The following is a 52,602-nucleotide window of genomic DNA, read 5'->3' on the forward strand; positions in this document are numbered from 1 at the left end:
TCCAGGCCCTGCACAGCGTCAACGTCGAAGTTCGCCAGGGCGAGATCGTGACCCTGATCGGTGCCAACGGCGCTGGCAAGTCCACGTTGCTGATGACCCTGTGCGGCTCGCCACGCGCCTACAGCGGCAGTGTCCGTTACATGGGTGAGGAACTGGTCGGCCAGGACTCCTCGCAGATCATGCGCAAGAGCATTGCCGTGGTGCCGGAAGGCCGTCGCCTGAACCCTGCGGACCTGCGCGATGTGGTCGGTCATGTGCAGGAGGCCACTGTCGAAGACGTCGACAACGCCATTCAGTGCGCCCTGAACGCCGCGCCGATCTGGCAGGCCACCCCGCCCGCCGAACGCGCCGCGATCCTGGAGCGTGCCGCCGACTTGATGGAAGGCGAGATCCAGCCGCTGATGGGCCTGCTGGCCCGCGAAGCCGGCAAGACCTTCGCCAACGCCATCGCCGAAGTGCGTGAAGCCGTGGATTTCCTGCGCTACTACGCGGTGCAGGCGCGCAACGACTTCACCAATGACGCCCATCGCCCATTGGGCCCGGTGGTGTGCATCAGCCCGTGGAACTTCCCGCTGGCCATTTTCAGTGGCCAGGTCGCCGCTGCACTGGCAGCCGGTAACCCGGTACTGGCCAAACCGGCGGAACAGACCCCGTTGGTCGCCGCCCAGGCCGTGCGCCTGCTGCTCGAAGCCGGGATTCCGCAAGGCGTGCTGCAACTGCTGCCGGGTCGTGGTGAAACCGTGGGTGCCGGTCTGGTGGGTGATGAGCGCGTCAAAGGCGTGATGTTCACCGGTTCCACCGAAGTCGCGCGCCTGCTGCAACGCAACATCGCCGGCCGCCTGGACAGCCAGGGTCGTCCGATTCCACTGATCGCCGAAACCGGTGGCCAGAACGCGATGATCGTCGACTCCTCGGCACTGACCGAACAAGTGGTCATCGACGTCGTATCGTCGGCCTTCGACAGCGCCGGTCAGCGCTGCTCGGCCCTGCGCGTCCTGTGCCTGCAGGAAGATTCCGCCGACCGAGTCATCGAAATGCTCAAGGGCGCCATGGCTGAAAGCCGTCTCGGCAACCCCGAGCGCCTGAGCGTGGACATTGGCCCGGTGATCGACGCCGAAGCCAAGGCCGGCATCGAGAAGCACATCCAGGCCATGCGTGACAAAGGTCGCAGCGTGTACCAGGTGGCCATCGCCGATGCCGAGGAAGTCAAACGCGGCACCTTCGTGATGCCGACCCTGATCGAACTGGAAAGCTTCGACGAATTGCAGCGGGAGATCTTCGGCCCGGTGCTGCACGTGGTTCGCTACAAGCGCAAGGACATCGACCAACTGATCGGCCAGATCAACGCTTCCGGCTATGGCCTGACGCTGGGCGTTCACACCCGCATCGACGAGACCATTGCCAAGGTGATCGACTCCGTCAACGCCGGTAACGTGTACGTCAACCGCAACATCGTCGGCGCCGTGGTCGGTGTGCAGCCGTTCGGTGGTGAAGGCTTGTCCGGTACCGGGCCGAAGGCCGGTGGTCCGCTGTACCTGTACCGCCTGCTGTCGACTCGCCCGGTCGATGCGATCGAGCAATCCTTCGCCCGCACCGACGCTGGCGCAGCACCGGACGTACGTCTGCGCGAAGCGATGAGCAAACCGTTGACCACCCTGAAAACCTGGGCCGACGGCAACAAGCTCGCCGACCTGAGCGCCCTGTGCACGCAGTTCGCCGCGCAATCGCAAAGCGGTATCACCCGCCTGCTGGCCGGCCCGACCGGCGAGCGCAACAGCTATGCCATCCTGCCGCGCGAGCATGTGCTGTGCCTGGCGGAAGTCGAAGGCGACCTGCTGACGCAACTGGCGGCGGTACTGGCCGTCGGTGGTTCTGCGGTATGGCCGGAATCCGACATCAGCAAGGCATTGTTCGCCCGCTTGCCGAAGGACATTCAGGCTCGTATCAAACGGGTTGCCGATTGGAACAAGGACGAGGTGGTGTTTGATGCCGTGCTGCATCACGGCCTGTCCGATCAACTGCGCGCAGTCTGCCAGCAGGTGGCCAAGCGTGCCGGTGCCATCGTCGGTATCCAGGGCTTGTCCCAAGGGGAAACCAACATTGCGCTGGAACGCCTGGTGATCGAGCGTGCGTTGAGCGTCAACACCGCTGCGGCCGGCGGTAACGCCAGCCTGATGACCATCGGCTAAGCCTCCCCCCTGATCGTTCCCACGCTCCGCGTGGGAATGCAGCCGGGACGCTCCGCGTCCCATTGATGCCAGACAGGAAATCGGCATCGAGACTGGAACGCGGAGCGTCCCCTGAGGCATTCCCACGCAGAGCGTGGGAACGATCTTCCCCTCGCCTCGTTCTGCCTCTCCATCACGCTCATCAATCTTCCTGTTCAGCTTTTATCAGCAAGCCTAGACTCGGCCCATTCCAACAAAAGGTAGGCCGCCATGTCCGAGACGCTGCTCAGTTCCCGCAACCTGGCTTTCGAGCTGTATGAAGTCCTTGATGCCGAGGGCCTGACCCGGCGTGAGCGCTTTGCCGAGCACAATCGCGAAACCTTCGATGCCGCCCTCGGCACCGCCCGCAGCATTGCCGAAAAGTTCTTCGCCCCGCACAACCGCAAGGGTGACGAAAACGAGCCGCGCTACGAGGACGGTCAGGCCGTTCTGATTCCGGAGGTGAAACCGGCGGTGGATGCTTTCCTCGAAGCCGGTTTCCTCAATGCCGCGCGCAGTTTCGACGCCGGTGGCATGCAACTGCCAACCTTGCTGTCCCAGGCCTGCTTCGCGCACTTCCAATCCGCCAACGCCGCATCGACTTCATATCCCTTCCTGACCATGGGCGCGGCGAACCTGATCGAAAGCTTCGGCACCGACGAGCAGAAGCGCCGCTTCCTGCAACCGATGATCGACGGCCGCTTCTTCGGCACCATGGCGTTGACCGAACCTCACGCAGGTTCATCCTTGTCGGATATCCGTACCCGCGCCGAACCCGCGCCCGACGGCACCTATCGACTCAAGGGCAACAAAATCTTCATCTCCGGGGGCGATCACCCGCTGTCGGAAAACATCGTGCACATGGTCCTGGCCAAGTTGCCGGATGCACCGGCCGGGGTGAAAGGCATTTCGCTGTTTATCGTGCCCAAGTTCCTGGTCAACGATGACGGCAGCCTCGGCAAGCGCAACGATGTGCTGCTGGCTGGTCTGTTCCACAAGATGGGCTGGCGCGGCACCACCTCTACTGCGCTGAACTTCGGTGACAACGGGGACTGCGTCGGCTATCTGGTAGGCAAGCCACACCATGGTTTGAGCTACATGTTCCAGATGATGAACGAAGCACGAATCGGCGTCGGCATGGGCGCGGTGATGCTCGGTTACGCCGGCTACCTGTACTCGCTGGAATATGCTCGCGAGCGTCCTCAGGGTCGTGTGCCGGACAGCAAGGACCCGAACACTGCGCCGGTGGCGATCATTGAGCACGCCGACGTCAAGCGCATGCTGCTGACCCAGAAAGCGTACGTCGAAGGCTCGTTTGACTTGGGGCTGTACGCCGCACGCTTGTTCGACGACACCACCACCCTTGAAACCGAAACCGAACGCAAACAGGCCCACGAGTTGCTGGACCTGCTGACGCCCATCGTCAAATCCTGGCCGTCGGAGTTTTGCCTCAAGGCCAACGAACTGGCGATCCAGATTCTCGGCGGCCACGGCTACACCCGCGAATACCCGGTGGAGCAGTACTACCGTGATAACCGCTTGAATCCGATTCATGAAGGCACCCACGGCATTCAGTCCCTCGACCTGCTGGGCCGCAAACTGGCGCAAAACGGTGGCGCAGGGCTCAAGCAACTGATTCGCCTGATCGCCGACACCGCCGAGCGCGCGCAGGCCTTCGAATCGCTGACGACGCTGCGCGAACCGCTGGAAAAACTGGTGGCGCGCCTGCAAACCGTGACCATCGGCCTGTTGACCGACCTGGCTCAGGGCAAGGTCAACAGCAGCCTGGCGAACTCGGCGTTGTACCTGAAAGTATTCGGTCACGCGGTGATCGGCTGGCGTTGGCTGGAGCAGGCCATTCGTGCCGAGGAAGGCCTGGCCAGGGGCAATGCGGCGGACGTGAACTTCTATAAAGGCAAGCTGCAGGCGGCGCGCTATTTCCTGACTTGGGAAGTGCCGGGCCGCCACCATGAACTGGCGATTCTTGAAGCTCGGGACGATGTTTGCCTGACCATGCAGGATGAGTGGTTCTAATGACCTCACTCTGATCGTTCCCACGCTCTGCGTGGGAACGCCTCCTGTGACGCTCTGCGTCACGCCTTTGGAACGCAGAGCGTCCCTGGCTACATTCCCACGCAGAGCGTGGGAACGATCAGTCAACCGAGCTTGAATCCACCCATCTGCCGCGCCAAATCATCGGCCAGGCGCTGCAAAGTCAGACAATCCTCGCGACAAGCCCTGACCTCCCCCGCCGTCGCCCGCGCCAGGTCGGAAATACCCTGCACGTTGCGGTTGATCTCCTCGGTCACGGCCGACTGTTCTTCCGTCGCCGTCGCGACCTGGTGGTTCATGTCGCTGATACGCTCGACCTGTCCAGTAATTGCGGTCAACGATGCGCCGGTCCGCTGGCTCGACTCGACGCCGGTACCGGTAGCCGCCTGCCCGCTGTGCATCGACGACACCGCATTCTCCGCGCCCTGCTTGAGGTTGCCGATCATTTGCTGGATTTCATCGGTGGAAGCCTGAGTACGCCGGGCCAACGTGCGCACTTCGTCAGCCACCACCGCAAACCCGCGCCCCATGTCCCCGGCTCGTGCCGCTTCGATGGCGGCGTTGAGTGCCAGCAAATTGGTCTGCTCGGAAATGCCACGGATCACCGCCAGCACCTGATCGATGGACGCCACCTGATGAGCCAGTTCACCCACGGCACCGGCTGCGATACCGATTTCGTCGGACATGTTTTCGATATGCCGGATGGAGCCGCCGACCACCTCCCGCGCCTGCATTGCCTCATCGCGGGCAGTTTGCGAGGCGACTGCCGCGTTGCCGGCGTTTTGCGCGATTTCCTGCACGGTCAGGCCCATTTCATGGACGGCGGTCGCGACCATGTCGGTCATTTCCTGCTGGCGCCCGGATCGTTCGGCGGTGTTGTCCACGACTTTCGCCACCTGACCGACAGCCGTACGCAAGCGCTCGCTGGTGGTCAGCACCTCGCCGATCATGTCGCGTTGACTGTCGAGAAAACGATTGAAGCCACGCGCCAGGTCGCCCAGTTCGTCGGCACGGCTGGCATCCAGCCGATGGGTCAAATCTCCACCACCGCTACCGATGGCCACCAGCGCGCCTGTTACCTGACGAATCGGTCGCACCAGCCCTCGGGCCAGCAGCACCACCAGCAACAGGCACACCAGTGCCACCGCCAGGCCAATGCCGCTGCTCATCCACAAGGCGCGTCGGGCCTCGGCGTAGATCTGCGACTGCGGCACTTCGGCCACCAGCGTCCAGCCGAGATCCCGTAACGGCAGGCTCAATGCCAGATAGTCTTCCCCCTCACGGGTAAAATTGCTGCTCGTGGCAGTTTTTTGACCCAATACAGCCTGCGCCGCAGACGTGCCAATCTGCTCGACCAGCGTACGCTTGCCACTGAATTGCGCTTCGGGATGCACCTGGATCAAACCGTCGGAACGCACGAGATAGACCTTGCCGCGCTCGCCGAAGGTGAAGTTGTGAATCAACTCCGACAATGCATTCATGCTCAGGCCAAGACCGGCAACACCCACGACCTTGCCGGCCTGCTGGACCTTGATATCGATAAACAGCGCCAATTCTCCGGTGGCCGTATCGTTATCGATATTCAGGGTGCGAGGCTGGCTGCTGTCCAGAAACGAGTAGAACCAGGTGTCTTTCGGATTGGCACGGCTCAAGGTCCGATCCAGGCCTTTTTCCGTGTAGTAGTGATTGGAGGCGGCTCCGATGATCAGCGCCGTGAAGGCTTTGTGTTCGGCGCGGATGCCTTCCAGGTAGGTGGTGAAAGCATCGGCACGGGCACTGTCTTCACCCCCGGCCAGCCAGTCGCGCACCATGCTGTTGCGGGCGATGTCCGTGGCGGCGGTGAGGGGCTGGACGAGGATGCGCTCGATGTCGTTGCGCATCGCTTCGATGCTCGAGGGCAATGCCTGCTCGATCAGATAGCGCTGGGCCAGGCGGTTGACCACGAGGGTATAAATGCCAACCACGATCAGAATACTGAGCAGCAGGGCGGTGCCCATGCTCAGGATCAACTGCCATTGGATACTGCGTCGCCAGAACTGCATGGAGCACCCCCAAAGAATAAGAGGCTGAAACACTGCAACAGCCGTGCCGATTGTATACAACTAAATCGACAATCTATTCTTTGGTTGTGCGCAAAGGCGATCAGGCCTGATTGATCGTCTTGGTGATCACTTCAACCGTGGCGCTGACTTGCTCTTGGTAACGGTCGAGTTCGAGCTTGTGCTGCTTTTGCATTTCGATCTGCTGGGAACACAGATTCATCGCGGCCAGCACCAGCAGTCGGTCACCGATCAGTGTCGGGTACTTTCTTTTGGTTTCAGCCAGCGCAGCCTTCAACATCATTGCAGCGTCCAGCAGGGTCTGCTCTTCCCCGGCCGGCGCCTTGATCGAATAGTCCTCTCCCAGGATCGAGACGACCTTCACACCTGCGCCGTAACTCATGCGCTGACTGGGCCGGCACTTACGCGCTCAACCAGGGCTTGAATGCGCGCTGCGGTAGCGCCTTGCTTCTCTTCGTGTTCCATCAGGCTCAGTTGCAGGCTTTCGTTTTCATCCTTGGCCTGGGCCAGTTCTGCGCTCAGGGTTTGATTGGCGCCGAGCAGGGTCTGATTCTGCTGCACGAGGTCGCTGACCAGTTGTTCCAATTGGCTGAGGGATGCTTCCAACATTTTGATTTTCCAGGCATTTTCAAAGGGCGCGTACGATAAAGAAAAGTCATCGTGGATGCCAGGGTTAAACAGGCGCAAGGCCTTGGTTTTCCTGACGACTGACCTTTCTCGCGAACTTTAGAGACTGTGATCGGCTGTTCTGGTTCCTGCACTTCGTCGCAATGACCATGTGGCAATTACGCGCACGACCTCAAGACTTCGGCTGCATGACCGATATGTCACCTGTACCGTCCGTTTCAGCACCGCGCAGGTGCGCTCCTTTTGGTGAACCCCATGTCCCTTCGCAATATGAACATCGCGCCGCGCGCGTTCCTCGGTTTTGCCCTGATCGGGGGTTTGATGATGGTGCTGGGCGTGTTTGCCCTGAGCCAGATGAGCAAAATTCGCGGCGCTGCCGAGAACATCACCAACAACAGCGTGCCGAGCATCAAGAGTCTCGACGACTTCACCCAACTGACCCTGCGCCTGCGTGTGCTTTCCTATCGCCTGCTGGTCAACCGCGAGCCGGATGTTCAGCAAAAAACCATGGAGCTGCTGGAGATGCGCAATCAGCAGATCCACGCCGCCCAGGCTATTTACGAAAAACTGATCGCCGGCCCCCAGGAACGTGCGGCATACGATCAGTACGTGCAACTGCTGGGGCAGTACCGGCAGATCGAAGACCGGATGAAGACCCTGTCGCGCAATAATCAGGTCGAGGAGCTGCGCAACCTGCTCAACACCGATCTGCTGAGCAACTCCGAGGCAATCAACACCGTGCTGAGCAAGCTGTTGGAGATCAACACCCGGCAAACCCTCGATACCGACCAGCAGGCCGCCGACCAGTACGATACGGCGTTCAGCCTGGTGATCGTTCTGTTGGTGATCGCTACCGGCCTGACGCTTCTATTCGCCTGGTTACTCACCAACAGCATTACCAAACCCATTGCCAATGCCTTGAATGCCGCCGAGCAGATCGCCGAGGGCAACCTGACCCGCCCGATCACGGTCGATGGCCAGGACGAGGCCGGACGCTTGCTGCTGGCGATGTCGAAGATGCAGGACAAACTGCGTGACACCCTGCAACGAATCTCGGGCTCGGCTACCCAACTGGCGTCCGCTGCCGAAGAACTCAACAGCGTTACCGACGAAAGCGCCCGTGGCCTGACGCAGCAGAACAATGAAATCGAACAGGCCGCCACCGCCGTCAACGAAATGACCAGCGCCGTGGAAGAAGTCGCTCGCAATGCTGTCAGCACCTCCGAAGCCTCGAAAAACGCCACTGCGTCGGCTGGTGATGGCCGTGATCTGGTTCAGGAGACCGTCAGCGCCATCGAGCGCATGAGCGCCGACGTACAAGGCACCGCAACACTGATCGGTGACCTGGCCAACGAATCCCGTGACATCGGCAAGGTACTGGACGTGATTCGCGGCCTGGCCGACCAGACCAACCTGCTGGCCCTGAACGCGGCCATTGAAGCGGCGCGTGCCGGTGAGGCCGGCCGTGGCTTTGCGGTGGTAGCGGACGAAGTTCGCGCACTGGCACACCGTACCCAGCAGTCGACCAGCGAAATCGAACGCATGATCGCCAGCATCCAGAGCGGCACCGAACACGCGGTGGATTCGATGCGCAACAGCACCGAACGCGCCGAGTCGACCCTGAACATCGCCCGCGGTGCCGGAATGTCGCTGGACACCATTAACAGTGCCATTGTCGAAATCAACGAGCGCAACCTGGTGATCGCCAGCGCTGCCGAGGAGCAGGCGCAAGTCGCCCGCGAGGTGGACCGCAACCTGGTGAACATTCGGGATCTGTCGGTGCAATCGGCCACCGGTGCCAACCAGACCAGCGCGGCGAGCAGTGAACTGTCGCGCCTGGCTGTGGACCTCAACACCCTGGTCGGACGCTTCAGCCTGTAACCTACCGCCGCCCTCCTCTGTAGGAGCGAGCACGCTCGCGATGCACGCAAGAACACCGCGGGGTGTCAGACGCCCAACGTTATCGTTGGCCACCATCGCGAGCGTGCTCGCTCCTACAAAAGCAGCACAATTCCCTGTAGGAGCGAGCATGCTCGCGATGCACGCAAGAACACCGCGGGGCATCAGACGCCCAGCGTTATCGTTGACCACCCTCGCGAGCGTGCTCGCTCCTACAAAAGCTGCATATTCCCCTGTAGGAGCGAGCATGCTCGCGATGCACGCAAGAACACCGCGGGGCATCAGACGCCCAACGTTATCGTTGGCCACCATCGCGAGCGTGCTCGCTCCTACAGAAGCAGCACAATTCCCTGTAGGAGCGAGCAGGCTCGCGATGAACGCAAGAACACCGCGGGGCATCAGACGCCCAGCGTTGTCGTTGACGACCCTCGCGAGCGTGCTCGCTCCTACAGGGGTGGCGAGGATTGAAAAGCTTTTTTGACAGCCTCGCATTTCGGCAGGTTAGAATCGCTGGCACGCAGACTGCATGGTCAGTTTGCGCCCGCCTCTCAGTTTTCCGGAGTACTGCCTTTGAATGCGACGACCATCAACAGCCTGTTCTTGATCGGCGCGTTGCTGGTTGGTGCAAGCATTCTGGTGAGTTCTCTGTCCTCCCGGCTCGGCATCCCGATTCTGGTGATTATCCTGGCCGTGGGCATGGCTGCCGGTGTCGATGGTGGCGGCATCATTTTCGATAACTATCCCACCGCTTATCTGGTCGGCAACCTGGCGTTGGCGGTGATCCTGCTGGACGGCGGCCTGCGCACCCGGGTGTCGAGTTTCCGCGTGGCATTATGGCCGGCGCTGTCGCTGGCCACCGTCGGCGTGATGATTACCACCGGGCTCACCGGCATGGCCGCCGCCTGGCTGTTCAACCTGAACCTGATTCAAGGCTTGCTGATCGGTGCCATCGTCGGCTCTACCGACGCCGCCGCGGTGTTTTCCTTGCTGGGCGGTAAAGGCCTGAACGAACGGGTGACCGCCAGCCTGGAAATCGAATCGGGCAGTAACGACCCGATGGCGGTGTTCCTCACCGTGACCCTGATCGACATGCTCGCCAGCGGCCAGACCGGCCTGCACTGGAGCCTGTTGACTCACCTGCTGCGCGAGTTCGGTATCGGTGCAGTTATCGGCCTGGGCGGCGGCTGGCTCATGCTGCAGCTGGTCAACCGTATCAATCTGGCCACCGGCCTTTATCCGATTCTGGTCATTGCCGGCGGCATGGTGGTTTTCGCCTTCACCAACGCCCTGCACGGCAGCGGCTTCCTGGCGGTCTATCTGTGCGGGCTGGTGATCGGCAACCGCCCCGTGCGCAGCCGCCACGGCATCCTGCACATGCTCGACGGCATGGCCTGGCTGGCGCAGATCGGCATGTTCCTGGTGCTGGGCCTGCTGGTCACGCCCCACGACCTGCTGCCGATCGCAGTGCCTGCCCTTGGCCTGGCGCTGTGGATGATTCTGGTTGCCCGGCCGTTGTCCGTGGTGGCGGGCCTGCTGCCGTTCAAGGCCTTCCATGGCCGGGAAAAGGCGTTCATTTCCTGGGTGGGCTTGCGTGGCGCGGTGCCGATCATTCTGGCGGTGTTCCCGCTGATGGCCGGATTGCCCAACGCCCAGCTGTACTTCAACCTCGCTTTCTTTATCGTGCTGGTGTCGCTGCTGGTACAGGGCACGAGCCTGCCGTGGGTCGCCAAGCTATTGAAAGTGACGGTACCACCGGAGCCCGCACCGATCTCCCGCTCCGCCCTGGAAGTGCACGTCACCAGCGAGTGGGAGCTGTTCGTCTATCGCCTCGGCGCCGAAAAATGGTGCATCGGTTCGCACCTTCGCGAGCTGAAAATGCCCGAAGGCACCCGCATCGCCGCCCTGTTTCGTGGCCAGCAATTGCTCCATCCGTCGGGTAGTACGGTGCTCGAAGCCGATGATTTGCTGTGCGTGATCGGCCATGAACACAACCTGTCGGCCCTCGGAAAACTGTTCAGCCAGGCCCCGCAGCGAGGCCTCGATTTGCGCTTCTTCGGCGACTTCGTACTCGAAGGAGATGCCCAGCTGGCTGCGGTTGCCGCCCTCTACGGGCTTAAGGTCGAAGGTATCGATCCGGACATGTCCCTGGGCCGCTTCATTGCCCAGAAAGTGGGGGGGGCTCCAGTGGTCGGCGACCAGGTGGAATGGAACAACACCATCTGGACCGTCGCCGTCATGGACGGGAACAAGATCGGCAAAGTGGGCGTCAGATTCCCCGAAGGAAGTCGCCCCGGCCCCGGGCTGTTCCTCTAAACTGCTTCCACTATCACTTGCTTGACCGGTCTTTATGCCTAACCTGCGCTCGTTTTTCGCCATCGCCCTTATGGGCCTGAGTCTTTCTGTCAGCACCCTTGGTTTATCGCAAGCGGCGCAAGCGGCCGAACCGCCCTCCAGCGAAGCCGTGCAAGCGAGCCTGGACAAAATCGCCGATCGCAAACTGCCGGAAGCCGATCAGAAGGCGCTGCAAACCGTCCTGCAGAACACGCTGACTCAACTGAAAAACCAGCGCGATTACGAGCAGAAGCTCACCGATCTCAAGCAACAACTGAGCACGGCGCCCAAACAGACCGTCGAAAACCAGCGCGAACTCGCCCGGCTCAAGGCCAGTACCGTGACGCCGATGGCGCAGCGCTTTGCCAAGGAACCGATCCAGCAACTTGAGCAGATGCTCACCGAGCGTTCGACCCAGCAAAGCGATCTGCAAAAGAACCTGGCCGATGCCAACAGCCTGATCATCACCGCGCAAACCCGTCCCGAGCGCGCCCAGGCGGAAATCGCCAGCAGCCAGACGCGCATCCAGCAGATCAACAACATCCTCAAGACCGGCAGGGACAGCGGCAAGCCCTTGAGCGCCGAGCAGCGCGACCAGCTCAATGCCGAACTCGCGGCGCTGAACGCCCTGATCCCGCTGCGTCGCCAGGAACTGGCCGGCAATACCCAACTGCAAGACCTGGGCAGCAGCCAACACGATTTGCTGTCGGAGAAGTCCGACCGACTGGATCAGGAGATCCAGGAACTGCAAAACCTGATCAACCAGAAACGCCTGGCCCAGTCCCAGGAGACAGTGACGCAGCAGTCTATCGAGGCGCAAAAGGCCGGCGGCAGCAGCCTGCTGGCCACCGAAAGCGCAGCTAACCTGAAGCTCTCGGACTATCTGCTCAAAAGCACTGACCGCCTCAACGAAGTCACCCAGCAGAATCTGCAAACCAAGCAACAACTGGACAGCGTGACCCAGAGCGATTCGGCCCTGGATGAACAGATCAACGTGCTCAAGGGCAGCCTGCTGCTCTCCAAGATTCTCTATAAACAGAAACAATCCCTGCCGCGCCTGCGCGTCGATCGCAACCTGGCCGACCAGATTGCGGACATTCGCCTGTATCAATTCGAAGTCAGCCAGCAGCGCGAATTGCTCAGCAGCCCGGCCAGCTACGTCGACAATCTGCTGGCGACCCAGCCGCCCGAACAGGTCACCCCGCAACTGCGCAAGAGCCTGCTGGAACTGGCCACCACTCGCGCCGACCTGCTGGAGCGCCTGAACCGCGAATTGAGCGCGGTACTCAATGAATCCATCACCCTGCAACTGAATCAGAAACAATTGCTGAGCACGGCGCAGAGCCTGCGGGCGACACTCGACGAACAGATGTTCTGGATCCCCAGCAACAAGCCGCTGGACATGGAATGGATTCGCAGCGTGCCGGAACGCCTGCAACGCCAGGTCGATTCTCTGCCATGGGCCTCGAGCCTGAGTGAACTCACCGATGGCCTGACCCAGCGCCCACTGCTGTTCCTGCCGCTGGCCTTGCTGATCGGCACCCTGCTGTGGCGGCGCAAGCACCTGTATGCCCGCCTGAACAAGGTCCACCAGGACATCGGCCACTTCAAGCGCGACAGCCAGTGGCACACGCCACAGGCGATTCTGATCAACATCCTGCTGGCGATGCCGGTGGCCCTGGGCCTGGCCCTGTGCGGCCTGGCATTGCAGATCGACGCCCGCGGGCAAAACGCCAACATGGGCGCAGCCTTGCTGCAAATGGCCCAGGCCTGGCTGGTGTTCTACACCGCCTATCGGATCCTGGCACCGGGTGGCGTGGCGGAACTGCATTTCCGCTGGGAAAAGCCACAGGTCGAATTCCTGCGCGGCTGGGTCCGCAGGCTTGGCATGGTGGTGATGGCGCTGGTGGCCGTGGTGGCGGTTGCCGAGTTGCAACCGGCGACACTGGCCGATGACGTGCTGGGCATGCCGGTGGTACTCACCTGCTACGCGCTGATGACCTGGCTGCTCAGCCGCCTGCTGATCAGCAGCCCGACCCACGAAAACGCGTCGCTGTTCCGCAAGGTCGTGGGCATTCTGTTCACCGCCCTGCCGATCGCCCTCTTCGTGGCCGTGTGCTTCGGCTATTACTACACCGCGCTGAAACTCAGCGACCGTCTGATCAACACCCTGTACCTGCTGATGTTCTGGCTGGTGATCGAAGCCACCTTCGTACGCGGCCTCAGCGTGGCCGCGCGGCGCCTGGCCTACCAGCGCGCCCTGGCCAAACGCCAGGCAGCGAAAGAGGCCAGCGACGGCGAAGCGGTGATCGAAGAGCCGGCCATGGACATTGAGACAGTCAACGAACAGTCCATGCGCCTGATTCGCCTGGCCCTGCTGGGCGGCTTCATCGCGGCGCTGTACTGGGCCTGGGCCGACCTGATCACAGTGTTCTCTTACCTGGACAACATCACCCTCTACGAGTACACCAGCGGCACCGGCGCCAATATGAGCATGGTGCCGATCAGTATCGGCGACGTGCTTGGCGCGCTGATCATCATCGGCATCACCTTCGCCCTGGCACGTAACCTGCCGGGCTTGCTGGAAGTGTTCGTGCTGTCGAAGCTGGACCTGGCCCAGGGCAGCGCCTATGCCACGACCACGCTGTTGTCCTACGTGATTGCCGGCGTCGGCTTTGTCTCGACCCTGTCGACACTCGGCGTCAGCTGGGACAAGTTGCAATGGCTGGTGGCCGCACTGTCGGTGGGCCTGGGCTTCGGCATGCAGGAAATCTTCGCCAACTTCATCTCCGGCATCATGATCCTGTTCGAGCGTCCGGTGCGGATCGGCGACACCATCACCATCGGCAACCTGTCGGGTACCGTGAGCAAGATCCGCATTCGCGCCACGACCATCACCGATTTCGATCGCAAGGACATCATCGTTCCGAACAAGACGTTCATCACCGGGCAACTGATCAACTGGTCGCTGACCGACACCATCACCCGGGTGACGCTCAAGCTCGGCGTCGACTACGGCTCGGACCTGGACCTGGTGAAGGAACTGTTGCTGAAAGCCGCGCGGGAAAACCCTCGGGTGCTCAAGGAGCCCGAACCACATGTGTACTTCCTGAACTTCGGCGAAAGCACCCTCGACCACGAGTTGCGCATGCATGTGCGCGACCTCGGTGACCGTAACCCGGTCATCGATGAGGTCAACCGCTTCATCAACCGGGAGTTCAAGAAGCAGCACATCAATATTTCGTTCCGGCAGATGGAGGTTTACCTCAAGAACCTCCACGGCCAGGAATACAAGATGGTGCCCATCGAGACGGAAACCAAAACCATCGAACCGATGGCCAATGGCAAGCCGGCGCAAGAGCCACCTGCCGCCAAACTCGACTAACCGGCCAATGCCCAGCAGAATGCTCGGACATTCTGCTGGAGACGGCCTTTGAAAGCCCTCGACGAACTGATCTTCGACAATCGTTTCGACCGCCTGGGCGATACGTTTTCCGCCCACGTGCTGCCCGAACCGATCGACAACCCGCGTCTGGTAGTAGCCAGCCCTGCCGCCATGGCGCTGCTCGATCTCGACCCCGCCGAAGCCGAAACCCCTGAGTTCGCCGAGCTGTTCAGCGGCCACAAGCTCTGGTCAGATGCCGTTCCTCGGGCGATGGTCTACTCCGGTCACCAATTCGGCTTCTATAACCCGCAACTGGGCGACGGTCGCGGCCTGCTGCTTGGCGAGGTGGTCAACGAGGCCGGTGAACATTGGGACCTGCACCTCAAGGGCGCCGGCCAGACGCCCTTTTCGCGCATGGGCGACGGACGGGCGGTACTGCGCTCTTCGATCCGCGAATTCCTCGCCTCCGAAGCCCTGCATGCCCTGAACATTCCAACCACGCGAGCGCTGTGCGTGATCGGCTCCGACACGCCGGTGTGGCGAGAGAAACAGGAGCGTGCGGCCATGCTCCTGCGGCTGGCGCCGAGCCATGTGCGCTTCGGGCATTTCGAGTATTTCTATTACACCAAACGTCCGGAAAGGCAGAAGGAGCTGGGCGATCATGTCCTCGCCATGCATTTCCCGGAGTGCCTGGAACAACCGGAACCCTATCTGGCGATGTTCCGCGAGATCGTCGAGCGCAACGCTGAACTGATTGCCAAATGGCAGGCCTACGGTTTCTGCCACGGGGTCATGAACACCGACAACATGTCGATCCTGGGCATTACGTTCGACTTCGGCCCGTTCGCCTTCCTCGATGATTTCGACGCCAACTTCATCTGCAACCACTCCGACGATCAGGGCCGATACTCTTTCAGCAACCAGGTACCCATCGGCCAATGGAACCTCAGCGCACTGGCCCAGTCCCTGACCCCCTTGATCAGCGTCGAGGCCCTGCGTGAAACCCTCAGCCTGTACCTGCCGTTGTTCCAGGCCCACTACCTGGACTTGATGCGTCGCCGCCTTGGTTTCACCAGCGCCGAAGACGACGATCAGAAACTGCTCGAAAACCTGCTGCAATTGATGCAGAACAGCGGCGTCGACTACAGCCTGTTCTTCCGCCGACTGGGCGAGGAATCACCCCAGGTGGCTATCAATTGCCTGCGCGATGACTTCGTCGATCTCAAGGGATTCGATGCCTGGGGCGAACTTTATATCGCTCGGGTGGCCCGCGAAGCAGAGGCCGATCAGGAACAACGCCGCCTGCGCATGCATGCGGTCAACCCGCTGTACGTGTTGCGCAATTACCTGGCGCAAAAAGCCATCGATGCAGCCGAACAGGGCGACTACTCGGAAGTCCGCCGGCTGCACGCGGTGCTGAGCAACCCGTTCGAGGAACAGCCGGGGATGGAAAGCTATGCCGAACGGCCGCCGGAGTGGGGCAAGCATCTGGAGATCAGTTGTTCATCCTGAAGCCGTTCAGATGAACACATCGACCGGCACATTGAAACGTTCGGCCAACCAGCGGATCTGCCGCAGGTTGAGCCGGCGCTTGCCGCTCAGAATTTCCGAAACGACTGACTGAGCACCGACACCGGGCAAGTCGCTCTGGGTCAGGCCATGCTCGCGCATCATGTAACCGAGCATTTCCTCACCACTAGGCTTGGGCATGGGGTGATGTGTGTTATCCCACTCCTCAATCCAGTCACCAATGATGTCCACCAGACTCATCAGTGGATGAGACTCGTCATCACCCGTAATCTCCAGCAACTCGTCCAACGCTCGCGCCAACATGTCGTAGTCATCTTCATTTTTCGGCTTGCGCAGCAATGGCGAGACGAACTCCCAGTGCTCGACAGCCCTTTCGATCAAAACACTCATACTCGTTCCTCCTTCCATTTCCCGCGTTCATATTCGCGGTGATCCAACACATGTTTGATATACAGCTTTTGCAATCGATACCGGACAAAAGCAATCAACCGCAACTTATTGCCACCCACATCGAACACATGAAAATCCCCAACCTTGTCAACGGCAGGGAACAGGGCCTTGATCGCTGTAAAATCCGATGGCTTGCTCTCCTTCGCCAATTGGTACCAATGGTCCAAAGCGGTGGCGGCTCTTGGCCATTTGGCTTTAGCTTCACGTATTCGTTTTCCAGTGATGACATGCATGCAACATCCTTATCGCATTCTGCTATGGGGGAGTTAATCACAGATCAAAAATATCGCAAACTGCGATAGTGCTCGGCAGACCAGCGGTCTGCCGGTAGGAGTCAGCCTAGATTCATCGCCGCACGCTGCACGATTGAAAACATGTGCAAACGTCTCCAGATAGAAGCCATCAGCTTCTTAACAGGATCACTCTCATGACCGACCCACTCCTCATCCCCTGCCCTCACTGCAACGGCCTCAACCGCATCCCCGCGGAGCGTCTGAATGACCATCCCAAATGCGGTCGCTGCAAGTCCGAAGTCCTGCTGAACAAACCCTTCGATTTGAAACAGGGCGACTACGCCAGCCAGATCAAGGGCGATCTGCCGCTGCTGGTGGACGTATGGGCGGACTGGTGCGGGCCGTGCAAGTCGTTTGCGCCGGTATTCGAGCAGGCGGCGGGGCAATTGGCAGGCAAGTGCCGACTGGCCAAACTGGACAGCGAGGCCAATCAGCAGTTATCGGCGCAGCTGGGCATTCGCTCGATTCCGAGCCTGATCCTGTTCAAGAACGGCCGGGAAGTCGCACGCCAGAGCGGGGCGTTCCCGCTACCGCAGTTGATGAGCTGGCTGCGCAGCCAGGGAATTTGAAAGCAACCAAATCCCTATGTGGGAGCAAGCCTGCTCGCGATAGCGATAGATCAATCAACAGCCATGTTGACTGATTCGACCTCATCGCGAGCAGGCTCGCTCCCACAGGGGATTGGTGCAGAACGCAATAATCAGGCGTCTTCCAGCAGGCTGTGCAGCTCTATGAATTGTTGCGTCAGCTTGTGCCGCGGATCGAGGTGGATCAGCGGCGTGTTGGCCTGGTGGGATTCGCGCATGCGCACGGAGCTTGCGAGGTAGACCGGAAGCACCGGCAGGCCCTCGGCGATCAATTCGTCGAGAATCTGCTGGGGCAGGCTGGCGCGCGCCTGGAACTGGTTGACCACGATTCCTTCGACCTCCAGTCCTTCGTTGTGGTCATCCTTCAATTCGTCGATTTCCGCCAGTACGCCGTACAGCGCCTGACGCGAAAAACTGTCGCAATCAAATGGAATCAGCACGCGATCAGCGGCAATCAGCGCCGAAACCGCATAAAAATTCAACGCCGGCGGCGTATCGAGGTAAATGCGGTCGTAATCTTCGTCGAGTTCTTCGAGCAATTTACGCAGCTTGTTGATCTTGTGCTTGGCCTCAAGCTTGGGCTGCAGGTCCGCCAGTTCGGCCGTGGCGGTGATGACATGAAGGTTGTCGAACGGCGTCTCGTAGATATCGACCTGGTTTTTCCGGGCGAAAGGCCCGGATGACAAGGTTTGCTTGAAAAAATCGGCAATGCCCATCGGGATATCGTTCCCCGTGAGTCCCGTCAGGTACTGAGTGGAGTTGGCCTGGGCATCGAGATCCACCAACAGGGTGCGATAGCCCTCACTGGCGCTGACTGCTGCCAGATTGCAGGCAATGCTGGATTTGCCCACGCCACCTTTCTGATTGAACACCACGCGCCGCATGTCAAAAACCTCCGTGTATCAAAGAATGACCGAGTGTAGTAGCCCACGGCATGGCTTAGCTACCTCACCGGCATAACGACTGAACAGTCAGCCGCAATCTGCCGTTGAAAAAGTGCGAACTCGCCCACGAGCCACTGCCGACGCTCTGAGGACAATGTGAATGATTGCCAAATATTCACTAATTGCAGTTTCAGCGGCACATCTGGCTGCTCAAAATGTAACCAGTATTTGCTACAGCTTCCCGGCACCGGGATAATGCGCACCACTCGGCGCCCAACGCCAAGCAAAGCGAATCGTGGTGTGCCGCCACTCACGCATCAACGAAGCCCGCAGGGGCGGGATGAATGTCTGTGATCAATTTCAACATCGCCCAGTGGCGCGCATGGGCCCCGGGGCTCGAGAGCGTGGACGACTGGCAGGCCTGGAGTCGACAACCGGTCGTGCTGCCGGCCAGCGATGCCGCTCCCGACGTGTCGTTCCTGCCGGCCATGCAGCGTCGGCGCCTCAGCCGTCTGGCGCGGATGGCATTCAGTGTTGGCTGGCCCTTGGCCGAAGGTCGCCAGGCGTTGCCGCTGGTCTTTGTTTCGCGACACGGCGAAACCCCGCGCACGATCGACATTCTCAGTGATCTGGCTGCCGACCAGCCGCTGTCGCCGACGCAGTTCAGCCTGTCGGTGCACAACGCGATCATTGGCCTGTGGTCGATCATGCGCGGTGAAACCAGCGAAATGACCGCCCTCGCCGCCGCCGGCGACGGCCTTGAAAACGGCATGCTTGAGGCCGCGGCGCTGCTCAATGAAGGCGCCCCCGCCGTATTGCTGGTGGTGACCGAAGAACAACCGCCGAAGGCATACGCCACATGGATCGACGACGTGCCGTTTGCGTACGCCGTCGGCCTGCTGATCACGCCCGGCAATGACTGGCAGTTGTCCCTGAACAGCCCTGCGGATGCGTTGTCCAACGCCCGTTGGCCGCATGCGCTGAATCTGGTGCGCACGTTATTGGGCCAGCAAACCACCTGCCAACATGCCTGGAAAAATCGTGTATGGACCTGGCAACGCAACCTGTGATGGAAAAAAACCGCGACGCCTACTACTGGCGCCTGCTGGCGACCGCCGCAAGCTTTGCCCTGTTCGGGCTGGGCGGCCTGTGCCTGCGCCTGGTGGTCTTCCCTTTGCTGAGCTGCCTGCCGGGCGATGCCCAGACCCACCGGATGCGCGCCCGGCAAACCGTCAGCCGCTGCTTCTGGTTTTTTGTCCGTTTCATGGCTCGCGCCGGCGTGCTGACCTATGACATCCAGGGCGCGGAACGGCTTGGCCGGCCAGGGCAGATGATCATTGCCAATCACCCCTCGCTGATCGATGTGGTGTTTCTGATCGGCCTGGTGCGTCACGCCAACTGCGTGGTCAAGCAGAGCCTCTGGGAAAACCCGTTCACCCGCGCGCCCCTGCGTCGTACCGAGTACATCAGCAATGACGGCAGCATGGACATGCTCGATGCCGCCGCAGAGGCTCTGAAAAGCGGCCAGACCCTGATTATCTTTCCCGAAGGCACCCGCACCCAACCGGGCCAGGCGCCAGCCTTTCATCGGGGGGGCGCGGCAATCGCCGTACGGGGTGCCAAAATCCTCACCCCGGTCGTCATCAAGGTCAACCCGACTACATTGACCAAGGCCGAGCCCTGGTATCGGATCCCCAGACGCCGCGTACACTTCAGTTTCCGGGTCGGCGCCGATATAGACCCGCAGGCCTTCGCTGCACTGGGCCCGCCTCCCCAGGCCTCGCGCAAGCTCAACGATTATTTGCATTCCTACTTCATTAAGGAGCTCGCTGAAGATGAGCGATCTGAACACCGATAGCCTGACCCGGGACATCAAAGAGCTGATTATCGAAGCCCTGGGCCTCGAAGACATCAGCGCCGACGACATCGGCGACCAACAGACGCTGTTCGGCGAAGGCCTGGGCCTTGACTCGGTGGATGCCCTGGAGCTCGGCCTGGCCCTCCAGAAAAAGTACGGCATCAAGATCGACGCCGACGCCAAGGACACACGTAATCACTTCAGCAACGTGGCGAGCCTTGCGGCGTTCGTCACTGCAAAACAGGCAGCTTGAGACCGACCATGCAAACTCGTGACGACATTTTCAATACCCTGCGCGATGCCCTGGTCGAGCTGTTCGAGCTGGACCCCGAGCGAGTGAGCCTCGAATCCAATCTGTATCAGGACCTGGAAATCGACAGCATCGATGCAGTGGACCTGATCGATCACATCAAACGTCAGACCGGCAAGAAAATCGCCGCCGAGGAATTCAAGTCGGTGCGCACCGTCAGTGACGTGGTCGAGGCGGTCTACCGTCTGGTTCAACCGGCTGCATGAGCCGATTGATTGGCCTCGGCCTGCTGGTGGCAGGCCTGCTGTACCCCTTCGCGGTGTATTTCGGCATGGAACATTTCTCGCCGTGGCAGTTCGGGTTGCTGCTGGGCAGCCTGTGGCTGGCCCGGGCACTGACCGGCGGGCGAAAGCCTGGCCGCGTGTGGATGGCCCTGGCGGCCCTGGTGTTCTGTCTGCTGTTGGCGCTGTTCGACAGCCCGGCACTGTTGCGCTGGTACCCGGTCCTGATCAGCGGTTTCATGCTGGTGCTGTTCGGTGGCAGCCTGAAATTCGGCCCGCCGATGGTCGAACGCCTGGCCCGTCTGAGCGAACCCCAGCTGTCGGACAGGGTCGTGCGCTACACCCGCCAGGTGACTATCGCCTGGAGCGTGTTTTTTCTCTGCAACGGTTTGTGCGCCGGCGCCCTGACACTCTGGGCGCCGTTGAGCTGGTGGATGCTGTACACCGGCCTGATTTCCTACGGATTGATAGGTCTGATGTTTGCCATTGAATGGCTGATACGACAACGGGTACGAGGCCGCCCATGAATTGGATAAAACTTGAGCATCTGTTGCTCAAGGCTGAACCGGATCGCGCCGTTACGGCCGCACCGGCGTTGAACCACGCGCAACTGTGTGAACAGGCCTTGAGCCTGGCTGCCGGCCTGCAAGCTCAAGGCGTGCAGCGTATCGCCGTACACCTTGAGGACGCCGCCGAGCTGGCCATTGCCCTGCTCGGCGCCTGGCGCGCCGGAATCACTGTGTTGTTGCCGGCGGATCTGCAAACCGGAACACGCGAGCGCTGGTCGAGCGATGTCGACCTGTGGCTGACCGATCAGCCCGAAGACTCTCACTTGAGCGATCTGCGCCAGCCGCCGCTGGCCCCTGCCGCACTGGATCTGGATAGCTGCTCCCTGAGCCTGTGCACCTCCGGCTCCAGCGGGGAACCCAAGCGTATCGAAAAAAACCTGCGCCAACTGGCCAATGAAGTCCAGGCGCTGGAGCAGTTGTGGGGGAACGACCTGGGGCCGGCCTGCATGATCGGCAGCGTTGCCACCCAGCACATTTATGGCCTGCTGTTCCGGGTGTTGTGGCCGCTGTGCGCCGGGCGACCGTTCGTGCGCAAACAACTGGCCTTTCCCGAGGACCTGCAACGCGCCAGCCGCGAACACAAGGTGTTCGCCTGGGTCGCCAGCCCGGCGCTGCTCAAACGCATGGGCGACAACCTCGACTGGCCGGCGTTGAGCGCAGTACGCCGGGTGTTTTCGTCCGGTGGTGCGTTGCCGGCCGAAGCCGCGCAAAGCCTGCACCGACGCTTGCAGCAATGGCCGACGGAAATTTTCGGCAGTTCGGAAACCGGCGGCATTGCCTGGCGCCAGGGGCATGCGCTCTGGCAGCCCTTCGCCGGTATCGCGCTGAGCCAGGACAACGACGGTGCACTGCTGATCGCCTCCACCTACTTGCCGGCAGGTCATGTCGAGCACACCGCCGATGCGGCACGAATCGCCGCCGATGGCCGATTCGAACTGCTTGGGCGACTGGACCGGATTGTAAAACTGGAAGAAAAGCGCATCTCGCTACCGATGCTGGAGCAGGCATTGATGGCCCATGACTGGGTCGCCGAAGCGCGACTTGGCGTTGTCCAGGAAAATCGAGCGTCTCTGGGCGCGCTGCTGGTACTGAGCGAGGCGGGCTTGCACACCTTGCGCAATCAGGGTCGACGCAGCCTCACGCAAGGCTTGCGCAAACATCTGAGTCAGCATTGCGAAGCCTTGGCCTTGCCGCGGCGCTGGCGCTTGCTGCAACAAATGCCGCTGAACGCCCAGGGCAAACTGCCCCAGGCCGACGTCGAGGCCCTGTTGCTGGCACCACGCCCCAAGGCTCCGCAGGTGCTTGAGCAAACCGAATCAAATGGCGAATGGAGCCTGCAACTGGCCGTACCGCCGGACCTGGCCTATTTCAGTGGCCACTTCCCCCAGGCGCCGGTACTGCCCGGCGTGGTACAGGTGGAATGGGCAATGAACCTGGGCCAGCAATTGATGGGCCTGCCGGAAAAATTCGCCGGCATGGAAGTGCTGAAGTTCCAGCAACTGGTGCGACCTGGGGACGAAGTCCAGCTGCACCTGCGCTTCGATTCGACGCGCGGCAAGTTGTATTTCGCCTATCGCAACGAAACCGCCACCTGTTCCAGTGGGCGGATCTTGCTGGAGGCGGCGCATGTTTAGTTTTGGCGAGTGCTGCGTACTCGATCGCGAGCAGGCTCGCTCCCACACTGGATTACTGTTGAACAGTGAACGCCTGTGGGAGCGAGCCTGCTCGCGATACAGACACCTCGGTCCCTCAGGTGTACACCAACATGCATAGCCCCTGCGCCATCGTCCCGGTGTACAACCATGAAACCGCGATCACCACCGTGGTCGATGCGCTGATCGCCAGCAACCTGCCCTGCATCCTGGTCGACGACGCCAGCGACAAGCCCTGTGCCGATGTGCTGGATCAGTTGGCCCAACGCGAAATGGTTCACCTGATCCGCCTTGCGACCAATCAGGGCAAGGGCGGCGCGGTGATGACCGGTCTTCGCGAAGCTTCGCGCCTGGGGTTCAGCCATGCCTTGCAGGTAGACGCCGACGGCCAGCACGACCTGCACGACGTCCGGCGTTTTATCGATTGCTCGCGCGCGCACCCGCGGGCGGTGATATGCGGTTATCCGCAATACGATGCCAGCGTACCCAAAGGTCGCCTGTATGCCCGCTACCTCACCCACGTCATGGTCTGGATCAATACTCTGTCCTTGCAGATCCGCGATTCCATGTGCGGCTTTCGTGTCTACCCGCTGCCACCGGTCCTGGCGTTGATCGATTCGGCGAGAATCGGCAAGCGCATGGATTTCGATTCGGACATTCTGGTGCGTCTGGCCTGGCGCAATCTGCCGATGCAGTGGCTGCACACCAAAGTCCATTACCCGCTGGATGGCGTTTCACACTTCCGCCTGTTCCACGACAACGTACTGATTTCGAGCATGCACACCCGGTTGTTCTTCGGCATGTTGGTGCGCTCGCCCCTGATTCTCTGGCGTCGGTGGCGCAGATGAGCAGCGACAAGCAACACTGGGCCGACCGCGAGGAGCGCGGCAGTTTCTGGCTGATGAAGCTGACGGCGTTCGGTGCCAAAGTGCTGGGCCGTCGGCTGCTGAGCCCACTGCTGTATGGCATCGTGCTGTACTTTTTCCTGTTCGGCCGCAGCGCCCGGCACAGCGCCTGGCAATACCAGCAACGGCTCGCCGACTGGAGCGGGCGCAGCGAACTGCGCCCGAGCCAATGGCGGGTTTTCAGTCAGTTCATGGCCTTCGCCGACTCCATGCTCGACAAGCTCGACGTATGGAACGGCAAACTCGGCATCGAGCAGATTGAAATCAACGATCCGGCATTGCTGCGCGACCAATTGCGCGGTGTGCGCGGGCAGATGCTGGTGGGCGCTCACCTGGGCAACCTGGAGGTCTGCCGTGCGCTGGCGGAAATCGGCGAAAAGGTGACGATGAACGTGCTGGTGCACACCAAGCACGCCGAGCAGTTCAACCGTTTGCTGGGTGAGGCCGGGGCGACCAACCTGCGCCTGATTCAGGTCAGCGAACTGGACCCGGTGATCATGCTGCAACTGCACGAGCGCCTGGAGCGCGGCGAATGGCTGGCGATTGCCGGCGACCGCGTGCCGCTGCATGGCGGGCGCAGTGTCACGGTGGACTTCCTCGGTCACGCGGCAAACTTTCCGCAAGGACCGTGGCTGCTGGCCGGCCTGCTCAAATGCCCGATCAATCTGCTGCTGTGCCTGAAAAAGCCCGACGGCGACTATCGACTGACCATCGAACCGTTCGCCGACGCCATCACCTGGAAGCGCAACGACCGTGAGCAGGTCATTCATCAGTGGGCGTCCCGCTACGCCGAACGCTTGGGTCACTATTGCCTCGAAGCGCCCAAACAATGGTTCAACTTTTACCCTTTCTGGAAGACCGATGACGACGCCAACGCTTGAGCCGGTAACTTTCGGCGAACTCCCTTTGCGCATCGAAGACGTGCTGGCTGCGGCCAACCGTCAGGCGCCGACACGCTTGCAGGGCGATCCTGACTACCGCGAGCGCATTGCCAAGGGCGCGCGATTCCTTGATTCCCTGCTGGACAAGGAAGGCGTGATCTATGGCGTGACCACCGGCTACGGCGACTCCTGCGTGGTGGCGGTGCCGCTGCATCATGTCGAGGCGCTGCCACAGCATCTCTATACGTTCCACGGATGCGGACTGGGCAAACTGCTCGACGCAAAGGCCACCCGTGCGGTGCTGGCAGCCCGCCTGCAGTCGCTGTGCCATGGCGTTTCCGGTGTGCGCGTGGAACTGCTGGAGCGCCTGCAAGCGTTTCTCGAACACGACATCCTGCCGCTGATCCCGGAAGAAGGCTCGGTCGGTGCCAGCGGCGACCTGACACCGCTGTCCTACGTTGCAGCGACCCTGTCCGGCGAGCGCGAAGTGATGTTTCGTGGCGAACGCCGCCAGGCTGCCGATGTGCACCGCGAACTCGGCTGGCAACCGCTGGTGCTGCGCCCGAAAGAAGCGCTGGCACTGATGAACGGCACGGCGGTGATGACCGGTCTGGCCTGCCTGGCCTACGCCCGCGCCGATTACCTGCTGCAACTGGCCACCCGTATCACGGCGCTGAACGTGGTCGCCCTGCAAGGCAACCCGGAGCACTTCGACGAACGCCTGTTCGCCGCCAAACCGCATCCGGGGCAGATGCAGGTCGCCGCCTGGTTGCGCAAGGACCTGGCCATCGACGCGCCGACCGCGCCCTTGCACCGCCTGCAAGACCGCTACTCGCTGCGCTGCGCGCCCCATGTGCTCGGCGTGTTGGCCGACAGCCTGAACTGGCTGCGTTCATTCATCGAGACCGAGCTCAACAGCGCCAACGACAACCCGATCATCGATGCCGAAGCGGAGCGCGTGCTGCATGGCGGGCATTTCTATGGCGGCCATATCGCCTTCGCCATGGACAGCCTGAAAAACCTGGTGGCCAACGTCGCCGACCTGCTGGATCGCCAGCTCGCGCTGCTGGTAGACGAGCGCTACAACCACGGTTTGCCGAGCAACCTGTCCGGTGCCAGCGCCGAACGCGCCATGCTCAACCACGGCTTCAAGGCCGTGCAGATCGGTGCCAGCGCCTGGACTGCCGAAGCGCTGAAAAACACGATGCCGGCCAGCGTGTTTTCGCGTTCCACCGAATGCCACAACCAGGACAAAGTGAGCATGGGCACCATCGCAGCCCGGGATGCGATTCGCGTGCTGGAGCTGACCGAACAGGTCGCCGCCGCTACGCTGCTGGCCGCCAATCAGGGCGTGTGGCTACGCGGGCAGGCTGCGGACGCGCGCCCGTTGCCGCCGGCCCTGGCCGCCATGCACACCGAACTGGCCATAGACTTCGCACCCGTCATCGAAGACCGCGCGCTGGAAGGCGAATTGCGCCTTTGCCTGCAACGAATCGCCGAACAACACTGGAGGCTGCATGCGTAGCAAGGGAGTGCTGCACACTGATACGGAAATCCTCGTGCCGTTTTTTGACGTCGACAGCATGAACGTTGTCTGGCACGGCCATTACATCAAGTACCTGGAAATCGCCCGTTGCGCGTTGCTGGACAAGATCGGCCACAACTACAACGCCATGTCCGAGTCGGGCTATGCGTGGCCGGTCATTGACCTGCAACTGCGCTACGTTCGCGGTGCGGTGTTCGGGCAGCGGCTGAACGTACGCGCCAATCTGGTGGAGTGGGAGAACCGTCTGAAAATCAGCTACCTGATCAGCGACCTGGAAACCGGCGAACGCCTGACCCGCGCCTGCTCCGTGCAGGTCGCCGTCGACATGAGCAACCGCGAGATGCAACTGGCATCGCCCAAGGTGTTTGTCGAAGCCGTGGAGAGAGCCCTGCCATGATGTTTCCTGTAGGAGCGAGCACGCTCGCGATGGTCGTTAACGATAACGCTGGGCAACTGACACTCCGCGGCGCCTTCAGGTTTTTCGCGAGCTTGCTCGCTCCTACAGGGTTCTGCGTTTTATTGGGTTTTTCGGGGCTGGCGCAGGCGTTCGATCTGCAACAGCTCAGCGATCAGTTGGCCAAACCCGAAGTGATCCACGGCAACTTCGTCCAGGAAAAGCACCTGCGCGCCCTGCCGCAGCCACTGACCAGCAAGGGCACGTTCGTCCTGGCGAAAAACCATGGCTTGCTGTGGCTGCTCAAGACACCGCTACAGCAGGACTACCGCATCACCGGCCAGGGCATTGCCCGGCGCGATGCCGGAGGCTGGCAGATGCTGCCGGGCAAGAGCGCCGGCGCCGAGCAGAACCGCTTGTTCCTTGCCGTGTTGCAAGGCGACAGCAGCGGACTGCAACGGGATTTCGAACTGTCGTTGAGCGGCGACGAACAGAACTGGAAGCTGACCCTGGTACCGCGTTCAATGCTGCTCAAGCAGGTGTTCAATCAGATCAATATTGCCGGTGGCGAATTGGTCAACAGCATCGAACTGCTGGAAACCCAGGGTGACAGCACCCTGTTGCGCATGCAGGACAGCACCAGCGCCCAACCGCTGAGCGACTCGGAGCAGCACGACTTTGCCCAGTGAACGCCTGCTGCCACGGTTGTTCCTGATCCTGCTGCTGGCGGTGCTCGCGCTCGCCGGTTGGCAATGGCGTGACGGCGCACCGCTGTCGGCCAACCTGATGGAACTGGTGCCCGGCACCGCGCCGGATGCGCTGGAACTGCGCGCCGAACAACGCATGCAAGAACCGCTTAACCGCGAAATGCTGGTGCTGGTCGGCCACAAGGATCGTGAGCAGGCCATTCAAATGGCGCAAAAACTCGGCGATCAATGGCAAACCAGCGGTCTGTTTGAAAAGGTCCAGTGGAACCTGCAAGCCGACTTGCCGGCCCTTCGCACGCAGCTGCTGCAAGGCCGACTGGCCATGTTGTCTGCCGAGGATCGCCAGCAACTGATCGAGCATCCGGACGCCTTTATTCAGCAGCGCGTCCAGGCGCTGTTCGACCCCTTCACCGGTTTCAGCCTGGTTCCCAGCCAGGACGACTGGCTGGGCCTGACCGGGCGCATCCAGAACAGCCAGCCGCAACACGGCTCTGTGCAACTGGATATCGGCAGCGGCGCGCTGGTTGCCGATGCCGACGGCAAGAGCTGGGTATTGTTGCGTGCGCGGACCACCGGCAATGCCTTTGACATGAACCTGCCGCTGCAAGTGGCAAACCTGCTACAGCACAGCCGTGAACAAGCGGCGGCTGCAGACGTGCAATTGCTGGCGGCCAGCGGCCTGCTGTACGCCGCCAATGGCCAGAAGCAGGCCACCCGGGAAATGACCTGGGTCGGCGGCGGTGCCACGCTCGGCATTCTGTTGCTGCTGTTACTGGCCTTCCGTCGCTGGCGCGTGTTGCTGGCCTTCGTCCCGGTACTGGTGGGCATGCTGTTCGGTGCAGTGGCTTGCGTGGCACTGTTCGGCCACATGCACGTGATCACGCTGGTACTGGGGTCGAGCCTGATCGGTGTGGCCGTCGACTACCCATTGCATTACCTGTCCAAGAGCTGGAGCCTGAAACCCTGGCACAGCTGGCCGGCCCTGCGCCTGACGTTGCCGGGGTTGACCCTGAGCCTGATCACCAGCGCCATCGGTTACCTGGCCCTGGCCTGGACGCCGTTCCCGGCGCTGACCCAGATCGCGGTGTTCTCCGCCGCCGGCCTGCTCGGCGCCTATTTGTCCGCCGTATGTCTGCTGCCGGCACTGCTCAAGGGCCTGACGCTGAATCCCGCGCAATGGCCGCTGCGGGTGTCCACCGGTTTGCTGGCGCTTCGCGAGGCTCTGCTCAGGCATGTCCGTACACCCGTGTTGCTGGCGCTGTTGATTGCCTTCTGTGCAGGCGGCCTGTTGCAGCTCGAAACGAGAAACGACATCCGCCAATGGGTCGGCACGCCCAGGCAATTGACTGACGAAGCGCAAGCCATTGCCCGGATCACCGGCTATCAGCCCACCAGCCAGTTCTTCCTGATACGGGCGGTCGATCAACAGCAACTGCTTGAACGCCAGGGCGCGCTGAGCGAGCGTCTGGATCAACTGGTCAATCTGGGAAAACTTCAGGGCTACCTGTCGCTCAATCAACTGGTCAGCCCGCCGAGTCAACAGCGCCAGTTGCGCGAGGCGTTGAACAAACTGCCGCCACTCTGGCAGCCGCTGCTCGATGTCGGCGTGACGCAACAGGCGCTGCAAGCCGAACTGACGCAGTTGCAGGCCTTGCCGGTCGAAGACATCGATGCCGTGCTCGCCGGTCCGTTGGGTGAGCCTTACCGCGCGTTGTGGCTGGGGCCGACCGCTGACGGCGTGGCGGCGATGGTCAGCCTTCAAGGCCTCAACAACCCGGCCTTGCTGCGAGTCCAGGCCGAAGATCTGCCGGGTGTGCAATTGGTCGACCGGCTGGGCGAATTGAACAGCGTGTTCGCCGCCACTCAAATTAGCGCTGCAGAGCTTAAACTCGCCTCCTGCGTGCTGATCGTGCTGGTGCTCGTCTTGCCGTTCGGTCTGGGCGGTGCGTTGCGCATCATTGCCCTGCCGCTGCTGGCCGCCCTGTGCAGCCTGGCCAGCCTGGGCTGGCTGGGGCAACCCTTGACCCTGTTCAGTCTGTTCGGCCTGTTGCTGGTGACCGCGATCAGCGTCGATTACGCGATCCTGATGCGTGAGCAGGTGGGCGGCGCCGCCGTGAGCCTGCTGGGCACCTTGCTGGCGGCGGCAACCACCTGGCTGTCGTTCGGTTTGCTGGCCGTGTCGAGCACGCCGGCGGTGAGCAACTTCGGGGCTTCGGTCAGCCTGGGCCTGATGTTCAGTTTCATCCTCGCCCCTTGGGCCGGCCGGCACGCAAGCCCGGCCGCAATCGTGGAGCCGACCGCATGATGATTGCGCTGTTCTGGATAATGGCCCTGGCGCTATTCGCCGTGGCGACCCGTGTAGGTCGCCACTTCGGCCTGATCCCGATCGTCAGCCAATTGCTGCTGGCGACCCTGGGTTTGCCGCTGCTGATGTATTTCTGGATCGAGCCGCACTGGCAACTCAGTGGTGCCGCACTGGTGTCACCGGGCTGGCTGAAAAACCTCTACAGCTTCGGTTTTGCACTGTTGCTGGGTTACATCCTCAGCGACGTGATCGATCTGCAACTGGACCGCCAGAGTCTGAAAATCGCCCTGCCGAGCTTCTGCATTCCCTTTGCCTGCGGCCTCGCCACGGCAGTCTGGCTTTTACCGCCGCAGCCCTGGCTCAGCTCCCTGGCGATCGGCCTGCTGTTCGCCATTACCGCGATTCCGGTGCTGTACCTGTATCTGCGGCACATCGCTTATCCACCCGCCGCCACCCGACGGCTGGTGCAGACCGCGATTCTCATCGACCTCACTTGCTGGACCCTGTTCGCCATCGCCCAGGGCACCCTGCACCTGAGCAGCCTGTTGCTGCCGTTGGTCGGTGCCTGTCTGCCCGTGCTGCTGCGGCTGCTGGGCCTGCGCCAGCTCTGGCTGTACAGCCTGGGCTTTTTCGCGCTGCTGATGGTGGCCGAACACTACAAACTCAATGCTCTGATTTTCGGCATCGGCTATGTCTTGATCATGGCCGCCTTGAAGGCACCGCTGGTGCTGCCGTTGTCGGCGCTCTGGATGAGTCGCTTGCAGACTTACATCGCCATTCCACTGATCCTGACGTTCGGCATTGTGCAGATCAACGTACACAGCGCCATGGACAGTCTCGGCTGGACGCAGCTGCTGGCGCTGCTGCTGTTGCCCATCGCCAGCAAATTGCTGGGCAACTGGCTCGGCCTGGCCTGGGCCGGTGCTTCGTTCCAGGGCGCCAGCCGCTGGCGCGAAAGCGTGTTGCTCAACATTCGCGGCCTGAGCGAGATCGTCTTTCTCAACCTGCTGTTGCAACAACAACTCATCAGCCCGGCACTGTATTTTGCGCTGATGCTGATGGGGCTGGTCGCAACACTGATGCCGGCATTGGCCGGCATGCACCGGATCCCCCGGCAGGCTGTCATTACGGCAAGGAGCCCCCATGCCAACCGTTGACACGCAACGTCGTCAGATCGTGGTCATCGGTGCCGGCCCTTCCGGCGCCATTGCCGCCGCGCTGCTCAAACGCAAGGGTCACGATGTACTGGTGATCGAGCGCCAGCATTTCCCACGGTTTTCCATCGGCGAAAGCCTGCTGTCCCATTGCCTGGACTTCGTCGAAGAAGCCGGCATGCTCGACGCCGTCAACGCCGCCGGTTTCCAGGTGAAAACCGGTGCCGCATTCGCCTGGGGCGAGCGGCGCAGCACGTTCGATTTCGGTGACACCTTCAGCCATGGCAAGTCGACGACGTTCCAGGTGCAACGCGCCGATTTCGACAAGTTGCTGGCCGACCAGGCGGCGCTGCAAGGGGTTGAAATCCGCTACGGAGAAACCATTGTCAGCGTCGATATCGACCTTTCCGGACCGCAGCTGGGCGTACGTCGCGAGGACGGCAGCGAATACCGTATCGAGGCTGATTTCATGCTCGATGCCAGCGGTTACGGGCGCGTATTGCCGCGCCTGCTCGACCTCGAAGCCCCCTCGAACTTCCCGGTGCGTCAGGCCGTGTTCACCCACATCGACGACCGCATCGACAGCCCGACATTCGACCGCTCGAAAATCCTTGTCACCACACACCCGACCCAACGCGACATCTGGTTCTGGACCATCCCGTTCAGCAACGGGCGCTGCTCGGTCGGCGTGGTCGCCGCAGAGCCACATTTCAAGGGCAGCAGCGACAATCTGGACGAATGCTTACGCAGCTTCATCGCCCAGACGCCGAGCCTGTCCGAGGTCTTGAGCAACGCGGTATGGGATACCCCGGCGCGCGCCATTGGCGGATACTCGGCCAACGTCAAGGCCCTGCACGGACCGGGCTTTGCCCTGCTGGGCAACGCAGCGGAGTTCCTCGACCCGGTGTTTTCCTCCGGCGTCACCATCGCCATGCGCTCGGCGAGCATGGCGGCGGGAGTCCTGCACCGTCAGCTGCAAGGGGAAACGGTCGACTGGCAACGCGAGTTCGCCGAACCGCTCAAGCGCGGGGTCGATACTTTCCGTTGCTATGTCGAAGGCTGGTACGACGGCACGTTCCAGGATGTGATTTTCCACGAGGGCAGCTCGGTGGAGATTCGTCGCATGATCAGTTCGATCCTGGCCGGCTATGCCTGGGACGAACGCAACCCGTTCGTCAGTGAGGCCAGGCGTCGGTTGAAGGTGATTTCAGAATTCTGTGCAAAGGATGCGAGATGAGCTTTTTGAGCGACAACTACGTCGAAGAAACCCGTTTCGGACTTTGGTTCCTGCGCAGCCGCATCTGGCAGCACTATGTGTTGCGCCTGGCGGTCGATGACCTGCGCGGCCTGTTCAGCGAGGCGCCCCCCGAGCGCCCGGTGCTGCTGGATGCCGGTTGCGGCCAGGGCAAATCATTCGCGCTGCTCTGCCGTGCGTTCATGCCCGAACGTCTGATTGGCGTGGATGCCGACCCGGACAGCCTGAACCAGTGCCGTGAAGAAGCGGTCAATCTGGAGACACCCGTGGAGCTGATCGGCAGCGACTGCGCCAACCTTTCGCTCCCGGACGCCAGCGTCGACCTGCTGTTTTGCCACCAGACCTTCCATCACCTGGTGGAACAGGAGCGGGCACTGGCCGAGTTTTACCGCGTGCTCAAGCCGGGCGGTTATCTGCTGTTCGCCGAATCCACCGAGGCTTACATTGATACCTGGGTGATTCGCTGGTTGTTCCGGCATCCGATGCACGTGCAGAAAAGTGCCGCGCAGTACCTGGAAATGATTCGCCGCCAGGGCTTCGAATTCCACGAGCAAAACGTGTCTTATCCGTATTTGTGGTGGAGCCGGGCCACGGATTTCGGTCTTTTGGAACACTTGGGCCTGCGCAAGCCAAAACCCTTTGGCCAAAGAGAAGAGACGCTGGTGAACGTGGTTGCGCGCAAGCCGCTGGAAGGTGCTGTGTGATGTTGATTGCCGGTCGTCAGCAACCCCCCACCTGTGGGAGCGAGCCTGCTCGCGATAGCGGCGTGTCAGTCACCCTGTTTTTTGAATTCATGGCCGCCATCGCGAGCAGGTTCGCTCCCACAGGGACTGTGAATACCTTCAGGATTTTGTTGCTCACCTGCATGCTTTTACTCAGTGCCTGCACCAGCCGCCCCCCGCTGCCCGCGCAAACACCGACGCTGCCCTTGCCGCTGCAATTGCACATCCAGCGGCTGCAAGCCGAACAGCGTCAGGACTGGGTGCTGGTGATCCAGCAGGAAGGCCCGGCCATTCGCTGGTCGATGATGGATTTGCTGGGCATTCCCCAGGCCCGTCAGAAACTGGCGAACGGCCAGTGGCAAGCCGATGGCTTGCTGCCGCCCAATCCGGAAGCCCGGGAGCTGTTCGCCGCGCTGCTGTTTGCGCTGACACCCCAGGACCAGTTGGCCGGCAACTACCCCGCCGCCTGGCAGCATGGCACTCAACGCTCCCTGCCCAAGCGGTGGGACGTCCGTTACTCACAACCGATGAACTTTGAATTGAATCTGCCCAAAGGCCCGAAGTATCAGGTCACGCAATTGAATGAGGAGGCACCATGAGCGCCTACCTGAATGCCCTCGGGGTGATCTGCGCACTGGGCCGGGGCAAGGACGAAGTCGCGCGCAATCTGTTTGCCGGCGATTGCAGCGGCATGCGCAGCGAAGCCGGCTGGGTGCCGGAACGCTCGTTGCCTGTGGGAGCTGTGGCGGGTGAACTGGCGCAGATCCCTGCCGAACTGGCCAGGCATGGCACGCGCAACAACCAGTTGCTGCTTGAAGCCGCCCTGCAAATTCGCCAGGACATCGATCAGGCGATCCAGACCTATGGCCGCGAGCGTATCGGCGTCGTGCTGGGCACCAGCACCTCGGGCATCGACGAAGCCAGCCGGGGCCTGGCCCACTACCTGCGTGAGCAGCAATTCCCGGCCGAATACGACTATCAGCAACAAGAGCTCAGCGCGCCGGCGAACTTCCTCGCCGACTGGCTGCAACTCGGCGGCCCGACCTACGTGATTTCCACCGCCTGCACTTCCAGCGCCCGTGCCTTGGCCAGCGCCCGGCGCCTGCTGGATCTCGGGGTGTGCGATGCGGTGCTGTGCGGTGGCGTCGATAGCCTGTGCAAGCTGACCCTCAATGGTTTTTCGTCACTGGAGGCAGTTTCCGATGATCGCTGCAATCCGTTCTCTCTGAACCGCAATGGCATCAACATCGGTGAAGCCGCCGCGTTGTTCCTGATGAGCAGGCAGGCCGGCGAGCATCAATCGATTGCCCTGCTCGGCAGCGGCGCCAGCTCCGATGCACACCACATTTCCGCACCGGAGCCCACCGGTCGTGGTGCCCGGCAAGCCATGAGCACGGCGCTGGAGCGTGCCGGGCTGCAAGCGCAACAGATCAGCTACCTGAACCTGCACGGCACCGCCACCCGGCACAACGACGCCATGGAAAGCGAGGCCGTGGCGGCGTTGTTCCCCGCGGGCGTGCCCTGCTCCTCGACCAAACCCATGACCGGACACACCCTGGGCGCGGCGGGCGCGCTGGAGGCGGCGTTCTGCTGGTTGAGCCTGAGCGCAGGCAACCACGACCGATCCTTGCCGCCGCACATCTGGGACGGTCAACCGGACCCCGAACTACCCGTCCTGAATTGGGTGACCCCGACCGATTGCCTGGCGTCCACAGGTCCGCGCTACCTGATGAGCAATTCCTTCGCCTTCGGTGGCAACAACATCAGCCTGATTATCGGAGACGCCCCATGATTGACTGGCCGCTCGCCGAACTGCTGCCCCACGCTGGCGACATGATTCTCATCGATCAGATACTGGCCTTCGACGAGGAGCAGATTCGCACACGCCTGACGGTCAAGCCCGACGGACTGTTCAACCGCCCTGACGGCAGCCTGCCGGCGTGGGTCGGCATTGAACTGATGGCCCAGAGCGTCGCGGCCTTCGCCGGCTGCCAGGCGCGCCAGCGCGGCGATGCGGTGGAACTGGGTTTTTTGCTCGGCAGTCGCAAGTTCGAATGCAACGTCGAGGATTTTCCGGCCGGCACCGAACTGACCATCCATGGCATCCGCTCGCTGGAAGACGACAACGGCATGGGCGTATTCGAATGTCATATCGACGGGCCGGGCATCCACGCGACCGCCCGTCTGAATGTGTATCGCCCGCCTCAAGCGGCTCAATACCTTCATGAACCTCAAGACTCTTCAGCAGGAACCCCGTCATGACTGAATCCGTACTGGTCACCGGTTCCAGCCGCGGCATCGGCCGCGCCATCGCCTTGCGCCTGGCCCAGGCCGGGCATGACATCGTGCTGCATTGCCGTAGCGGCCTGACCGAAGCCACGGCAGTACAAGGCGAAATCGAGGCCATGGGGCGCAATGCGCGCATCCTGCAGTTCGATGTGTCCGACCGCGCCGGTTGCAAGGCCATTCTTGAGGCCGACGTGGAAACCCACGGCGCCTATTACGGCGTGGTGCTCAATGCCGGCCTGACACGCGACGGTGCTTTTCCGGCGTTGAGCGAGGATGATTGGGATGTGGTGATGCGCACCAACCTTGACGGTTTCTACAACGTGCTGCACCCGGTGATGATGCCGATGATTCGTCGGCGCGCGGCGGGACGGATTGTCTGCATCACCTCGGTGTCCGGGCTGATCGGCAACCGAGGCCAGGTCAACTACAGTGCCTCGAAGGCCGGGCTGATCGGCGCGGCAAAGGCATTGGCCATCGAACTGGCCAAGCGCAAGATCACCGTCAACTGTGTCGCGCCTGGCCTGATCGACACGGCGATGCTCGATGAAAACGTGCCGGTGGAAGAACTGATGAAAATGATTCCCGCACAGCGCATGGGCACCCCGCAAGAGGTGGCCGGCGCGGTGAATTTCCTGATGTCGGCGGAAGCTTCGTACATCACCCGGCAGGTTCTGGCCGTCAATGGAGGCCTGTGTTGATGAAACGCGTTGTCGTCACCGGCATGGCCGGTATCACCTCCCTGGGTAATGACTGGGAAACCATCGCCGGACACTTTGCGGCCAACCGCAGCGGCATCCGCCGTATGCACGAGTGGGACCGTTTTACCGAGCTCAACACTCGCCTGGCCGGCCCCATCGATGATTTCAAGGTGCCAGGGCACTGGACGCGCAAACAACTGCGCAGCATGGGCCGCGTCTCGCGTCTGGCTGTCGGCGCTTCGGAACAGGCGCTGGCCAATGCCGGGCTGCTGGGCGACGAATCGATCAGGGACGGGCGCATGGGCGTCGCCTGCGGCTCATCCACCGGCAGCACCGACGAGATCAAGGCGTTCGGCAACATGCTGCTCAACTCGGTGGCCGAAGGCCTGAATGCCAACTCCTATGTGCGCATGATGCCGCACACCACAGCGGCGAATATCAGCATCTTCTTCGGTCTCACCGGCCGCCTGATCCCGACATCCAGTGCCTGCACCAGCGGCAGCCAGGGTGTGGGCTACGCGTACGAAGCCATCAAGTTCGGACGACTGCCCCTGATGCTCGCCGGCGGCGCCGAAGAGCTGTGCCCCACCGAAGCCATGGTCTTTGACGCGCTCTACGCCACCAGCCTGAAAAACGACACCCCGCAGTTGTCTCCACGCCCTTACGACAGCGCCCGCGACGGCCTGGTGATCGGTGAAGGCGCCGGCATGCTGGTGCTTGAAGAGCTGGAACACGCACTGGCACGTGGCGCGCACATCCATGCGGAAATCGTCGGTTTCGGCAGCAACGCCGACGGCCAGCACACCACACGGCCGGAGCAGGCCACCATGCGCCGGGCCATGGAACTGGCCCTTGAGGATGCGAATCTCAAGCCTTCAGACATTGGCTACGTGAACGGCCATGGCACCGCCACCGAACAGGGCGACATCGCCGAAACCCTGGCCACCAGCAGCCTGTTCGGCGAGCACATGCCGATCAGCTCGCAGAAAAGTTTCCTGGGCCACACCCTCGGTGCCTGCGGCGCGCTGGAGTCCTGGTTCAGCATCGAAATGCTCAACCGCGACCTCTACGTGCACACTCTCAACCTCGACAACGTCGACCCGCACTGCGGCAAGCTCGACTACCTGCGCGGCGAGTTCCGGCAGATGAGCAATCAGTTCGTGATGAACAACAATTTTGCGTTTGGCGGGGTGAATACTTCGTTGATTTTCAAGCGCTGGTCGTAACACCAGAAACGACAAAGGGCCCTGCGCACCGCGACCTCCTGATCGTTCCCACGCTCTGCGTGGGAATGCCTCCTGTGACGCTCTGCGTCGCGCTTGTGAAGGGACGCAGAGCGTCCCGGGCTGCATTCCCACGCGGAGCGTGGGAACGATCAAACGCTGGCTGCCTGAATGCCCGCGTTGTCCGGAACACCATCGCGAGCATGCTCGCTCCTACAGGGATCGGGACTATGGTGGATCGAGGTTGTCCAGCACCCGATTCACCGCCAGTTCCCCCAGCATGATCGATTGCTGAATGCCCAGCAGGGTGTTGCTCTGTGGCCCGTTCAGGCTCCTGGCGAAATCGCTGGCCATGACATTGGCCGAGGCCAGCGAGACGCAGGCATATTCGAGCAGGGTATGGTTGTCGATGTCGGGGGCGATGAGGAAGATTGTGCTGGGTTGGCGGGGTTTTTCCGGGTCGGTGTCTGCGGTATGGGTCATGGTTTGGGTCCTTGAATGATGGGAGCCAACACCTGATCGCGACTAATCCGAAGGGTGGCAGCCGTGCGCAGGTTAGTAGACCGGGTTACACGAACCGGCGCGCCCGAGGGCGCCCTGCGCACAGCTACCGTCAAGGGCAGGTATGAACATACCTGCCTATCGGGAGCGCAAATGCACTACGTATAACGACGGGCTACTAAACCCGATCACTGACTATCAGTGACCCGAATCACGTTAGCGATGGTCCACCAAGCGCACAAGCCGGCGGATTCTGGAGTAGTTGTAGGCAGTGCCGCAAGGCGCTGTAGCCTGCTTCGGGGATTTCAGAATTGCCTTACAGGCAAGAGTGAAATGTCCGGTAGGCCGAGGCTTTTGAGGTGTTCTTGGGGCCGCCATCGCGAGCAGGCTCGCTCCCACAGTGGATCGGTGGTGTGGCGGATATTGGGTCAACACCGCCAGACCTTGTGGGAGCGAGCCTGCTCGCGATTGACGGCGCAGCCGTCAGGACTTGAGGGGTTCAACCTTGCTGGTCAACAACTCGACAAACGCCCGCGCCATCGCCGATTTCTGGTCCTTGCGCTGCACCAACCACACCGCCGACACCGCTGCCGGATCGAGCAAGGGCCGATAGACCACACCTTCGATGCGCATCCGTCGATAGGACGCCGGCAGCACCGAGACGCCGAGCCCCGCCGCCACCAGGCCGATGATGGTCATGGCCTCGCCGGCCTCCTGGGCGAAGTGCGGGCTGAAGCCGGCGTCGCGCGCCAGGCTGAGCAATTGGGCGTACAGGCCGCTGCCATAGCTGCGCGGGAAAAACACGAACGGCTCCAGGGCCAGCGCCGACAGGAACAGTCCCTCTTCACTGCCCTTGACCAACGGGTCCTTGGAGCTGAGCACGGCGACCAGCGGCTCGTGCATCAATTCGACCACGCTCAGTGAATCGGGCAGCCCGAGCGGCCGCATGATGCCGACTTCGATCGATTCATCCACCAGGGCATCGGCCACCTGGGTGCTGCTCATTTCCCGCAGGTTCAAGTGCACGGCCGGAAAACGCTGGCGAAACGCATAAATCGCCTGGGGAATGGTCGAGTTGAAGGGCGCCGAGGAGGTGAAGCCGATTTTCAGTTCACCCAGTTCGCCCAGCTCTGCGCGCCGGGCCACATCTGCCGCCTTGTCGACCTGTGCCAGCACCAGGCGTGCCTCTTCGAGGAACAGACGACCGGCCTCGCTCAGCTCGACCCGACGATTGGTACGCTCGAACAACCGTGCGCCAAGCTCCTGTTCCAGTGCCTGAATCTGCTGGCTCAAGGGCGGCTGAGAAATGCCCAACGCCTGTGCGGCGCGGCCGAAATGCAGTTCTTCGGCCACCGCGATGAAGTAGCGCAGATGACGCAGTTCCATGAACACCTCATTAGGTCGTAAAAGCTATCAAACAGGTCGAACAATATATTGGATTGAATCGTTAGCCAGCTATATGCTTTTTTCATTGCCTGACCGGCTGCGCCCCACCGAGGTCCAACGTGAAAACTGCTGTCGCTCCACTCGCCCACGAAGTTCCACCTGCCGCCCAGGGTGAAGTTGTCGCCGAGCTGGCGGAGATCTACATCGAAAAAGGCACACGGGCGTTCATGCGCACGGTGCTGGCGCTGTTCTGTGGCGGCTTTGCCACGTTCGCCCTGCTCTATTGCGTGCAGCCGATGATGCCGTTGCTGTCCCACGAATATTCCATCAACGCGGCGCAAAGCAGCCTGATCCTTTCGGTGGCCACGGGCATGCTCGCCATCGGCCTGCTGATCACCGGGCCAATATCCGATCGCGTGGGCCGCAAGCCGGTGATGGTCGCCGCACTGTTCGCCGCGGCCCTCTGCACCATGGCCAGCGCAATGATGCCGAGCTGGCATGGCGTCCTGGTAATGCGCGCGTTGATCGGCCTGTCGTTGAGCGGTCTGGCCGCCGTTGCCATGACCTATCTGAGTGAAGAGATCCATCCGCAGCACATCGGCCTGGCCATGGGCCTGTACATTGGCGGCAATGCCATCGGCGGGATGAGCGGACGCCTGATTACCGGTGTGTTGATCGACTTCGTCAGCTGGCATACGGCGATGCTGGTGATCGGCGGCATGGCGCTGGTCGCCGCCGCCGTGTTCTGGAAAATCCTCCCCGAGTCGCGCAATTTCCGCGCCCGCTCACTGCACCCGCGCAGCCTGCTGGACGGCTTCACCCGCCACTTTCGCGATGCCGGCCTGCCATTGCTGTTTCTTGAAGCCTTCCTGCTGATGGGGGCGTTCGTCACCCTGTTCAACTACATCGGCTATCGCTTGCTGGCCGAGCCCTACCACATGGACCAGGTCTACGTCGGGCTGCTCTCGGTGGTGTACCTCTCCGGCATCTACAGTTCGGCGAAGATCGGCGCGCTGGCCGACAAACTCGGCCGTCGCAAAGTACTCTGGAGCACCATCACGCTGATGATTGCCGGTTTGGCCCTGACGCTGTTCACCGCCCTGCCGTTGGTGATCTTCGGCATGCTGGTGTTCACGTTCGGTTTCTTCGGTGCGCATTCGGTGGCCAGCAGCTGGATCGGCCGCCGCGCTACCGTGGCCAAGGGGCAAGCGTCGTCGCTTTACCTGTTCAGCTACTACGCCGGCTCAAGCATCGCCGGCACGGCGGGCGGGGTGTTCTGGCACCTGGCCGGCTGGAGCGGCATTGGCCTGTTCATCGGCACGCTGCTGGTGGTGGCCTTGCTGGTGGCGTTGAAACTGGCGAAGCTGCCGCCACTGCAATAACGCCTCACCCCTGTAGGAGCGAGCATGCTCGCGATGGTCGACAGAGCGCCGCGGGGTGTCAGGTTTCCCGCGTTAACGTTGACGATCATCGCGAGCTTACTCGCTCCTACAGGGGGGATCGGAGTACGGCTTGGGCGTGCAGTGCGCTGTCACGCTTTTCCAGCGTCAGCGATTGCAGCATGACGCCATCACGCTCAATGCGATCCAGCCATGACAGCAATGCCATGGCGTCGCCGCTGAGGGTCAGGCGCAGCAGGTCGTTGTCACTGTCCATCTGATGCATTTCAAGCCCTGCGGCCATCGCGCTTTCGCTGACTCGCAACGACAAGGGCTGGTCGACGGCTACGCGAGCCTGACTGCCGGGATGAGCCTGTTGCAGTTGCACCGCCAAGACCAGTTGTTGCTGATACTGACGCTCGGCGGCCGCCAATCGTAATTGTGTCGGCTGCCAAATCAGGCTGAATGCCGCGACGCTTGAAACCAGAAGCCCTAACGTCAGCACCAGCCTTCGTTCACGTAACGACAACCGCTGCACCTTCGTTTTCCACGGCACAGGTTTCATGTGTCCTGCTCCATGGTCAAAGTCGCCTGTACCCGGTTGCGTTCTTTGGTCGCGCTGTCGAGTCGAACGGGCAAGCCTTGCTGGCGCCCACGTTCGCGCAACAGTTCCAGCTCGGCGAAGCTGTTGGCGGTCAACTGGACTCTCCAGCCATCCCCTTCGCGAAACTCGATGCGCTGGACGTCGACGTTGCTGGCACCGATGACGTGCTCGACCAGCCTGACCAAATCGGCAATGCGGCCCGCTTGCGGTGCAGCAGACTGGTTTTGCAGGGTTTGGAGTTGCGCCGCCAGATCGACGATGCGGGTGTGCTGTGGATAAAGCGCCTGGAATTGTTGCTCGCTGCGATGTCGAAGCCACTGGCTTTCGAATTCCAGAAAGTGGATTCGCGCCTCGCTGGCGCCCCAGTGAAGCAGCGCCAGCATCAGCATCGCCAAACCACCCACGCGCCAAGGCAGGCGTTTTCGACGCGGAGCAAAATCGCCTTGCAGCAAATTGATCGCCTGATCGTGAGCCAGGGTCAGCCATTGATCGCCATCCACCTCGTCCCGACGCTCGTCGCGCCAGTGCATGTCCGGCGGCAATTGCGGTTTGAGCAGCGCCACCCCCTCGTCCGCCAACGTCAGACGGGCCGGCAGCCCGCCACCCAGCAGCCAACGGCCAAACCACCAGACGCCCGATGCCTGATCCGGGGGCAAGAGGTCGGCATCGACGTAGACCGATCGCACGTCAATGCCCGCTTCAACCGACAGTGCGAGCACAGCGGCAAAACGCTCCCGGTCAATCGCCATCACCGGGTAGCGCCCCAGCGGGTCGCGAGCCCCGACGCTCAAGTGCATTTTTTCCAGTGTCTGGCTCAACTGCTCTTCAACGGCGAAGGCAATGGCCTGGTTATCAGGCCGACGCCTGGAAGGCCACGGCTCGCTACGTACCCAACAGCACAACTCCATCGGCAGCAGCAAATCGACTCTCTGCCTGTTCAAAGCCTGCGCCACCTGGCTCAAGGGCAGGCACTGGCGTTGACCGGTCGACGTCCATACACAGCAAGGCCAATCGAGCGAGGGAACATCGAGGCCTTCGGCCGTCAGGTAGAGCCAGGTGTTCATGGGGTCATCTCGTGGGAAACCGATGGCAGGATGCGTCGTTGCAGGATCTTCAATTCGCGGGTTTTGGCATCGCGCTCGACGTCCGTAACCCATTGCAGCCATCTCTGTCCCTGGGGTACCTGAACCGTAATCCGATACCAGCGACTGTCGATGCCCAGTCCCTGGCTGTTCAACCCGAGACCGGACAGCAAGGGGTCCAGGGTAAAGGTCTGAACGCTCGACCATGGTGTCGTTGAACGCTGGCGCAGCAAGGCATCCACCGTTGCCGCTTCGAGCCCGTCCAGCGAACGCAGTACCAGCGCAGGGGCCGTGTTGATGTTCAGTGCAGCGTCCGTGGGCAACAGGGCGACCCAGGGCTCCAGGCGATGCAGCGTCTGACCGTCGACACCCGCCACCAGACGCAACTGACTCAACTCCCGCAATGCCCCGACTTGCTCCAGTTTCAGCGGCGGCAACGCCAGCAAATCCAGCAAGCGCGCCCAGCGCTTGAGCGTGACCTGATCGATCTGGCCCGACACCAGCACGGCATTGAGGTTGAAGCGTCCGGCCAGGTCCTCGATGTCTACCTGCACGGGCGTGCTTTCCAATTCGAGCGTCGTGCTGCGCTGCGCGATCAGGTCGCTGTTGTTCTGTTGGGCCATCAACTGCGCCAACGCCCAGCCCTCCCCGGCCATGCCAAGCTGACGCAGTTGTATCTGCTGCAGTTGTTGCCCAGTGCCTTGCAGCAGCAGTCGATGACTGCGCAGCACGGTGCCGATAATCAAAAGTGCCAGGCTCATCACCAGCAGGACGCTGATCAGTGCGACACCCCGTTGACGCCTGTTCATGGCCCTGCACCCGGCAAAAGCATCACGCGACGTATCCCTTCGAATCGCCCCGCCGAGAGCTGCAGTTCCACCGCCAGCGGTGTGCTCGCTCGTTGTCCGCCAGGCCAGTCACTGCGCCAATCGGTTTGGCGGTCGAATAGTCGCCAAGTCAGGTGTCGAACATCGTCGAGCAGCTTTTGTCGCTGCTCGATCAACTGGCCTTCGCCCATGCTGTCGCGCCACAGCGCGCCGTTGTCGAGGCGATAGGTCAATGTCTGACGTTCGCTGCGTGGCTGGTCCAGTGGATTGCGCCAATTGCTGCGTTGCCATTGCAGTTGAGACGGCTCAAGTACGATGGGTTGCGCGGTGATGTGCAGCAGGTCGCGTTCGATCACGGCCATGGCCCGCTGCAGGTTTCTGAATTCGCGTTCATGGGCACTCATTGCCTGCTGCACACGGACCACTGAGTTGAACAGCGTCCAGCTGGCCAGCCCCAGCAAGGCGAAAATCGCGATGGCAATGACCAGTTCCAGCAGGGTGAACCCTGCTTGTTCATTCTTCACGACTGAGCATCCAGGTGCTGGCGCGGTGCAGGGTTTGCCCCGGCGTGAGACTGACCTCAAGCTCGACTGCTAGCAGTTGCGGGTCGCTGGCTGCGCGGTGGCTCTGGCGCACAGTCCAGTCGCGGCGATCCATTTGCACAACCCGTTGAGCCTGTCCGATGGCCACAGCAGGCTGCAGGCGCAGCTCATTCAGATGGTTATCCGCCACCCACGCCGCGAGCAGACGCTCCTCGGCGGCGCCGGCCTGCCTGACGGCAAATTGGCTGGCAGACAACACGGCGGTCGCCAGGGTCGCGAAAACCGCCAGCGCCACCATGATTTCCAGCAAGGTGAATCCACCCATGGGTGTGATCGGCGGCCTAGCCATCGATCACGACCTCGCCGATGCCATCGCCGGAAAGACTCAGCCAACTGCGTCCCCGGCTCTCGAACGTCAGGCTGAACGTGCTGGTTTCATCACTGCTGAGCATCAACAGCTGAGGCAGTCCTTCATCGGCACCGAGCGTCACGCTGTAGCCGTCGTGTTTGAAGCGCAGACGCAGATCCCGTGGCCACCGATAGAACGCCATCACCGACTCCCAGCCGCGCGGTTCGAGGCGCATGGCCCGGTAGCCGTCAGCACTGAGACGCACGCCGTATTCCCGACCTTCGAGTACCGCCTGTTCGCGCAATTGTCGAATCAGCCCGGCAAGCGCGCCCGCCTCCTGTCTGGCTTGCTGCGCCGGGTTCATGCCGGAGGCAAAACTCACCATGCCCACCAGCACGCCAATCAGGACAATGACGATCATCAACTCAAGCAAGGTAAACCCCCGTTCATGACGCGACATGAATCAGTCGCCCCAATTACCGATGTCGGCCGCGTGCCCTTCTCCCCCCACGACACCATCGGAGCCAAGGGAGTACAGATCGTAGGCGCCATGGGCTGATTTCACCCCGGGATTGAGGTACTGATAGGGCGTGTTCCACGGGTCCACCGGCAGGCTTTTCAGGTAGCCCTGAGGGTTCCAGTTGCGTGCCGCCGGCAGCCCGGAAGGACGCTTGTTCAAGGCCTCCAGTCCCTGTTGCGTCGAGGGGTAGTGGAAGTTGTCGAGGCGGTACATTTCCAGGGCCGTGGCGATGGCCTGGATATCGGTTTTGGCTGCGGTGACTTTGGCCTGGTCGGGGCGACTCATGAACTGCGGCACGACAATGGCGCCCAGAATGCCGATGATGACCACCACCACCATGATTTCGATCAGGGTAAAACCGCGTTGGGACGTTCTGTGATGCAGGGCGTTCATGGGTCAATTCACCAATTGGTTGAGGCTCAGAATCGGAAGAAGAATGGCCAGGACGATCAGCAGCACGACACCGCCCATCAGCACCAGCATCGCCGGCTCGAACAGGCTCACCACCAGGGCGATGCGGGCCGCCAGGCTGCTTTCCTGATGTTCGGCGGCGCGGGCCAGCATGTGATCGAGTTCGCCGGCCCGTTCGCCGCTGGCGATCATGTGCAGCATCATGGGCGGGATGTCGCCGCTCAGTTCCAGGCCACGGGTCAGGGTTCCACCTTCACGGACCGAACGGGCGACATCGGCCATCCGCGCGCGAATGGCCAGGTTGCCGATCACGGCAGCGGCGATTTCCAGCGCGTCGACCAGAGGCACCGCGCTCTTGCCGAGAATCGCCAGGGTGCTGGCAAAGCGCGCGGCTTCCATCGCTCGCAGTACCGGCCCGATGATCGGGACGTTCAACGCCAGACCATGCCAACGCAACCGCCAATGCGACTGGCGCAGGCTCCAACGGCAACAGCCAATCAATATCGCCACGGCACCAAGCAACAGCAGCCCGTGGTCACGCAGGCCATCGCTCAGCCCGATCAACGCCCGCGTCAACCAGGGCAGCGGCTGGCCACTGTCGATGAAGATTTTCACGACATCCGGCACGACATATCCCAGCAGAAAACCGACGATCAGGACGCTGGCCAGCATCAGGATCATCGGGTACACCATTGCCATCTGAATCTTTTGCCTGGAGGCCTGGCGGGCCTGGGTGTAGGCGGCCAGTTGCTCCAGCACCCGCCCCAAATGCCCGGAACGTTCCCCGGCAGCGACGGTGGCGCAGAACAATTCAGGAAACGCTTTGGGAAACTGCGCCAATGCCGTGGCCAAGGCGTGACCTTCCATCACCCGCCCACGGACTGCGGACAGCAGGCCGGCAACCCGGCGCTTGGCACTTTGCCTGGCGACCGCACCGAGGGCTTCTTCCAGCGGCAGCCCCGCCTGAACCAGGGTGGACAATTGCAAGGTCAGCAAAGCCAGATCAGCGGCACTCAATCGCCCCGCCCCCTGAAGTCCACTCACGCCGACGCTCACTTCACTCAAGCCCCGCGGCCACAGCCCGCGCTCGCGCAGCAATTGCCGGGCATGACGGGCGCTATCGGCCTCCAGCCGCCCCTTGCATGGGCGCCCCTGTGCATTGACGGCACGGTAATCGAATGTCGTCATGCCTCAGTCCTCCTGCGTCACACGCAGCAACTCATCGAGACTGGTCAGCCCGTCGATGACTCGTTGAAGACCGTCCTGAAACAGGCTGCGCGATACCAGGCGTGCCTCATCGACTAACGCCTGCTCACTGGCGCCCTGGTGAACCAGCGCGCCAATGGCCGGTGTCAGGCTGATCAGCTCGTAGATTCCTATTCGCCCGCGATAGCCTTGCTGGCACTGCTCGCAGCCCACGGCCCTGAAGAGCTGCAACGGCGCAGCGGCAGCGAGCCCCAGACGTTCGCGGGCCGCGCCATCCACGTTGCAGGGCGCCTTGCAGTGCGGGCACAGCGCGCGTAACAGCCGTTGCGCCAGCACGCCCACCAGTGACGATGCCAACAAGTAGGCGTCGATCCCCATATCCAGCAAACGTGTCACCGCACCGACCGCGCTGTTGGTATGCAGCGTGGACAGCACCAGATGGCCGGTCAGGGACGCCTGGACAGCAATTTGCGCGGTTTCGCGGTCGCGGATTTCACCGACCATGACCACGTCCGGGTCCTGGCGCAGAATCGCCCGCAAGCCCCGGGCAAAGGTCATGTCCACTTTCGGATTGACCGGCATCTGACCGACACCCGGCAGGTGGTACTCGATGGGGTCTTCGACGGTGAGGATGTTGCGCGTCTGATCATTCAAACTGCTCAGCGCGGCATACAGACTGGTGGTCTTGCCCGACCCCGTGGGCCCCGTGACCAGCAGAATGCCATGGGGCTTGCCCAGCAATTGCCGCAGTGCCGCGAGGGTGTCGTCCTGCATGCCCAGGCGTTGCAAGTCCAGGCGACCGGCCTGTTTGTCGAGCAGGCGCAACACCACGCGCTCACCGTATGCAGAGGGCAAGGTCGACACCCGCACATCGACTTCATGCCCGGCCAGCCGGAGCGTCATTCGCCCATCCTGGGGCACACGCTTTTCAGCGATGTCCAGTCGCGCCATGACCTTGATGCGCGAGACCAGCAATGCCGCCAGCTCACGTCGCGGCCGCAGCATTTCACGCAACTGCCCATCGATGCGCATGCGCACCGACAGGTAGTGTTCGAAGGTTTCAAGATGCACGTCGGAAGCCTGCTCACGCACCGCTTCGCTGAGTAGTGCATTGATCAGGCGAATGATCGGCGCGTCGCCCTGCTGCTCCAGCAAATCGGCGGTTTGAGGCACCTGATCCACCAGGCTCAGCAGATCCAGCTCCTCGTCCAGCCCCTGGGCAACCTGCTCGGCGGCGCTTTGACCTTCACGGTAGGTTGCGGCGAGTCGCGCGGCGAATGCTTGCGCTGGCAACAGTCGCAACGGCAACGCCCGACCGCAGATTCGCCGCGCTTCGGCCAGGGCCGTGAGTGGCGTATCGATACGTATCGTCAGGTGCCATTCGCCGTCGTCGCACTCCAGCAGCACGCCGAAACGCCGGGCGTAACCGAAGGGCAGCGGTACGCAAATTCCGGTGGTTGGCGTCATGGCTGATTGCGTGCCGGTTGACGCAGGTCAAACACCGGTGCCTGGCTGTCAGGCTCGAACAACTGGCGTGCATCCGCCGGCAGCAACAACGAGTTATTGCCCCGCGCACCCGCCTGGCTCAGATCACGCAGCGCGTTGTAGCGTTGCTGGCTGATATCGGCCAGGTCTTCCTTGCCGCGCACGATGGTGGGCCGCAGGAACACCATCAGATTGCTTTTGGTCTGGGTGTCGCGGGTCCAGCGAAACAAGGCACCGAGGTAAGGAATGTCGCGCAGCAATGGCACCCCGCTTTTCTGCGTGCGCACGCTGTCACGGATCAGGCCGCCGATCACGATGATCTCGCCGTCGTCAGCGAGAATCGTGCTCTTGAGCGCCCGTTTGTTGGTGATCAGATCCGAAGAGTCGATGCCCGATACCGATGGCGCGATGTCCGACACTTCCTGCTCGACCTCAAGGCGCAGCGTTGCACCGTCATTGATGTAAGGCTTGATCTTCAGGCTGATGCCCACATCCTTGCGTTCGACTGTGGTGAACGGATTGTCCGCGCCGCTGCTGTTGGTCGCGTAGGAACCGGTTTTGAACGGGACGTTCTGGCCGACGATGATTTCCGCTTCCTGATTGTCCAGGGTCAGCAGGCTGGGCGTGGACAGCAGGTTACTGTGGGTATTGCTGGCCAGGGCGGAGATCAACGCACCGAAGCGATCGCTGCCAAGTCGCAACAGTGCGCCTTCCGGTGCCGACTTTTTCTCATCGAACGTCAGGCCACCGACGATCGGGATGTCGGTGCCGGGAAAATTGATGAAGCCTTTCGTATCACCGGTATTGAGGCCCCACTGCACACCCACCGCTTCAGCGATGTCCCCGGAGATTTCAACGATGGCGGCATGGATCAACACCTGCGCCCGCGGCTGATCGAGCTGGCGCACGATGCTTTCGATGGTCCTGACCTGTGACGGTTCGGCAATCAGCACCAGCGCATTCTGGCTCTCGTCGGCCTTGATCATGAATGGGGTGCCGGGCGTTGTGTCCTTGTTGCTGCCGGCAGGCTGGGCCGGTTTTCTGCCCTGCCCCATGGTTTCCAGGATCTCGGCCAATTGTTTGGCGTCGCTGTGACGCAGGCGAATGACGCGAGCGTTGTCGGGTGTCGCGGCAGTGGGTATGTCGAGGCCACGAATCAATTCGGTCAGGCGCTGGCGAACTGCGGGTGGGCCGATGAGGATCAGCCGATTGGTCCTGTTGTCGGCCAGCACCTGGATCGTGGAGTCGGCATTGCGTTTGCCCAGGGACGCTTCCATGACCGGGGCCACATCGCTGGCCAGTGCATGACGCAGTTGCACCACGGCATGCAGGCTGCCCTGCCCTGAGTCCAGCTGTCGGACTATTCCGGTAATTCGTTGCGTATTGGCAGCCGTATCGGTGACCACCAGTGCATTGGTCGACACCGATGGGCCGACATATCCGTTGGTCGACACCAGTGGCCTGACCAGCCCGGCTATGTCAGTGGCGTTGCTGTTGTTCAGTTCGATGACCCGGGTGACGAATTGCGAGGGCGCGGCCTTTGTCGCAGGGCTGTTTGCGGCGCGGGTCTTGGCCTCGCTCACCGGAGTGATCAGAATTCGGTCGCCTTCGTCGATCACCGTGAAGTTGTGGGCATCGAGCACCGAGTAAAACAACCGGCGAACACCCTCGCGATCCAGTGCTTGCCGGGACATCACCGTGATGTGCCCGGAGACTCTGGGGTCGAGCACCACGGTCGTCCCGAGAATGCCGGAAATTTCTTCGACGATGTCGCGCAGCTCGGCGTTGTTCATCGCCAGCTGCCATTTTTCTTCTGCCCCCTGAAGCCTGCCTGGCAAGGTCGCTGCGGCGAAAACGGCAAGAAGTAGCATGGCGCGCAGCGCTCACGCACCAATGAAGCTGTTCATGGGTTTGATCACTCTGACGGCCCATCGAGCGGGCGTAGATAACGCAAAGAAACCGTTGGATCCCGGGTATCCATCGGGGATTGCAGTTGATGCAGGAATCGCGTGGCAGACGGTTGCATCGTCAAGCGTGCTTCGCGACCGTTGCTCCACAGCACCACTTGATCGGCTTCGACCCGGCGCAGAACGCTGCCACCCGGCAAGCGCTCGCCCACTTGATACAGACGCTGGCCTTGGGCATCGGCCAGCAATGCTTTGGACAAACCGCTGCTGACGACAAAACTCGCCTGCAAGGTCAGCGGTTCATTACTGTTCGCTACCGAGGCCTGTGTCGTCAGGCCAAGCACTGTTGCCACTGCCGTTGCATCCAGTGACGAATTGACCGGTACGTGAACGGTCGCGGCAACGGGTGGGGAAGGTCGAACCAGGCTCTTGCGAAAGTGCCACTCCTGCCACCCCAGAAACACGGCATAGCCCGCCGGAAGAACCAGCAGGCTAAAACGTGAAAGACTTTTCAGTGAATGCAGCACGACCGGCTCACTTGATGCTCGGTCCCGAAGCCTAGGCTTCAGGCGCCCCTTACAGGTCGCCTGAAGTGCGGCTCAAGGACTTAGAGCTTGTCCCACGCCATGTGCCAATGCGCACCGACGCCAGGTTCATAGCCATTGGCCGATGGGCTGTATTGCTTGCAGTAGCCCGACTCCGGGAACGGTTTGCACTCGAAGACTTCGTTGGTCTTGGCTTGCAGCACTTTGGTGCCGGCGGTGTAGCCGCTGATGCCTTCGGGGAATACGAAGTCATAGTCGGCGCCAGCGCCTTCACCGGTCACCTTGACCGATCGGGTGTCCTGGCGAGTGGTGCGGCCATCCAGGGTGGTGCCGACCAATGTCAGGGTGTGCGCGCCGGGATTGCTGCGAACGTCCATGGTCAACATGGCCGGGCCGCTTTCCATCTGCGTCGATATCGCGCCGACAGGCTTGTTGTTCTCGTCAAGCAAGGTGGCTTCAATGTTCATCTTGCGGTTGGAAAGAACGCCGAAATCGACCTTGGCCTGCCCCTTGTCCAGGACATACTCGCCTTGCATCGACGACACCGACAGACGAGCCGCCGCATCTTCCTGCATGTTGAGCTGCACTTCGTAGCGGGTCACGCCACTCTCTTTTTGTGCGTACAGGGTGTTGTTGCCACGGACAGGCTCGATGTTGCCGTTCTCGTCGCGTACCCCCGCGCGGACCAGCGTATGCGCCTTGTTGATGGCTTCTGCCAGGGTGAACGACCAGTTCTGCGGCAAGCCTTGTTCGGTGCTGGTGATGGGTATTTCGACGCTGTACTGCGGGTTTTCGCCATTGGTGGAGAATGCGCGGGCCTTGACCTTGTCACCTGCCAGCAGTTGAGTCGAAGACGCGATGCTGCCCACCGCAGACCAGCCACCCGGCAACTCGGCTTCAGCCAGAATGCTCACATCGGCCGCGTTGTAGAACGCCGCATCGGTGTCTCCAACCGTCCAGATCGCCAGGATCACGTGATGACCGGTTTTGTCCGCGGGAAGGGTGCAGTTGTGCTTGTCGCTGTCGGATGGCTTCTGGTTTGCACCATCGATGGTGCAGAACGGCGTGCTTTCGAACGTGGCGCGCTTGAGTGCCTCGTTCGGATTCCAGCCGTTGCGGGTGATGAAATACTCGTGTTTGGTGGCCGGGTGGACCGCCGTATAACGCCATTGGAAATCGATGTTGCGATCCTTGATTTCCGTCAGGTGCCAACGGGTGGCGGACTGCGCGTCCAGCGCCGAGAACAATGAGTGCCCGCCGCTCGGGATCTTTCCGTCGACCGGTCCCTGCAACGGAGCGCCGCCGACGCCCGCCGGGAAGCCCTTGAAGGTTTCGCCGACGCTTTGTGGTTCGTACTGTGCGCCGCCGCAGTTAGTGTTCAGGCCCTTCTGGCAAGCCAGTGCCCGCGAAGGGGGCACTTCCAGATAGCCATGCGCGAAAACACTTTGAGAGGCCATCATTGCCGATAACAGGATCATTGAGGAAGTGCAGGCGGCCAGCGTACTTCCCTTGTATTTGGTTGTTTTCATCGAATGAATTCCGGACTGCTTATCGAAGATAAGGGCGCGAGAACAAGGCGCCCATGCCTGAAAAAGTTGCCCGGCACTGAGCTGGGCAAGGGTCCGGAACCTTACTTGGATGAATGATTTTTCTATGTAGGGAAAATCTCCGCTGAGCGCAGGAACAGTCTCTTCAAACCCGTTTCGGACGACGGCTAAAACATTTCTTACAAGTCGCGCAGGCCAACTAAACAGAAAGCAGCAGGCATAAAAAAACCTGTCCGGCACGAGACCGGACAGGTTTTCATTGTTTCAGGGACAGTTACTCGTGGTACTGCGCCGACAGCTCGTGCACGGCGCGCAAGAACGCACCCGCGTGTTCCGGATCGACTTCCGGCGTGATGCCATGGCCAAGGTTGAACACATGGCCGCTGCCCTTGCCGTAGCTGGCGAGGATGCGGCCGACCTCGGCGCGGATCGCTTCAGGCTTGGCGTAAAGCACGGTCGGGTCCATGTTGCCCTGCAGGGCGACTTTGCTGCCGACACGCTCACGGGCGTTGCCGATGTCGCATGTCCAGTCCAGGCCCAGCGCATCGGCACCGGCGTCGGCGATGCTTTCCAGCCACAGGCCACCGTTCTTGGTGAACAGGATCACCGGCACCTTGCGACCTTCATGCTCGCGGATCAGGCCACTGACGATCTTCTTCATGTAGGCCAGGGAGAACTCCTGGTACGCCGCCGCCGACAGGTTGCCACCCCAGGTATCGAAGATCTGCACCGCCTGCGCACCGGCCTGGATCTGGCCGTTGAGGTAGCTGGTGACCGACTGCGCGAGTTTATCCAGCAGCAGGTGCATGGCCTGCGGGTTGTCGTAGAGCATGGCTTTGGTCTTGCGGAAGTCCTTCGACGAGCCGCCTTCGACCATATAGGTCGCCAGGGTCCAGGGGCTGCCGGAGAAGCCGATCAGCGGCACACGACCGTTGAGCTCGCGACGAATGGTGCTGACCGCGTCCATCACATAGCCGAGGTCTTTGTGCGGGTCCGGAATCGGCAGGGCTTCGATGTCGGCCAGGGTGCTGACCACTTTTTTGAAGCGCGGACCTTCACCGGTCTCGAAGTACAGCCCCTGCCCCATGGCATCGGGGATGGTCAGGATGTCGGAGAAAAGAATCGCCGCATCCAGTTGTGGATAACGGTCCAGAGGTTGCAGCGTGACTTCGCAAGCGAACGCCGGGTTCATGCACAGGCTCATGAAATCACCGGCCTGGGCGCGGCTGGCGCGGTATTCCGGCAGGTAGCGGCCGGCCTGGCGCATCATCCACACAGGGGTGACGTCAACGGGTTGCTTGAGCAGGGCGCGCAGGA

The 52,602-nt window shown here is 61.6% G+C and carries 48 protein-coding genes and 3 pseudogenes; 29 read left to right on the forward strand and 22 right to left on the reverse strand.

Translation table 11 applies throughout. The annotated features are described in order from the left end of the window. A partial coding sequence (locus ACQKP2_RS16785) for an L-glutamate gamma-semialdehyde dehydrogenase (RefSeq protein ID WP_427577978.1) occupies positions 1-2,189 on the forward strand: 2,189 nt, incomplete at its 5' end. A 249-nt stretch (positions 2,190-2,438) separates the two neighbouring features. After that, positions 2,439-4,241 carry an acyl-CoA dehydrogenase gene (locus ACQKP2_RS16790; protein WP_427577979.1) on the forward strand — a complete coding sequence of 601 codons (1,803 nt, stop codon included), beginning with the start codon at positions 2,439-2,441 and terminating at the stop codon, positions 4,239-4,241. A 122-nt stretch (positions 4,242-4,363) separates the two neighbouring features. Here ACQKP2_RS16790 and ACQKP2_RS16795 read toward each other — a convergent pair whose 3' ends face one another. The 4 genes and pseudogenes from ACQKP2_RS16795 to ACQKP2_RS16810 form a co-directional block, all read right to left on the reverse strand. After that, positions 4,364-5,209 (reverse strand): methyl-accepting chemotaxis protein, encoded by an 846-nt coding sequence (locus ACQKP2_RS16795; RefSeq protein ID WP_427578044.1) that lies wholly within the window; start codon positions 5,207-5,209, stop codon positions 4,364-4,366. 18 nt (positions 5,210-5,227) lie between these two features. Beyond that, positions 5,228-6,301, reverse strand: a pseudogene (locus ACQKP2_RS16800) (HAMP domain-containing protein); the annotation flags it as partial. 100 nt (positions 6,302-6,401) lie between these two features. Next, entirely contained in the window at positions 6,402-6,701 is a 300-nt protein-coding gene (locus ACQKP2_RS16805; RefSeq protein WP_427577980.1) for a cell division protein ZapA, read from the reverse strand. Continuing rightward, positions 6,698-6,928, reverse strand: a complete 231-nt coding sequence (locus ACQKP2_RS16810) for a hypothetical protein (RefSeq protein ID WP_427577981.1) — start codon at positions 6,926-6,928, stop codon at positions 6,698-6,700. Before ACQKP2_RS16810 ends, ACQKP2_RS16805 begins: the two co-directional genes overlap by 4 nt. Positions 6,929-7,267: 339 nt before the next feature. Between ACQKP2_RS16810 and ACQKP2_RS16815 the strand changes: the two are divergent. The 5 genes and pseudogenes from ACQKP2_RS16815 to selO all read left to right on the forward strand — a co-directional run. Further along, positions 7,268-7,924: pseudogene (locus tag ACQKP2_RS16815) on the forward strand (MCP four helix bundle domain-containing protein); the annotation flags it as partial. Positions 7,925-8,227: 303 nt separating this feature from the next. Then, a pseudogene (locus ACQKP2_RS16820) lies at positions 8,228-8,827 on the forward strand (methyl-accepting chemotaxis protein); the annotation flags it as partial. A gap of 588 nt (positions 8,828-9,415) precedes the next feature. After that, positions 9,416-11,158, forward strand: a complete 1,743-nt coding sequence (locus ACQKP2_RS16825; RefSeq protein WP_427577982.1) for a potassium/proton antiporter — start codon at positions 9,416-9,418, stop codon at positions 11,156-11,158. A gap of 34 nt (positions 11,159-11,192) precedes the next feature. Beyond that, positions 11,193-14,561, forward strand: coding sequence for a mechanosensitive channel MscK (gene mscK / locus ACQKP2_RS16830; protein ID WP_427577983.1), 3,369 nt, complete (start codon positions 11,193-11,195; stop codon positions 14,559-14,561). 48 nt (positions 14,562-14,609) lie between these two features. Next, entirely contained in the window at positions 14,610-16,073 is a 1,464-nt protein-coding gene (gene selO / locus ACQKP2_RS16835; protein WP_427577985.1) for a protein adenylyltransferase SelO, read from the forward strand. Positions 16,074-16,079: 6 nt separating this feature from the next. On the opposite strand, the gene ACQKP2_RS16840 is transcribed toward selO, so the two are convergent. Both ACQKP2_RS16840 and ACQKP2_RS16845 read right to left on the reverse strand, forming a co-directional pair. Next, the gene (locus ACQKP2_RS16840; RefSeq protein ID WP_427577986.1) at positions 16,080-16,481 is read right to left on the reverse strand and encodes a helix-turn-helix domain-containing protein; all 402 of its coding nucleotides are present in this window, start codon (positions 16,479-16,481) and stop codon (positions 16,080-16,082) included. Next, a complete protein-coding gene (locus ACQKP2_RS16845) occupies positions 16,478-16,774 on the reverse strand; it encodes a type II toxin-antitoxin system HigB family toxin (protein WP_427577988.1) in 297 nt (98 codons plus the stop codon). The genes ACQKP2_RS16840 and ACQKP2_RS16845 overlap by 4 nt, the downstream gene beginning before the upstream one ends. A gap of 194 nt (positions 16,775-16,968) precedes the next feature. Between ACQKP2_RS16845 and trxC the strand changes: the two genes are divergently transcribed. Then, positions 16,969-17,403, forward strand: a complete 435-nt coding sequence (gene trxC, locus ACQKP2_RS16850) for a thioredoxin TrxC (RefSeq protein WP_427577989.1) — start codon at positions 16,969-16,971, stop codon at positions 17,401-17,403. A 131-nt stretch (positions 17,404-17,534) separates the two neighbouring features. Here trxC and ACQKP2_RS16855 read toward each other — a convergent pair whose 3' ends face one another. Next, on the reverse strand, positions 17,535-18,305 hold the full coding sequence (locus tag ACQKP2_RS16855) for a ParA family protein (protein WP_427577991.1): 771 nt from the start codon (positions 18,303-18,305) through the stop codon (positions 17,535-17,537). Between the two features lie 344 nt (positions 18,306-18,649). Between ACQKP2_RS16855 and ACQKP2_RS16860 the strand changes: the two genes are divergently transcribed. The 20 genes from ACQKP2_RS16860 to ACQKP2_RS16955 all read left to right on the forward strand — a co-directional run bounded on the left by ACQKP2_RS16860 (position 18,650) and on the right by ACQKP2_RS16955 (position 36,997). Then, positions 18,650-19,375 (forward strand): beta-ketoacyl synthase chain length factor, encoded by a 726-nt coding sequence (locus tag ACQKP2_RS16860; protein ID WP_427577993.1) that lies wholly within the window; start codon positions 18,650-18,652, stop codon positions 19,373-19,375. Beyond that, positions 19,351-20,163 (forward strand): lysophospholipid acyltransferase family protein, encoded by an 813-nt coding sequence (locus ACQKP2_RS16865; RefSeq protein WP_427577994.1) that lies wholly within the window; start codon positions 19,351-19,353, stop codon positions 20,161-20,163. The genes ACQKP2_RS16860 and ACQKP2_RS16865 overlap by 25 nt, the downstream gene beginning before the upstream one ends. Further along, complete coding sequence (locus tag ACQKP2_RS16870) at positions 20,141-20,416, forward strand: phosphopantetheine-binding protein (protein WP_427577996.1); 276 nt, start codon at positions 20,141-20,143, stop codon at positions 20,414-20,416. The genes ACQKP2_RS16865 and ACQKP2_RS16870 overlap by 23 nt, the downstream gene beginning before the upstream one ends. 8 nt (positions 20,417-20,424) lie before the next feature. After that, a complete protein-coding gene (locus ACQKP2_RS16875; protein ID WP_007992314.1) occupies positions 20,425-20,679 on the forward strand; it encodes an acyl carrier protein in 255 nt (84 codons plus the stop codon). Continuing rightward, positions 20,676-21,221, forward strand: a complete 546-nt coding sequence (locus ACQKP2_RS16880) for a hypothetical protein (RefSeq protein WP_427577997.1) — start codon at positions 20,676-20,678, stop codon at positions 21,219-21,221. The genes ACQKP2_RS16875 and ACQKP2_RS16880 overlap by 4 nt, the downstream gene beginning before the upstream one ends. After that, complete coding sequence (locus ACQKP2_RS16885; protein ID WP_427577998.1) at positions 21,218-22,897, forward strand: AMP-binding protein; 1,680 nt, start codon at positions 21,218-21,220, stop codon at positions 22,895-22,897. The genes ACQKP2_RS16880 and ACQKP2_RS16885 overlap by 4 nt, the downstream gene beginning before the upstream one ends. Before the next feature lie 131 nt (positions 22,898-23,028). After that, entirely contained in the window at positions 23,029-23,763 is a 735-nt protein-coding gene (locus ACQKP2_RS16890; RefSeq protein WP_427578000.1) for a glycosyltransferase family 2 protein, read from the forward strand. Continuing rightward, positions 23,760-24,701 (forward strand): glycosyl transferase, encoded by a 942-nt coding sequence (locus ACQKP2_RS16895; protein WP_427578002.1) that lies wholly within the window; start codon positions 23,760-23,762, stop codon positions 24,699-24,701. Before ACQKP2_RS16890 ends, ACQKP2_RS16895 begins: the two co-directional genes overlap by 4 nt. Beyond that, positions 24,682-26,226: an HAL/PAL/TAL family ammonia-lyase gene (locus ACQKP2_RS16900; protein ID WP_427578003.1), complete on the forward strand. Its 1,545-nt coding sequence runs from the start codon at positions 24,682-24,684 to the stop codon at positions 26,224-26,226. Before ACQKP2_RS16895 ends, ACQKP2_RS16900 begins: the two co-directional genes overlap by 20 nt. Beyond that, positions 26,219-26,644 (forward strand): acyl-CoA thioesterase, encoded by a 426-nt coding sequence (locus ACQKP2_RS16905; protein ID WP_427578005.1) that lies wholly within the window; start codon positions 26,219-26,221, stop codon positions 26,642-26,644. The genes ACQKP2_RS16900 and ACQKP2_RS16905 overlap by 8 nt, the downstream gene beginning before the upstream one ends. Further along, a complete protein-coding gene (locus tag ACQKP2_RS16910) occupies positions 26,641-27,330 on the forward strand; it encodes an outer membrane lipoprotein carrier protein LolA (protein ID WP_427578006.1) in 690 nt (229 codons plus the stop codon). Before ACQKP2_RS16905 ends, ACQKP2_RS16910 begins: the two co-directional genes overlap by 4 nt. Beyond that, positions 27,320-29,653 (forward strand): MMPL family transporter, encoded by a 2,334-nt coding sequence (locus ACQKP2_RS16915; RefSeq protein ID WP_427578007.1) that lies wholly within the window; start codon positions 27,320-27,322, stop codon positions 29,651-29,653. The genes ACQKP2_RS16910 and ACQKP2_RS16915 overlap by 11 nt, the downstream gene beginning before the upstream one ends. Further along, positions 29,650-30,810: a sodium:proton antiporter gene (locus tag ACQKP2_RS16920; protein ID WP_427578009.1), complete on the forward strand. Its 1,161-nt coding sequence runs from the start codon at positions 29,650-29,652 to the stop codon at positions 30,808-30,810. Before ACQKP2_RS16915 ends, ACQKP2_RS16920 begins: the two co-directional genes overlap by 4 nt. Further along, complete coding sequence (locus ACQKP2_RS16925) at positions 30,797-32,044, forward strand: NAD(P)/FAD-dependent oxidoreductase (protein WP_427578010.1); 1,248 nt, start codon at positions 30,797-30,799, stop codon at positions 32,042-32,044. The genes ACQKP2_RS16920 and ACQKP2_RS16925 overlap by 14 nt, the downstream gene beginning before the upstream one ends. Beyond that, positions 32,041-32,766 (forward strand): class I SAM-dependent methyltransferase, encoded by a 726-nt coding sequence (locus tag ACQKP2_RS16930; RefSeq protein WP_427578012.1) that lies wholly within the window; start codon positions 32,041-32,043, stop codon positions 32,764-32,766. The genes ACQKP2_RS16925 and ACQKP2_RS16930 overlap by 4 nt, the downstream gene beginning before the upstream one ends. Then, on the forward strand, positions 32,766-33,383 hold the full coding sequence (locus ACQKP2_RS16935) for a hypothetical protein (protein WP_427578013.1): 618 nt from the start codon (positions 32,766-32,768) through the stop codon (positions 33,381-33,383). The genes ACQKP2_RS16930 and ACQKP2_RS16935 overlap by 1 nt, the downstream gene beginning before the upstream one ends. Continuing rightward, a complete protein-coding gene (locus ACQKP2_RS16940) occupies positions 33,380-34,576 on the forward strand; it encodes a beta-ketoacyl-[acyl-carrier-protein] synthase family protein (RefSeq protein WP_427578014.1) in 1,197 nt (398 codons plus the stop codon). The genes ACQKP2_RS16935 and ACQKP2_RS16940 overlap by 4 nt, the downstream gene beginning before the upstream one ends. Continuing rightward, positions 34,573-35,046 (forward strand): hotdog family protein, encoded by a 474-nt coding sequence (locus tag ACQKP2_RS16945; protein WP_427578015.1) that lies wholly within the window; start codon positions 34,573-34,575, stop codon positions 35,044-35,046. The genes ACQKP2_RS16940 and ACQKP2_RS16945 overlap by 4 nt, the downstream gene beginning before the upstream one ends. Beyond that, positions 35,043-35,771, forward strand: a complete 729-nt coding sequence (gene fabG, locus ACQKP2_RS16950; RefSeq protein ID WP_427578017.1) for a 3-oxoacyl-ACP reductase FabG — start codon at positions 35,043-35,045, stop codon at positions 35,769-35,771. The genes ACQKP2_RS16945 and fabG overlap by 4 nt, the downstream gene beginning before the upstream one ends. Then, positions 35,771-36,997, forward strand: coding sequence for a beta-ketoacyl-ACP synthase (locus tag ACQKP2_RS16955; RefSeq protein ID WP_427578018.1), 1,227 nt, complete (start codon positions 35,771-35,773; stop codon positions 36,995-36,997). The genes fabG and ACQKP2_RS16955 overlap by 1 nt, the downstream gene beginning before the upstream one ends. A gap of 225 nt (positions 36,998-37,222) precedes the next feature. Here ACQKP2_RS16955 and ACQKP2_RS16960 read toward each other — a convergent pair whose 3' ends face one another. Both ACQKP2_RS16960 and ACQKP2_RS16965 read right to left on the reverse strand, forming a co-directional pair. Further along, complete coding sequence (locus tag ACQKP2_RS16960; protein WP_427578019.1) at positions 37,223-37,477, reverse strand: DUF6124 family protein; 255 nt, start codon at positions 37,475-37,477, stop codon at positions 37,223-37,225. Positions 37,478-37,978: 501 nt separating this feature from the next. Then, positions 37,979-38,881 carry a LysR substrate-binding domain-containing protein gene (locus ACQKP2_RS16965; protein WP_427578020.1) on the reverse strand — a complete coding sequence of 301 codons (903 nt, stop codon included), beginning with the start codon at positions 38,879-38,881 and terminating at the stop codon, positions 37,979-37,981. A 119-nt stretch (positions 38,882-39,000) separates the two neighbouring features. On the opposite strand from ACQKP2_RS16965, the gene ACQKP2_RS16970 reads away from it, so the two are divergent. Continuing rightward, positions 39,001-40,263 carry an MFS transporter gene (locus ACQKP2_RS16970; RefSeq protein WP_427578022.1) on the forward strand — a complete coding sequence of 421 codons (1,263 nt, stop codon included), beginning with the start codon at positions 39,001-39,003 and terminating at the stop codon, positions 40,261-40,263. 106 nt (positions 40,264-40,369) lie between these two features. Here ACQKP2_RS16970 and gspM read toward each other — a convergent pair whose 3' ends face one another. The 13 genes from gspM to hemE all read right to left on the reverse strand — a co-directional run bounded on the left by gspM (position 40,370) and on the right by hemE (position 52,600). Continuing rightward, positions 40,370-40,825: a type II secretion system protein GspM gene (gene gspM, locus ACQKP2_RS16975; RefSeq protein WP_427578023.1), complete on the reverse strand. Its 456-nt coding sequence runs from the start codon at positions 40,823-40,825 to the stop codon at positions 40,370-40,372. Next, positions 40,822-41,928, reverse strand: coding sequence for a type II secretion system protein GspL (gene gspL, locus ACQKP2_RS16980; RefSeq protein ID WP_427578024.1), 1,107 nt, complete (start codon positions 41,926-41,928; stop codon positions 40,822-40,824). Before gspL ends, gspM begins: the two co-directional genes overlap by 4 nt. After that, positions 41,925-42,755: a general secretion pathway protein GspK gene (locus ACQKP2_RS16985; protein WP_427578026.1), complete on the reverse strand. Its 831-nt coding sequence runs from the start codon at positions 42,753-42,755 to the stop codon at positions 41,925-41,927. Before ACQKP2_RS16985 ends, gspL begins: the two co-directional genes overlap by 4 nt. After that, entirely contained in the window at positions 42,752-43,297 is a 546-nt protein-coding gene (locus ACQKP2_RS16990) for a type II secretion system protein GspJ (RefSeq protein WP_427578027.1), read from the reverse strand. The genes ACQKP2_RS16985 and ACQKP2_RS16990 overlap by 4 nt, the downstream gene beginning before the upstream one ends. Further along, positions 43,287-43,640, reverse strand: coding sequence for a type II secretion system minor pseudopilin GspI (gspI, locus tag ACQKP2_RS16995; RefSeq protein WP_427578029.1), 354 nt, complete (start codon positions 43,638-43,640; stop codon positions 43,287-43,289). Before gspI ends, ACQKP2_RS16990 begins: the two co-directional genes overlap by 11 nt. A 16-nt stretch (positions 43,641-43,656) precedes the next feature. Beyond that, on the reverse strand, positions 43,657-44,124 hold the full coding sequence (gene gspH, locus ACQKP2_RS17000; RefSeq protein WP_427578030.1) for a type II secretion system minor pseudopilin GspH: 468 nt from the start codon (positions 44,122-44,124) through the stop codon (positions 43,657-43,659). 3 nt (positions 44,125-44,127) lie between these two features. Continuing rightward, the gene (gene gspG / locus ACQKP2_RS17005) at positions 44,128-44,577 is read right to left on the reverse strand and encodes a type II secretion system major pseudopilin GspG (RefSeq protein ID WP_427578032.1); all 450 of its coding nucleotides are present in this window, start codon (positions 44,575-44,577) and stop codon (positions 44,128-44,130) included. Positions 44,578-44,580: 3 nt separating this feature from the next. After that, positions 44,581-45,783, reverse strand: coding sequence for a type II secretion system inner membrane protein GspF (gene gspF, locus ACQKP2_RS17010; RefSeq protein WP_427578033.1), 1,203 nt, complete (start codon positions 45,781-45,783; stop codon positions 44,581-44,583). A gap of 3 nt (positions 45,784-45,786) precedes the next feature. After that, positions 45,787-47,268, reverse strand: a complete 1,482-nt coding sequence (gene gspE, locus ACQKP2_RS17015; protein WP_427578035.1) for a type II secretion system ATPase GspE — start codon at positions 47,266-47,268, stop codon at positions 45,787-45,789. Beyond that, positions 47,265-49,157, reverse strand: coding sequence for a type II secretion system secretin GspD (gene gspD, locus ACQKP2_RS17020; protein ID WP_427578036.1), 1,893 nt, complete (start codon positions 49,155-49,157; stop codon positions 47,265-47,267). Before gspD ends, gspE begins: the two co-directional genes overlap by 4 nt. Before the next feature lie 44 nt (positions 49,158-49,201). After that, positions 49,202-49,720 (reverse strand): type II secretion system protein N, encoded by a 519-nt coding sequence (locus ACQKP2_RS17025; protein ID WP_427578038.1) that lies wholly within the window; start codon positions 49,718-49,720, stop codon positions 49,202-49,204. Between the two features lie 80 nt (positions 49,721-49,800). Next, positions 49,801-51,267, reverse strand: coding sequence for an N-acetylglucosamine-binding protein GbpA (gbpA, locus tag ACQKP2_RS17030; RefSeq protein ID WP_427578040.1), 1,467 nt, complete (start codon positions 51,265-51,267; stop codon positions 49,801-49,803). A 292-nt stretch (positions 51,268-51,559) separates the two neighbouring features. Next, positions 51,560-52,600: a uroporphyrinogen decarboxylase gene (hemE, locus tag ACQKP2_RS17035; protein WP_427578042.1), complete on the reverse strand. Its 1,041-nt coding sequence runs from the start codon at positions 52,598-52,600 to the stop codon at positions 51,560-51,562. Between the last annotated feature and the right edge of the window lie 2 nt (positions 52,601-52,602).

Origin of the sequence: Pseudomonas sp. NPDC089569, assembly GCF_050280625.1 — a bacterium.
In the GTDB taxonomy this organism is placed as follows: Bacteria; Pseudomonadota; Gammaproteobacteria; order Pseudomonadales; family Pseudomonadaceae; genus Aquipseudomonas.

Coding starts and splice junctions, on each gene's coding strand:
- ACQKP2_RS16905 (WP_427578005.1), top strand. CDS start 26,219: ATGCGTAGCAAGGGAGTGCTGCACACTGATACGGAAATCCTCGTGCCG.
- gspI (WP_427578029.1), bottom strand. CDS start 43,640: ATGGGTGGATTCACCTTGCTGGAAATCATGGTGGCGCTGGCGGTTTTC.
- ACQKP2_RS16885 (WP_427577998.1), top strand. CDS start 21,218: ATGAATTGGATAAAACTTGAGCATCTGTTGCTCAAGGCTGAACCGGAT.
- ACQKP2_RS16985 (WP_427578026.1), bottom strand. CDS start 42,755: ATGAACAGGCGTCAACGGGGTGTCGCACTGATCAGCGTCCTGCTGGTG.
- ACQKP2_RS16910 (WP_427578006.1), top strand. CDS start 26,641: ATGATGTTTCCTGTAGGAGCGAGCACGCTCGCGATGGTCGTTAACGAT.
- ACQKP2_RS16960 (WP_427578019.1), bottom strand. CDS start 37,477: ATGACCCATACCGCAGACACCGACCCGGAAAAACCCCGCCAACCCAGC.
- ACQKP2_RS16930 (WP_427578012.1), top strand. CDS start 32,041: ATGAGCTTTTTGAGCGACAACTACGTCGAAGAAACCCGTTTCGGACTT.
- ACQKP2_RS16935 (WP_427578013.1), top strand. CDS start 32,766: ATGTTGATTGCCGGTCGTCAGCAACCCCCCACCTGTGGGAGCGAGCCT.
- trxC (WP_427577989.1), top strand. CDS start 16,969: ATGACCGACCCACTCCTCATCCCCTGCCCTCACTGCAACGGCCTCAAC.
- gspL (WP_427578024.1), bottom strand. CDS start 41,928: ATGAACACCTGGCTCTACCTGACGGCCGAAGGCCTCGATGTTCCCTCG.
- gspG (WP_427578032.1), bottom strand. CDS start 44,577: ATGAACGCCCTGCATCACAGAACGTCCCAACGCGGTTTTACCCTGATC.
- ACQKP2_RS16860 (WP_427577993.1), top strand. CDS start 18,650: ATGTCTGTGATCAATTTCAACATCGCCCAGTGGCGCGCATGGGCCCCG.
- ACQKP2_RS16810 (WP_427577981.1), bottom strand. CDS start 6,928: ATGTTGGAAGCATCCCTCAGCCAATTGGAACAACTGGTCAGCGACCTC.
- gspF (WP_427578033.1), bottom strand. CDS start 45,783: ATGACGACATTCGATTACCGTGCCGTCAATGCACAGGGGCGCCCATGC.
- ACQKP2_RS16795 (WP_427578044.1), bottom strand. CDS start 5,209: ATGATCGGCGAGGTGCTGACCACCAGCGAGCGCTTGCGTACGGCTGTC.
- gbpA (WP_427578040.1), bottom strand. CDS start 51,267: ATGAAAACAACCAAATACAAGGGAAGTACGCTGGCCGCCTGCACTTCC.
- ACQKP2_RS16890 (WP_427578000.1), top strand. CDS start 23,029: ATGCATAGCCCCTGCGCCATCGTCCCGGTGTACAACCATGAAACCGCG.
- ACQKP2_RS16790 (WP_427577979.1), top strand. CDS start 2,439: ATGTCCGAGACGCTGCTCAGTTCCCGCAACCTGGCTTTCGAGCTGTAT.
- ACQKP2_RS16855 (WP_427577991.1), bottom strand. CDS start 18,305: ATGCGGCGCGTGGTGTTCAATCAGAAAGGTGGCGTGGGCAAATCCAGC.
- ACQKP2_RS16940 (WP_427578014.1), top strand. CDS start 33,380: ATGAGCGCCTACCTGAATGCCCTCGGGGTGATCTGCGCACTGGGCCGG.
- ACQKP2_RS16945 (WP_427578015.1), top strand. CDS start 34,573: ATGATTGACTGGCCGCTCGCCGAACTGCTGCCCCACGCTGGCGACATG.
- ACQKP2_RS16900 (WP_427578003.1), top strand. CDS start 24,682: ATGACGACGCCAACGCTTGAGCCGGTAACTTTCGGCGAACTCCCTTTG.
- fabG (WP_427578017.1), top strand. CDS start 35,043: ATGACTGAATCCGTACTGGTCACCGGTTCCAGCCGCGGCATCGGCCGC.
- ACQKP2_RS16880 (WP_427577997.1), top strand. CDS start 20,676: ATGAGCCGATTGATTGGCCTCGGCCTGCTGGTGGCAGGCCTGCTGTAC.
- mscK (WP_427577983.1), top strand. CDS start 11,193: ATGCCTAACCTGCGCTCGTTTTTCGCCATCGCCCTTATGGGCCTGAGT.
- ACQKP2_RS16870 (WP_427577996.1), top strand. CDS start 20,141: ATGAGCGATCTGAACACCGATAGCCTGACCCGGGACATCAAAGAGCTG.
- gspD (WP_427578036.1), bottom strand. CDS start 49,157: ATGCTACTTCTTGCCGTTTTCGCCGCAGCGACCTTGCCAGGCAGGCTT.
- ACQKP2_RS16895 (WP_427578002.1), top strand. CDS start 23,760: ATGAGCAGCGACAAGCAACACTGGGCCGACCGCGAGGAGCGCGGCAGT.
- ACQKP2_RS16955 (WP_427578018.1), top strand. CDS start 35,771: ATGAAACGCGTTGTCGTCACCGGCATGGCCGGTATCACCTCCCTGGGT.
- ACQKP2_RS16845 (WP_427577988.1), bottom strand. CDS start 16,774: ATGCATGTCATCACTGGAAAACGAATACGTGAAGCTAAAGCCAAATGG.
- ACQKP2_RS16865 (WP_427577994.1), top strand. CDS start 19,351: ATGGACCTGGCAACGCAACCTGTGATGGAAAAAAACCGCGACGCCTAC.
- ACQKP2_RS16805 (WP_427577980.1), bottom strand. CDS start 6,701: ATGAGTTACGGCGCAGGTGTGAAGGTCGTCTCGATCCTGGGAGAGGAC.
- gspM (WP_427578023.1), bottom strand. CDS start 40,825: ATGAAACCTGTGCCGTGGAAAACGAAGGTGCAGCGGTTGTCGTTACGT.
- ACQKP2_RS16925 (WP_427578010.1), top strand. CDS start 30,797: ATGCCAACCGTTGACACGCAACGTCGTCAGATCGTGGTCATCGGTGCC.
- gspH (WP_427578030.1), bottom strand. CDS start 44,124: ATGTCGCGTCATGAACGGGGGTTTACCTTGCTTGAGTTGATGATCGTC.
- ACQKP2_RS16840 (WP_427577986.1), bottom strand. CDS start 16,481: ATGAGTGTTTTGATCGAAAGGGCTGTCGAGCACTGGGAGTTCGTCTCG.
- gspE (WP_427578035.1), bottom strand. CDS start 47,268: ATGACGCCAACCACCGGAATTTGCGTACCGCTGCCCTTCGGTTACGCC.
- ACQKP2_RS16920 (WP_427578009.1), top strand. CDS start 29,650: ATGATGATTGCGCTGTTCTGGATAATGGCCCTGGCGCTATTCGCCGTG.
- ACQKP2_RS16875 (WP_007992314.1), top strand. CDS start 20,425: ATGCAAACTCGTGACGACATTTTCAATACCCTGCGCGATGCCCTGGTC.
- ACQKP2_RS16965 (WP_427578020.1), bottom strand. CDS start 38,881: ATGGAACTGCGTCATCTGCGCTACTTCATCGCGGTGGCCGAAGAACTG.